The 50,624-nt window shown below is 67.2% G+C and carries 61 protein-coding genes and 3 pseudogenes; 45 read left to right on the forward strand and 19 right to left on the reverse strand.

Annotation, left to right across the window (positions count from 1 at the left end; translation table 11 throughout):
• The 10 genes from groEL to MFF58_RS23235 all read left to right on the forward strand — a co-directional run.
• Positions 1–799 (forward strand): chaperonin GroEL (gene groEL, locus MFF58_RS23190; RefSeq protein ID WP_238291354.1); only part of this gene is annotated, 799 nt, incomplete at its 5' end.
• A gap of 273 nt (positions 800–1,072) precedes the next feature.
• Positions 1,073–1,888 carry a transglutaminase-like domain-containing protein gene (locus MFF58_RS23195; RefSeq protein WP_238291356.1) on the forward strand — a complete coding sequence of 272 codons (816 nt, stop codon included), beginning with the start codon at positions 1,073–1,075 and terminating at the stop codon, positions 1,886–1,888.
• 497 nt (positions 1,889–2,385) lie between these two features.
• Positions 2,386–2,727: a hypothetical protein gene (locus tag MFF58_RS23200; protein ID WP_238291357.1), complete on the forward strand. Its 342-nt coding sequence runs from the start codon at positions 2,386–2,388 to the stop codon at positions 2,725–2,727.
• Positions 2,728–2,938: 211 nt separating this feature from the next.
• On the forward strand, positions 2,939–4,087 hold the full coding sequence (locus tag MFF58_RS23205) for a DUF3829 domain-containing protein (RefSeq protein WP_238291358.1): 1,149 nt from the start codon (positions 2,939–2,941) through the stop codon (positions 4,085–4,087).
• 87 nt (positions 4,088–4,174) lie between these two features.
• Complete coding sequence (locus MFF58_RS23210) at positions 4,175–6,328, forward strand: M48 family metallopeptidase (RefSeq protein WP_238291359.1); 2,154 nt, start codon at positions 4,175–4,177, stop codon at positions 6,326–6,328.
• Between the two features lie 490 nt (positions 6,329–6,818).
• Complete coding sequence (locus MFF58_RS23215; protein WP_238291360.1) at positions 6,819–7,775, forward strand: GlxA family transcriptional regulator; 957 nt, start codon at positions 6,819–6,821, stop codon at positions 7,773–7,775.
• Positions 7,776–7,878: 103 nt separating this feature from the next.
• Complete coding sequence (locus MFF58_RS23220) at positions 7,879–8,325, forward strand: (2Fe-2S)-binding protein (RefSeq protein WP_238291361.1); 447 nt, start codon at positions 7,879–7,881, stop codon at positions 8,323–8,325.
• A 10-nt stretch (positions 8,326–8,335) separates the two neighbouring features.
• Positions 8,336–10,558 (forward strand): xanthine dehydrogenase family protein molybdopterin-binding subunit, encoded by a 2,223-nt coding sequence (locus MFF58_RS23225; protein WP_238291362.1) that lies wholly within the window; start codon positions 8,336–8,338, stop codon positions 10,556–10,558.
• A 13-nt stretch (positions 10,559–10,571) separates the two neighbouring features.
• Positions 10,572–11,366 (forward strand): SDR family NAD(P)-dependent oxidoreductase, encoded by a 795-nt coding sequence (locus MFF58_RS23230; protein WP_238291364.1) that lies wholly within the window; start codon positions 10,572–10,574, stop codon positions 11,364–11,366.
• Between the two features lie 93 nt (positions 11,367–11,459).
• Entirely contained in the window at positions 11,460–12,464 is a 1,005-nt protein-coding gene (locus MFF58_RS23235; protein WP_238291420.1) for an SLAC1 family transporter, read from the forward strand.
• Between the two features lie 715 nt (positions 12,465–13,179).
• Here MFF58_RS23235 and MFF58_RS23240 read toward each other — a convergent pair.
• Positions 13,180–15,261, reverse strand: coding sequence for a hypothetical protein (locus tag MFF58_RS23240; RefSeq protein WP_238291365.1), 2,082 nt, complete (start codon positions 15,259–15,261; stop codon positions 13,180–13,182).
• A gap of 290 nt (positions 15,262–15,551) precedes the next feature.
• On the opposite strand from MFF58_RS23240, the gene MFF58_RS23245 reads away from it, so the two are divergent.
• Complete coding sequence (locus MFF58_RS23245; RefSeq protein WP_238291366.1) at positions 15,552–15,836, forward strand: hypothetical protein; 285 nt, start codon at positions 15,552–15,554, stop codon at positions 15,834–15,836.
• Positions 15,837–15,911: 75 nt separating this feature from the next.
• On the opposite strand, the gene MFF58_RS23250 is transcribed toward MFF58_RS23245, so the two are convergent.
• The 4 genes from MFF58_RS23250 to MFF58_RS23265 all read right to left on the reverse strand — a co-directional run bounded on the left by MFF58_RS23250 (position 15,912) and on the right by MFF58_RS23265 (position 18,450).
• Positions 15,912–16,295 carry a VOC family protein gene (locus MFF58_RS23250; protein ID WP_238291367.1) on the reverse strand — a complete coding sequence of 128 codons (384 nt, stop codon included), beginning with the start codon at positions 16,293–16,295 and terminating at the stop codon, positions 15,912–15,914.
• 175 nt (positions 16,296–16,470) lie between these two features.
• Positions 16,471–17,103: a dihydrofolate reductase family protein gene (locus MFF58_RS23255; protein WP_238291368.1), complete on the reverse strand. Its 633-nt coding sequence runs from the start codon at positions 17,101–17,103 to the stop codon at positions 16,471–16,473.
• Positions 17,104–17,108: 5 nt separating this feature from the next.
• Positions 17,109–17,627 carry an SRPBCC domain-containing protein gene (locus MFF58_RS23260; RefSeq protein ID WP_238291421.1) on the reverse strand — a complete coding sequence of 173 codons (519 nt, stop codon included), beginning with the start codon at positions 17,625–17,627 and terminating at the stop codon, positions 17,109–17,111.
• Between the two features lie 31 nt (positions 17,628–17,658).
• Positions 17,659–18,450 carry a VOC family protein gene (locus tag MFF58_RS23265; protein ID WP_238291369.1) on the reverse strand — a complete coding sequence of 264 codons (792 nt, stop codon included), beginning with the start codon at positions 18,448–18,450 and terminating at the stop codon, positions 17,659–17,661.
• Between the two features lie 101 nt (positions 18,451–18,551).
• On the opposite strand from MFF58_RS23265, the gene MFF58_RS23270 reads away from it, so the two are divergent.
• From MFF58_RS23270 to MFF58_RS32635, 5 genes are all read left to right on the forward strand, one after another.
• Entirely contained in the window at positions 18,552–19,244 is a 693-nt protein-coding gene (locus MFF58_RS23270; RefSeq protein ID WP_243985852.1) for a winged helix-turn-helix transcriptional regulator, read from the forward strand.
• Positions 19,245–19,755: 511 nt separating this feature from the next.
• Entirely contained in the window at positions 19,756–20,565 is an 810-nt protein-coding gene (locus MFF58_RS23275; RefSeq protein WP_308445475.1) for a sigma-70 family RNA polymerase sigma factor, read from the forward strand.
• A gap of 1,479 nt (positions 20,566–22,044) precedes the next feature.
• On the forward strand, positions 22,045–22,254 hold the full coding sequence (locus MFF58_RS23280; RefSeq protein WP_238291371.1) for a cold-shock protein: 210 nt from the start codon (positions 22,045–22,047) through the stop codon (positions 22,252–22,254).
• 98 nt (positions 22,255–22,352) lie between these two features.
• Positions 22,353–22,721, forward strand: coding sequence for a DUF6481 family protein (locus MFF58_RS23285; protein ID WP_238291372.1), 369 nt, complete (start codon positions 22,353–22,355; stop codon positions 22,719–22,721).
• Between the two features lie 44 nt (positions 22,722–22,765).
• Complete coding sequence (locus MFF58_RS32635; RefSeq protein WP_238291374.1) at positions 22,766–22,966, forward strand: hypothetical protein; 201 nt, start codon at positions 22,766–22,768, stop codon at positions 22,964–22,966.
• 532 nt (positions 22,967–23,498) lie between these two features.
• On the opposite strand, the gene MFF58_RS23295 is transcribed toward MFF58_RS32635, so the two are convergent.
• Positions 23,499–24,389: a Crp/Fnr family transcriptional regulator gene (locus tag MFF58_RS23295; protein ID WP_308445476.1), complete on the reverse strand. Its 891-nt coding sequence runs from the start codon at positions 24,387–24,389 to the stop codon at positions 23,499–23,501.
• 230 nt (positions 24,390–24,619) lie between these two features.
• Between MFF58_RS23295 and MFF58_RS23300 the strand changes: the two genes are divergently transcribed.
• The 4 genes from MFF58_RS23300 (at position 24,620) to MFF58_RS23310 (ending at position 26,158) form a co-directional block, all read left to right on the forward strand.
• Complete coding sequence (locus MFF58_RS23300; RefSeq protein ID WP_238291376.1) at positions 24,620–24,844, forward strand: hypothetical protein; 225 nt, start codon at positions 24,620–24,622, stop codon at positions 24,842–24,844.
• Between the two features lie 295 nt (positions 24,845–25,139).
• Positions 25,140–25,382 carry a PilZ domain-containing protein gene (locus MFF58_RS23305; protein WP_238291377.1) on the forward strand — a complete coding sequence of 81 codons (243 nt, stop codon included), beginning with the start codon at positions 25,140–25,142 and terminating at the stop codon, positions 25,380–25,382.
• A gap of 186 nt (positions 25,383–25,568) precedes the next feature.
• Positions 25,569–25,703, forward strand: a complete 135-nt coding sequence (locus tag MFF58_RS32340; RefSeq protein WP_279602957.1) for a hypothetical protein — start codon at positions 25,569–25,571, stop codon at positions 25,701–25,703.
• Between the two features lie 194 nt (positions 25,704–25,897).
• The gene (locus tag MFF58_RS23310; RefSeq protein WP_238291378.1) at positions 25,898–26,158 is read left to right on the forward strand and encodes a hypothetical protein; all 261 of its coding nucleotides are present in this window, start codon (positions 25,898–25,900) and stop codon (positions 26,156–26,158) included.
• A gap of 480 nt (positions 26,159–26,638) precedes the next feature.
• On the opposite strand, the gene MFF58_RS23315 is transcribed toward MFF58_RS23310, so the two are convergent.
• From MFF58_RS23315 to MFF58_RS23325, 3 genes are all read right to left on the reverse strand, one after another.
• Complete coding sequence (locus MFF58_RS23315) at positions 26,639–27,295, reverse strand: LuxR C-terminal-related transcriptional regulator (RefSeq protein WP_238291379.1); 657 nt, start codon at positions 27,293–27,295, stop codon at positions 26,639–26,641.
• A gap of 916 nt (positions 27,296–28,211) precedes the next feature.
• Entirely contained in the window at positions 28,212–28,454 is a 243-nt protein-coding gene (locus MFF58_RS23320; protein ID WP_238291380.1) for a hypothetical protein, read from the reverse strand.
• Positions 28,455–28,487: 33 nt separating this feature from the next.
• Complete coding sequence (locus tag MFF58_RS23325; protein WP_238291381.1) at positions 28,488–28,742, reverse strand: hypothetical protein; 255 nt, start codon at positions 28,740–28,742, stop codon at positions 28,488–28,490.
• 168 nt (positions 28,743–28,910) lie between these two features.
• Between MFF58_RS23325 and MFF58_RS23330 the strand changes: the two genes are divergently transcribed.
• From MFF58_RS23330 to MFF58_RS23345, 4 genes are all read left to right on the forward strand, one after another.
• Positions 28,911–29,363, forward strand: a complete 453-nt coding sequence (locus tag MFF58_RS23330) for a LexA family protein (protein ID WP_238291382.1) — start codon at positions 28,911–28,913, stop codon at positions 29,361–29,363.
• Positions 29,360–30,688 (forward strand): Y-family DNA polymerase, encoded by a 1,329-nt coding sequence (locus tag MFF58_RS23335; RefSeq protein ID WP_238291384.1) that lies wholly within the window; start codon positions 29,360–29,362, stop codon positions 30,686–30,688. Before MFF58_RS23330 ends, MFF58_RS23335 begins: the two co-directional genes overlap by 4 nt.
• 324 nt (positions 30,689–31,012) lie before the next feature.
• Positions 31,013–32,704: a methyl-accepting chemotaxis protein gene (locus tag MFF58_RS23340; protein ID WP_238291386.1), complete on the forward strand. Its 1,692-nt coding sequence runs from the start codon at positions 31,013–31,015 to the stop codon at positions 32,702–32,704.
• An 8-nt stretch (positions 32,705–32,712) separates the two neighbouring features.
• Positions 32,713–33,021, forward strand: a complete 309-nt coding sequence (locus MFF58_RS23345) for a hypothetical protein (protein WP_238291388.1) — start codon at positions 32,713–32,715, stop codon at positions 33,019–33,021.
• Between the two features lie 112 nt (positions 33,022–33,133).
• On the opposite strand, the gene MFF58_RS23350 is transcribed toward MFF58_RS23345, so the two are convergent.
• Positions 33,134–33,508 carry a hypothetical protein gene (locus MFF58_RS23350; RefSeq protein ID WP_238291390.1) on the reverse strand — a complete coding sequence of 125 codons (375 nt, stop codon included), beginning with the start codon at positions 33,506–33,508 and terminating at the stop codon, positions 33,134–33,136.
• 259 nt (positions 33,509–33,767) lie between these two features.
• Here MFF58_RS23350 and MFF58_RS23355 point away from each other — a divergent pair.
• Both MFF58_RS23355 and MFF58_RS23360 read left to right on the forward strand, forming a co-directional pair.
• Positions 33,768–33,983, forward strand: a pseudogene (locus MFF58_RS23355) (Arm DNA-binding domain-containing protein); the annotation flags it as partial.
• Positions 33,984–34,404: 421 nt separating this feature from the next.
• Entirely contained in the window at positions 34,405–35,025 is a 621-nt protein-coding gene (locus MFF58_RS23360; protein ID WP_373323380.1) for a site-specific integrase, read from the forward strand.
• Here the strand turns inward: MFF58_RS23360 and MFF58_RS32640 are convergent.
• Positions 34,966–35,157: pseudogene (locus MFF58_RS32640) on the reverse strand (hypothetical protein); the annotation flags it as partial. The gene MFF58_RS23360 and the pseudogene MFF58_RS32640 overlap by 60 nt on opposite strands.
• A 127-nt stretch (positions 35,158–35,284) precedes the next feature.
• On the opposite strand from MFF58_RS32640, the gene MFF58_RS23365 reads away from it, so the two are divergent.
• The gene (locus MFF58_RS23365; RefSeq protein WP_238291392.1) at positions 35,285–35,626 is read left to right on the forward strand and encodes a hypothetical protein; all 342 of its coding nucleotides are present in this window, start codon (positions 35,285–35,287) and stop codon (positions 35,624–35,626) included.
• Between the two features lie 361 nt (positions 35,627–35,987).
• Here the strand turns inward: MFF58_RS23365 and MFF58_RS23370 are convergent, their stop codons facing one another.
• A complete protein-coding gene (locus MFF58_RS23370) occupies positions 35,988–36,263 on the reverse strand; it encodes a hypothetical protein (protein WP_238291393.1) in 276 nt (91 codons plus the stop codon).
• A gap of 199 nt (positions 36,264–36,462) precedes the next feature.
• Here MFF58_RS23370 and MFF58_RS23375 point away from each other — a divergent pair, with 199 nt between their 5' ends.
• The 5 genes from MFF58_RS23375 to MFF58_RS23395 all read left to right on the forward strand — a co-directional run bounded on the left by MFF58_RS23375 (position 36,463) and on the right by MFF58_RS23395 (position 38,499).
• On the forward strand, positions 36,463–36,786 hold the full coding sequence (locus MFF58_RS23375) for a hypothetical protein (RefSeq protein WP_238291394.1): 324 nt from the start codon (positions 36,463–36,465) through the stop codon (positions 36,784–36,786).
• Between the two features lie 215 nt (positions 36,787–37,001).
• A complete protein-coding gene (locus tag MFF58_RS23380; RefSeq protein WP_238291395.1) occupies positions 37,002–37,253 on the forward strand; it encodes a PilZ domain-containing protein in 252 nt (83 codons plus the stop codon).
• A 91-nt stretch (positions 37,254–37,344) separates the two neighbouring features.
• Positions 37,345–37,623, forward strand: a complete 279-nt coding sequence (locus MFF58_RS23385; protein WP_238291396.1) for a hypothetical protein — start codon at positions 37,345–37,347, stop codon at positions 37,621–37,623.
• A 236-nt stretch (positions 37,624–37,859) separates the two neighbouring features.
• The gene (locus MFF58_RS23390; RefSeq protein ID WP_238291397.1) at positions 37,860–38,126 is read left to right on the forward strand and encodes a hypothetical protein; all 267 of its coding nucleotides are present in this window, start codon (positions 37,860–37,862) and stop codon (positions 38,124–38,126) included.
• Positions 38,127–38,322: 196 nt separating this feature from the next.
• A complete protein-coding gene (locus tag MFF58_RS23395; RefSeq protein ID WP_238291398.1) occupies positions 38,323–38,499 on the forward strand; it encodes a hypothetical protein in 177 nt (58 codons plus the stop codon).
• A 319-nt stretch (positions 38,500–38,818) separates the two neighbouring features.
• Here the strand turns inward: MFF58_RS23395 and MFF58_RS23400 are convergent, their stop codons facing one another.
• From MFF58_RS23400 to MFF58_RS23430, 7 genes are all read right to left on the reverse strand, one after another.
• Entirely contained in the window at positions 38,819–39,454 is a 636-nt protein-coding gene (locus MFF58_RS23400) for a lambda exonuclease family protein (RefSeq protein ID WP_238291399.1), read from the reverse strand.
• 1 nt (position 39,455) lies between these two features.
• Entirely contained in the window at positions 39,456–40,256 is an 801-nt protein-coding gene (locus MFF58_RS23405; RefSeq protein ID WP_238291400.1) for an ERF family protein, read from the reverse strand.
• A 1-nt stretch (position 40,257) separates the two neighbouring features.
• Positions 40,258–40,629, reverse strand: coding sequence for a hypothetical protein (locus tag MFF58_RS23410; protein WP_238291402.1), 372 nt, complete (start codon positions 40,627–40,629; stop codon positions 40,258–40,260).
• A gap of 3 nt (positions 40,630–40,632) precedes the next feature.
• Positions 40,633–40,995 carry a hypothetical protein gene (locus MFF58_RS23415; protein ID WP_238291403.1) on the reverse strand — a complete coding sequence of 121 codons (363 nt, stop codon included), beginning with the start codon at positions 40,993–40,995 and terminating at the stop codon, positions 40,633–40,635.
• A complete protein-coding gene (locus tag MFF58_RS23420) occupies positions 40,995–41,201 on the reverse strand; it encodes a hypothetical protein (RefSeq protein ID WP_238291404.1) in 207 nt (68 codons plus the stop codon). Before MFF58_RS23420 ends, MFF58_RS23415 begins: the two co-directional genes overlap by 1 nt.
• The gene (locus tag MFF58_RS23425; RefSeq protein ID WP_238291405.1) at positions 41,201–41,362 is read right to left on the reverse strand and encodes a hypothetical protein; all 162 of its coding nucleotides are present in this window, start codon (positions 41,360–41,362) and stop codon (positions 41,201–41,203) included. Before MFF58_RS23425 ends, MFF58_RS23420 begins: the two co-directional genes overlap by 1 nt.
• A 438-nt stretch (positions 41,363–41,800) precedes the next feature.
• A complete protein-coding gene (locus MFF58_RS23430) occupies positions 41,801–42,256 on the reverse strand; it encodes a helix-turn-helix domain-containing protein (RefSeq protein ID WP_238291406.1) in 456 nt (151 codons plus the stop codon).
• 37 nt (positions 42,257–42,293) lie between these two features.
• Here MFF58_RS23430 and MFF58_RS23435 point away from each other — a divergent pair, with 37 nt between their 5' ends.
• The 13 genes and pseudogenes from MFF58_RS23435 to MFF58_RS23495 all read left to right on the forward strand — a co-directional run.
• Positions 42,294–42,542: a helix-turn-helix domain-containing protein gene (locus MFF58_RS23435; protein WP_238291407.1), complete on the forward strand. Its 249-nt coding sequence runs from the start codon at positions 42,294–42,296 to the stop codon at positions 42,540–42,542.
• Positions 42,539–42,709, forward strand: coding sequence for a hypothetical protein (locus MFF58_RS23440; protein ID WP_238291408.1), 171 nt, complete (start codon positions 42,539–42,541; stop codon positions 42,707–42,709). Before MFF58_RS23435 ends, MFF58_RS23440 begins: the two co-directional genes overlap by 4 nt.
• Positions 42,709–43,065, forward strand: a complete 357-nt coding sequence (locus MFF58_RS23445; protein WP_238291409.1) for a hypothetical protein — start codon at positions 42,709–42,711, stop codon at positions 43,063–43,065. Before MFF58_RS23440 ends, MFF58_RS23445 begins: the two co-directional genes overlap by 1 nt.
• A gap of 406 nt (positions 43,066–43,471) precedes the next feature.
• Positions 43,472–43,840, forward strand: coding sequence for a hypothetical protein (locus MFF58_RS23450; protein ID WP_238291410.1), 369 nt, complete (start codon positions 43,472–43,474; stop codon positions 43,838–43,840).
• Positions 43,841–43,857: 17 nt separating this feature from the next.
• On the forward strand, positions 43,858–44,196 hold the full coding sequence (locus tag MFF58_RS23455; protein ID WP_238291412.1) for a dATP/dGTP diphosphohydrolase domain-containing protein: 339 nt from the start codon (positions 43,858–43,860) through the stop codon (positions 44,194–44,196).
• Between the two features lie 46 nt (positions 44,197–44,242).
• On the forward strand, positions 44,243–44,686 hold the full coding sequence (locus tag MFF58_RS23460) for a Ros/MucR family transcriptional regulator (protein WP_238291414.1): 444 nt from the start codon (positions 44,243–44,245) through the stop codon (positions 44,684–44,686).
• 53 nt (positions 44,687–44,739) lie between these two features.
• Positions 44,740–45,150, forward strand: coding sequence for a hypothetical protein (locus MFF58_RS23465; protein ID WP_238291415.1), 411 nt, complete (start codon positions 44,740–44,742; stop codon positions 45,148–45,150).
• Positions 45,151–45,153: 3 nt separating this feature from the next.
• A complete protein-coding gene (locus MFF58_RS23470) occupies positions 45,154–45,669 on the forward strand; it encodes a RuvC family protein (RefSeq protein WP_238291416.1) in 516 nt (171 codons plus the stop codon).
• Positions 45,666–46,244: an MT-A70 family methyltransferase gene (locus MFF58_RS23475; protein WP_238291417.1), complete on the forward strand. Its 579-nt coding sequence runs from the start codon at positions 45,666–45,668 to the stop codon at positions 46,242–46,244. The genes MFF58_RS23470 and MFF58_RS23475 overlap by 4 nt, the downstream gene beginning before the upstream one ends.
• Before the next feature lie 4 nt (positions 46,245–46,248).
• Positions 46,249–47,703, forward strand: coding sequence for a replicative DNA helicase (locus MFF58_RS23480; protein ID WP_238291418.1), 1,455 nt, complete (start codon positions 46,249–46,251; stop codon positions 47,701–47,703).
• Complete coding sequence (locus tag MFF58_RS23485; RefSeq protein ID WP_238291419.1) at positions 47,703–48,842, forward strand: DUF1376 domain-containing protein; 1,140 nt, start codon at positions 47,703–47,705, stop codon at positions 48,840–48,842. The genes MFF58_RS23480 and MFF58_RS23485 overlap by 1 nt, the downstream gene beginning before the upstream one ends.
• 202 nt (positions 48,843–49,044) lie before the next feature.
• Positions 49,045–49,917: a transcription termination/antitermination protein NusG gene (locus MFF58_RS32645; protein WP_373323379.1), complete on the forward strand. Its 873-nt coding sequence runs from the start codon at positions 49,045–49,047 to the stop codon at positions 49,915–49,917.
• 431 nt (positions 49,918–50,348) lie between these two features.
• Positions 50,349–50,624: pseudogene (locus MFF58_RS23495) on the forward strand (Hint domain-containing protein); the annotation flags it as partial.

The following is a 50,624-nucleotide window of genomic DNA, read 5'->3' on the forward strand; positions in this document are numbered from 1 at the left end:
TGATCGCCGCAAGGCGATGCTCGAGGACATCGCGATCCTGACCAAGGGCCAGATGATCGCCGAGGATCTCGGCATCAAGCTCGAGAACGTGACGCTCCCGATGCTCGGCCGTGCCAAGCGCGTCCGCATCGACAAGGAGAACACCACGATCATCGACGGGTCCGGCGAGAAGTCCGACATCGAGGGCCGCATCGCGCAGATCAAGGCGCAGGTCGAGGAGACCACCTCGGACTACGATCGTGAGAAGCTGCAGGAGCGTCTGGCCAAGCTCGCGGGCGGCGTCGCGGTGATCCGTGTCGGCGGTTCGACCGAGGTCGAGGTCAAGGAGAAGAAGGACCGCGTCGACGACGCCCTTCACGCCACCCGCGCGGCGGTCGAGGAAGGCATCGTCCCCGGCGGCGGCACCGCGCTGTTGCGCGCCAAGGCGGCCGTTCAGGGCCTCTCGAACGACAACCCGGACGTCCAGGCCGGCATCAAGATCGTGCTGAAGGCCCTCGAGGCCCCGATCCGTCAGATCGCCTCGAACTCGGGCGTCGAAGGCTCGATCGTGGTCGGCAAGATCCTGGCCAACGCCTCTTCGACCTACGGCTTCAACGCCCAGACCGAAGAGTACGTCGACATGCTCCAGGCCGGCATCGTCGACCCGGCCAAGGTCGTCCGCGCTGCGCTCCAGGGGGCGGCTTCGGTCGCCGGTCTTCTCGTGACCACCGAGGCGATGATCTCCGAGGCTCCGCGCAAGGACGCTCCTGCCATGCCAGCCGGCGGCGGCATGGGCGGTATGGGCGGCATGGACTTCTAACCTGTCATGGCTCCCTAGCGGTGCTTTCCCACGGGCCGGATGTCGGCGCGTGGGCGAGCGCCGCGGGGGGCCACGCTCCGCGCAGGCAGTGCCTGCGCACAATATCGATGGCTCACGCAGCACCCGCTTGCGCCTTCGACCGCTCTCGGCACAAACATCAATCCAGATACTACGAGAGGTCGAGACGGCCGGTCCGTAACGCCCTGCGGGCCAGGGCTCGCAGCGTGCAATCGGTCAACGCCGAGCTCGGTCTCGCTCTTCAGGACGGAGCCCATGCGCATTCTCGTCGGCTGTGAGATGACCTACGAGTTTCCGCAGCCCACCCCCGTCATTGCGACGCTCAACGTCCATGCATCGCGCTTCTCCGATCTCGAACGGCCTGATTACCTGATCACGAGTCCGGCGGTTCCGCTGGACGGCTATCGCGACAGCTTCGGGAATTGGTGCAATCGCATGGTTGCTCCGGCAGGGCGCTTCACCCTCAAGACCGACACGATCGTGCGGGACCACGGCAGCGGCGACACGCGGGAGCCGGACGCTCCGGAAATCGCAGTGGAGAAACTGCCTTCGGACAGCGTCCTGTTTCTCCTCGGCAGCCGGTACTGCGAGACCGATCGTCTGTCGTCCATCGCATGGGACTTGTTCGGGCATCTCTCGCCCGGCTGGAGCCGGGTGCAGGCGATTTGCGACTACGTGCACGATCGGATCGTCTTCGGATATGAGCACGCGCGCGCGACCCGAACAGCTTTCGACGTGTTCGAAGAGCAGCGGGGCGTCTGCCGTGACTATGCTCACTTGGCGATCGCGTTCTGCCGCTGCCTCAACATCCCGACACGGTACTGCAACGGTTATGTCAGCGACATCGGCCTGCCCCTGCCGCATGCCCCGGGCGATTTTGCCGCCTGGATGGAAGTATACCTTGGAGGTCGTTGGCACACCTTCGATCCCCGGAACAACAGCTCACGTATCGGCCGGATCCTCATCGCCTATGGTCGCGATGCCGCTGACGTACCCCTGACACTCACGTTCGGTCCCAACCATCTCGCCGAATTTCGTGTCACGACGGAGGAAGCACCGAGTCCGGCCTAGGCTCATTCCTTCATCGAGGCCGGCCGCAGGCCCGACCCCGCTCCCATGGCATCGCGTTCCGGCGTCGGGTCGTGCAGGGGCACGGGTGCGGTAAGACGCTGCACGGCGCCGCTCCACCCCCTGACCTGTCGCGCGGCCTCGTGCGTTCCTAAGTTCGCGTCTGAGTGCGCAAGACAAGCCGTCGCTCAGATCGGGCCGCGCTGCTCGCCCGCAGCCGGGCGACGATGGGTGCGAGGCCGGCGTTGATGGACCATGCCGCCGTGGCGGTCGTGCCCGCGCCCGTCCCACAGGTACAGCACTGCCCAGTTCCGAAGGTCCGCACCTACAGGCACCGGCTCTTCTAGATAGTTCACGCGGCCGTGAACACAGCGACGCCTCATTCTGGCGCCCAAGAGAAACCGGGCGCCCCGCAGGACGCGCGACCGGATCGCGTCCAGCCGATGCAGGTTCCGTCATCACCTCGGCTGTGGGCTACGGATCAAACTGAGGCGGTGGTGATGCTGTTCATCTGGTCGGGTTGGGGGATCGTGGTCATCCCTGTCGTGATCGGCACGGCGGTTGCGGTCGGGGCGCTGGGCGGCTCGGCGCTTCGGGCCCTTGGTCACCCCGAACTCACTTTTCTCGCCGTCAGCCTCGGGCTCTTCGCCGCCGCAGCCGCCAATTGGATCGTCGGCCGGCGTCTGAACGGTCGTCCGCCGCGCGAACTCATCGACCCGGCCACGAACCAGCGCGTTCTTCTCCGCCGTCGTCACGCGCTGTTCTGGGTGCCGGTACAATACTGGTCGGTGCCAGTTGCGCTCGCCGCGCTCGTCCCGCTGCTCGCCCTGCGCAATCTCTGACTTCGAATTCCAAGATAGCCCTACAGTCGAGGAGATGAGCATGCCGCGTGGCAGCTGTCAGCGTTCGGGAAGACGTCGCCGGTTCGGCGTGGCCGGTCTCGCCACTGTGCTGGCTGCGCCCGCCGGGGCCGTGACACCGGTGACGCCTGTAGGTGTCGAGAGCTGTGACGCCTTCCTAGACGCATACGCGCAGTGTGCAGCAAGCCCAGGCGTGCCGGAGGCCGTTCGTCCGAACATTCGTCAGGGTATCGGCACGCTGCGGGAGAGCTTCCGCGATGCCGTCAGCCGCACTGCGTCCGCCCGACCGACCGTCGCCCAGCAATGCGCCCAGGCCCACGAGGCCGTGCGCAAGAGCATGGTCGACGCCTTCAGGTGCGACTTCCCCGCCCCGCCGCCAGCCTCGCAGGCGCTGCTGCAGGCCGTGCCTCCGGCCCCTGTCACGCAGGCCCCTGCCATGCAGGCCCCTGCCATGCAGGCACCTGCGCGCGCGGATGCCCGGGTCGCGCCATTCCCGCCGAGCCGCGAAGCGCAGGAAGTGGCGAAGGCGAACGCCTACACCGAGGTGCAGAACCACCTCGTGCGTTCCCACCCGCTGGAACGGCAACTCGCCGAGTACCGACGCGACAACGAACGCGTGCTCAAGCTCGGCACGAAGCTGGGTGCCAACGCGTGGTACCACTTCGGCATCGTCGACTTCGATGGGGTGATCGACGAGTTGGAGAAGGCGGCCGCTCTGCCCGGGACCATTCCCGAGATCGACCCGCAGGCCACGCGGCTGCTTGCAGCCTTGCGCGAGCTCAACCCGACGCTGAAGGCGCTGACCCGCTACCAGACCATGCGGGAGTTCAAGGAGGACGGGTACAAGTTCGCCCGGGAGCAGCACACGATCCTCGTACCCAGGGTCGAAGCCGCCGCCAAGGCGATGGACGCCTTCGGCACCGCCCTGTTCGAGCGCGAACTCGCCCGGGACGAGCGCCGGATGGCGAGGCTGCCGGAGGACGCCCCGGCACGCCGGCTGCTGGCGACCAGCCTCGCGCTCCGTCGGGCGGTGCAGCGTTTCGAGGCGCTTGGGCCGAAGGCCGACACAGCCCCGTTCCTCGCCGCCCTGGGCGACGTCTCGACGGCCAACCGCCAACTTGGGGCGACCTTCGACGGCATGAACCCCAAAGCCAGCACATCCTGCACCGGCTACGCGGACACCGTGGCGAGCGTGATCGGCCACGGCCGCGACGTCGCGCGGGACATCAAGGCGAAGGGCGACCCGAGCCAGCCGGCGCGGCTGTTCAACGACACCTACAACCGCTCGGTGCGCGATCTGGAATCCTGCCAGCGGTACGAGAGTCGCGCGCGGCCGAGCTGACGGACCGCCGGGAGAGTGCTGGCCCGAAGAACGCCGGCCCGGACAGCGCTGGCCGGCATCCATCGAGTGTGGAACGCCGAGGGGCAGATGATCGTGCCGCTTCATGACGACCGTCGCAACAAACGGCGGCTTCCCCCCGTCGTCTGGCTCATCGCCTGGGTCGTCGGCGTTCCGGCCTTGCTCGGGGGACTCGGGGCCTGGGAGGTCGAGCGCGGGCAGGCGACCGCCGAGAACGTCACGCGCCGCCAGGTCGAGCTGCCGGTCTCCGTCGTCCAGCTCCGCCTGCTGGCGGCGACGGACCCCTACGCCTCGGTCCGCTTCGAGGGCGCGCGCACGGCCTACGGTGCGGCGCTGGCCGTCGACAGGGCTCAGGAGGCGCTGGCCGCGGTCACGCGCGATCTGCCGCTGGCCCGGGCTCGCGCGTGGATGCCGTCCGCGACGCTGGGCGGCGCGCTGCTGGCACTGCTGGCCGGTCTCGTCGCGCTCGGCGGCGCCGCCGCCGCGGGCCTGTGGGCCCGGCGCTCGCGCGACGCCCTGCTCGCGAGCTTCGGCCTCGTGCGCCGTGCGCTGCCGGTGCTGCTCGGCCTTCAGATCGTGGGCCTGAGCCTCGCGGTGCTGGCGGCCGCGCTGTTCGAGGCCACCGGGCTGTGGTTCACCCAGCGGTTCTCGGCCGGCGAGGCCAAGCTGCTGCTCGCCGCCCTCGTCATCGCCGCCCTTGCGGCCTGGGCCGCGGTGGCGGCGGTGCGCGGCCTGCGCGGGGTCTTCGCGCTGTTCACCCCCGAGCCGATCGATGTCCGCGGCCGCGCCCTCGACGAGGCCGAGGCACCGGGACTGTGGCGCCTCGTGCGCGAGCTCGCCGGGCGCGGGGATGCCCTCGCCCCCGACGCAGTGGTGGTCGGCTTGACCGGGGGGTTCTTCGTCACCGAAGGCGCCGTGCGCCTGGGCTCGAACGGTCAGACGCTGACGGGGCGCACGCTGTACCTGCCGGTCCCGTATCTCGGCGTGCTCGACGGGCGAGAGCTTTCTGCAGTGATCGGGCACGAGCTCGCGCACTTCGCGGGCGAAGACACGGCCTACAGCCGGCGCTTCACTCCGATCTACGCCGGCCTGCATCGCGCGCTGGCCGCACTGGGCAACGCCGGCCCCGGGGATCTGCTCACCCGTCCCGCCGCGTATGTCGGCCATCGCAGCCTCGGGACCTTCGACGCGGCGGTGGCGCGCTGGAGCCGGGCGCGGGAGTTCGAGGCCGACCGGCGTGGCGCCCTCGTCTCTGGAGCACCGCCCGCAGCCTCCGCCCTGCTGCGGGTCGGCGTTCTCGGGCCCGTGGTGGGGGAGACGCTCGGATCTGCCTTCGACGAGCCCGACGCGGCCCCCGACGATCTCGTGGCGGGCGTACTCGACGCGATCCCGGCAACCGGCTTCCCCGACCCCGGGTCGCACCTCGACGACCGGCAGGCACACCCCACCGACACCCACCCTCCGGACCGGCAGCGGATCGCGGCGCTCGGCGTGCCGCTCGACGCGGAGCTGTTCGCCCGTGCCGCCCGTCCTTTGACCGAGGCCGACCGCGCCTGGCCGGCCGCCCTGGTCGCGGACTGGGCCGGCCTGTGCCGCGGGCTCAGCGCGGACTTTCTCACCGGGGCCCGGGAGCACCGTGCTGCCGAGCGAACGTACCTGGAAGAGGCCGCGGCGGCCGTGCCGGTCGAGGAGACGCTGGTGCATGAGAACGGCTCTCCGATGGTCTGGACGATGGGGGTCCTCGCCCTCCTTTTCGCCGGGGCCGGCGCTGCGCTGCTGCTGTACCCCCGCGCACTCGGCATCGCGCAGGATGCCTTGGCCCAGCAGATCCTCGTGGGCGTTGCCGCGGCGGGTGTCGCGTGGGCAGGGATCTACGCTGCACGTGTGCATCGACGCGGCCGGATACCGCTGCTGGTGCTGACGCCGGACGCGCTGCGCTCGCCGCTCCTCGACGGTGCGGTCGTTTGGCAGGACGTGGCGGACTTCCAGGTCACGCACGGCAAACGGCTCACCTTGACGCTGGCCCTCGCGCCGGAGGCCACGCTGCCGAGGGCCAAGCGCCTGGTGTCGCAGGCCCGGGTGAGCCGACGGCGAAGGCAGGTCAGCGTGCAGTCGCTCGGGGCGCGCGGCCTCAAGCCCGACGCCTTCGCCGCGCTGATCGGGCGTTACCTCGCGGCCTCCCGCGCCCGCGTACACCTGTCCGCGACAAGTACGGGGATCTGATCAGTCGACCACAGGCACACGACTCCCCGAGGGCCGGTTCGACGCCGCGCCGTGGCTCGTCGTGCCGAGAACAAGACGACGCGAGCTGCTGAGTCGGAAGACACGGTTGTGACCGAGCGTTCGACCGGTGCTTCAAGACTGCCGCCCCCGGTGGCCGGATCACACGCGGAATGTCCGCTCATCTGTCTGCTCGCCAAGCCAGGCCGCCGAGATGAGACGACCCTGGAATCGATGCTCCAGCGATGTGAGGCTGCCCGAAAGCGGTCTGACAGCCTCGGAGAACGGCCGCCGAACGACCGGGCGGCCCTTCCTCCAACCCAACCCTGCCTCTCACGACGGCCTTATGGGTAGGGACGACGTCGCCCGGCGGTCTGCGGATCAGCGTCGGCCCCGGACGAATATGCCTCGTTTTCGGCCGACCTGCTTGTCCCAGTTCGCGGAGGGCCAGAGTTATAGCTCAGGCTCGGAGGGGTAGGGGAAGGTTTCCACGATGGCTGGCGTCCGCTGCATCGGCTTCCTGCTCTGCCCGGACTTCGATTTCATGGGCTTGGCCGTGACCTCGCCCTTCGCCGTCGCAAACCGATATGTCGCCGACACGACCTACGACATCCGGTTCCTGTCAGAGGCCGGCGGCCTCGTTCGATCGGGGTGCGGCCCTGCTGTCGAGACCCAGCGCCTGAGCGAACCGTCCGCCTTCGACACGATCATCGTCGCCGCGGGGATCAGCCTCCCTGAATCGAGCCCGGACTTCCTCGCCTACCTACGCCAAGCGGCCCGCTCCGCACGCCGCTTGGCGGGCCTGTGCCTCGGCGCCTTCGCCGTAGCCGATGCCGGCCTGCTGGACGGGAGGCGCGCCACAACCCACTGGCGCTATGCGCCCCAGTTCCGCGCGCGCTATCCCGACTGCGCCCTCGATATCGGCAAGATCTACGTCGCGGACGGCAACATCTGGACGTCCGCTGGCATGTCGGCGGGAATCGATCTCGCCGTCGGAATGGTCGAGGCCGACCATGGCCGGCACGTGGCCCGTACCGTGGCGCGGGGCCTCGTCATGGAGCGCCGCCGAGCCGGGGGGCAGGCTCAGCATTCGGCGATGCTCGACTTCGACGCGCCGAGCGACCGGATCCAGAGCGTCCTCGCCTATGCGCGGCAGAACCTGCGGCGTCCGCTGACCACGGAGGATCTCGCCGCGGTCGCCTGCCTCAGTCCTCGCCAGTTCACGCGGGCCTTCCGAGCCGAAACCGGCGTCTCGCCCGCCAAGGCGATCGAGGTGATGCGCGTCGAGGCTGCCAAGCACATGCTGGAACAGAGCCGCCTGCCCATCGAGGAGATCGCCGGTGCCACCGGTTTCGCGCACCGCGAGCGCATGCGTCGGGCTTTCCTGCGCGTCCAGGGAGAAGTCCCGCGGGCGATCCGCCGGGCCGCGGGACCGCTCGCCGTCGTCTGACGCGTCGGCACGTCCGAAAACGAGGCAATTATGACGTGGTGGGTGCCAAGACCGCTGCGTAAGCATGGCCGCGGGGGCTGCGTATTGCTGGGAAGTCGTTGCCATGGTGAGCCTGACGATCAACGGTCTCCAATATGCAGTCGACGCGGAGCCCGAGACGCCGCTGCTCTTCGTCCTGCGCGATACGCTCGGGCTGACCGGCACGAAGTACGGCTGCGGGATCGCCCAGTGCGGCGCCTGCACCGTCCATCTCGACGGGCAGGCGACGCGCTCCTGCCAAGTGCCGCTTGAGAGCGTCGGCACCCAGGCCGTCACCACCATCGAGGCGATCGAGCAGGACGCGATCGGCCGAAAGGTCGTCGAGGCCTGGGTCGCGCTTCAGGTGCCGCAATGCGGCTATTGCCAATCCGGTCAGGTCATGGCCGCCGCCGCCCTGCTGAAGCAGACGCCGCGCCCGACCGACGGCGACATCGCCGACGCGATGACGAACCTGTGCCGGTGCGGGACCTACAACGCCATCGCCGCCGCCGTGCGGCAGGCCGCCGCCTGAGGAGCCCGCTATGCATCCGCGCCTCCCCTCTTCTGCCCCATCTCGTCGCCGCTTCCTCGCGGGTGCCGGCGGCGCCCTCGTTCTCAGCGCCCTCCTGCCGGCGCGCTCGGCCCGCGCCGAGGCCCAGGGCCCTGCGGAGGGGGCGGGTGCCCTCGCGCCAAAGCCGGGGACGCGGGTGTCCGCCTTCCTGGAGATCCACCCGGACGGCACCATCAGGCTGCGCAGCCCCTTCGTGGAGGGCGGCCAGGGCATCGCCACCGGCATGGCGCAGATTGTCGGGGAGGAGCTCGACGTACCGCCGTCCCGCTTCGTCGTCGAATGCGCGCCGCCCGGCCCGGACTACGCCGTCGTGAACGGCATCCGCATGACCGGCGGCAGCTTCTCGACCCGGTCGAGCTACGAGACGATGCGCCGCCTCGGCGCGACCGCCCGCGACCTGATGATCCGCGCGGCGGCGGCCAAGCTCAAGGTGCAGGTCGGCGAACTCACCACCCGCGACGGACTCGTCCTGCACGCGGCTACGAGCCGCGCCATCCCCTACGGTGACCTCGCGGGGGACGCGCTGAAGCTGAAGCCGAACCCGTCCGTTCCGCTGCGCGACCCGGCGACCTTCCGCTACATCCGCCAGCCGGTTCCCCGCCTCGACGTGCGGGACAAATCCACGGGCCGCGCGATCTACGCCATCGACCAGCGGGTCGAGGGCATGCTCTACGCCGCCGTGCAGCACGCGCCGCGCCTCGGCACGGAGCCGAAGACCCTCGCCAACGCGGACGAGGTCAGGGCCATGCCGGGCGTGCACTCGGTGCACCGCCTGCCGGGTGCCGTGGCCGTCGCCGCCGACAGCTGGTGGCGGGCGCGAAAGGCCGTCGAGGCTCTCAGGGTCGACTGGTCAGCGCCCAAGCCCGGCGGCATCGACACGGTCGCCGCCGATTTCTCGTCCGAGGGAATGCTCGCCGCGCTCAAGGCTTCGGCCGATCCGGGCCACGTGGCCGAGGAGCAGGGCGACGTCGCCGGTGCCTTCGCCAAGGCCGCCAAGGTGGTCGAGGCGGATTACGACGCGCCCTACCTCGCCCACGCGCAGCTCGAGCCGCCCTCGGCGATCGCGCGCTTCGACGGTGACGGCACCCTCGATGTCTGGCTCCCGAACCAGATGCCGGAGGTGTTCCAGGCCGTATCGGCGAAGGTCGCCGGGCTCCAGCCAGCCCAGGTCCGCATCCACTCTCCGATGCTCGGCGGCTTCTTCGGCCGCCACTTCACCTACGAGGCCGGCAACCCGTTCCCGCAGGCGATCCTGCTCGCCAAGGCGACCGGACGGCCCGTGAAGGTGCTGTGGTCGCGGGAGGAGGAATTCAGCCGCGACGCGGTGCGGCCCTTGAGCTTCAGCCGCTTCCGCGCGGCGCTGGACGCGGCGGGGCAACCGACCGCGATCGAGGTGCGCACGATCGGTGAAGGCCCGATCGGACGCTACTTCAGCATGATGATGCAGACGCCCGTCGACCCTTCCGCGGTCGAGGGCATCGTCGAGAAGCCCTACGCCGTACCGAACCGGCGCATGACCTTCACGAAGGTGGCCCACCCGGTGAACATCGCGTTCTGGCGGTCGGTCGGGCATTCGATGAACGACGCGTTCTACGAGAGCTTCCTGGACGAGATCGCCCAGGCCGGCAGCCAGGATCCGTTTGCGCTCCGCATGGCACTCCTCCAGGGCAGCGCCCGGCACCGGACCCTGCTTTCGACGGTGGCCGAGATGTCCGGCGGCTGGCAGCGCGGGCCCTACCGGATCGAGGGCGGGATGCGCGCCCGCGGCCTCGCCATGGCCTCGCCCTTCGGATCGGAGACGGCGACCATCGCGGAGGTTTCGGTGGAGGGCGGGGAGGCTCGCGTCCACAACCTCTGGATCGCCTTCGACCCCGGCAGCATCGTGAACCCCGCCATCGTCAAGGCGCAGGTGGAGTCGGCGGCGGCGCTCGGCCTCTCCTCAGTCCTGTTCGAGCAGATCGTCTACCGCGACGGCGTGCGGCAATCCCAGAACTACGACACCTATCCGGTCCTGCGCCGGGAGCACATGCCGAAGGTTCACGTGCGCATCGTCGAGAGCGGCGCGCCGATGGGCGGGGCCGGTGAGCCGGGCCTCCCGGGCGTGCCGCCCGCCGTCCTCAACGCCGTTGCGGCGCTCACCGGCCAGCGGATCCGCGCGCTCCCGATCGCCAACACCAAGCTCTCCGCCGCCTGACCAGGGATCCGCGATGACACAGAATACAGGCACGGCGCTCGTGACGGGCGCCTCCTCGGGGATCGGCGCGGCTTATGCCGAGCAACTGGCCGCCCGGGGCCACGACCTCATCCTCGTTGCCCGCGACGCGGTCCGGCTGCGGGCGGCGGCCGACCGCATCGGGCGAGAGACCGGCGTGAGCGTCGAGGTCCTGCCCGCCGACCTGACCAGCCCGGCGGATCTCGCGGCAATCCGGGACCATGTCGCCACGGAGGCGGGTCTCCAACTCCTCGTGAACTGCGCCGGGCTCGGGCCCCTGGGGCCGTCCCTCGACAGTCCGGCGGACCTCTACGACGGGATGCTCGACCTCAACGTCCGGGCGTTGCAGACCCTGACCTTCGCGGCGGCGAGAGCCTTCGCCGAGCGGGGAAGCGGGACCATCGTCAACGTCTCCTCGGCCGTGGCCCTCCTCCCCGAGCGCTTCAACGCCGCCTATGCGGCGAGCAAGGCCTTCGTCCTCGCGCTGACGCAGGGGCTCGCGGCAGAGGTCGGCGGCAAGGGCGTTCGTCTCCAGGCGGTGCTGCCCGGCGTCACCCGCACCGCGTTCTTCGATCGGACGGGCGCGGATATCGGGCAGATCCCGGCGGAGATGATCATGGAGCCCGACGCTCTCGTGGCGGCGGCCCTCGCCGGGCTCGACGCGGGCGAGGTCGTCACCATCCCCTCGCTGCCGGACATTGCCGATTGGCAGGCCTCCGAAGCAGCCCGGTTCCGCTTGGGCCCGAACCTCTCCCATCGAGTGCCGGCTGCCCGGTACGGTCTCGGCTGATAGAACGGGCGTTCCGGTACCTGTGTGAGTGGGAGATCGTCGGTGCTGCAGGTCGTCGCGAACGCGCAGGACGCGTCCTCTTCGGAGGTTGCCCTGGCGGCCCATAGCCTCCCGGAGCAGCCCAAGCGTCCGGGAGGCTGGCGGCAGGTCGAGGCGTTGCCCGTCGGCCTGTTCGCGGCGGTGATGGGCCTGACGGGCCTCAGCGTCGCCTGGAGGTTGGCGCAAGTCCGGTACGGGACCCCGCTCTGGCTCGCAGAGGCTATCGGTCTCGCGGCCTGCGCCGCCTTCGTCGCCATCGCGGCGGGCTATGCCGCCAAAGCCTTCATCGCCGCCCCGGCGGTGCGCGCCGAGTTCCGCCACCCCATCGCCGGCAACCTGTTCGGCACGCCGCTGATCAGCCTGCTCCTTCTGCCGATCCCGCTGGCACCCCTGAGCCTCACCGTGGCACGCGCGTCGTGGATCGTCGGTGCCGTCGGCATGACCCTGTTCGCTTGGCTGATCGTGACCCGGTGGCTCAGCGACCGGCAGCAGGTCGCGCATGCGACGCCAGCCTGGATCGTGCCGGTGGTCGGCCTCCTGGACGTCCCGCTCGCGCTTCCCATGCTCGGACTGCCGCCGATGCAGGGCGTGATGGTTTTCGGCCTGGCCGTGGGGTTGTTCTTCGCCGTACCCCTGTTCACGCTGATCCTGTCCCGTCTCCTGTTCGAGCCGCCGCTGCCGGCCGCGCTGCAGCCGTCGCTCCTGATCCTCGTCGCGCCCTTCGCGGTGGGGTTCTCGGCCTATGTCGCGACCACCGGCGCGGTCGATCTGTTTGCGGAGGCGCTCTTCGCGGTCGCGCTGTTCCTGCTCGCCGTGCTGCTGCCGAAGCTCGCCCAATTCGGGCGCGCCTGCCCGTTCCGCGTGTCGTGGTGGGGCGTGAGCTTCCCCCTCGCCGCGGTGGCGGTCGCGGCGCTGCGCGTCGCAACGGTACAGCCGGGGCCTGCCACCGATCTTCTCGCCCTCGGCCTGCTCACCCTCGCGACGCTGGTCATCGCGTGGCTGCTCGGTCGGACGCTGATCGGCCTCGCCCGTGGGGAGCTGCGCACGCTGGTACAGTGACGTTCAGTTGCAGCGCAGCGGCTCATCCGCGGCACAGCAGAGGCTGCAGAGCAGCGGATGGTAATCGCTCGGTCCGGGCCTCCGAACTTGAGTGATACCGTGGCTCGGCCAGAGCCGAAAAGCTTGGGAGCTGCATTTCCATAATGCACCGAGTTCACTTTGCTTGCGGATCCCGGCGGCAGGCGCCGCGATGCGGGGATGCCGGTATGCGCCGGCGAACGGGTCCGGCGTTTGAACGGCTCAGCCGAACCGCTCGCCGCTGGCACGCACGGCCCATGCGTCAGATTCGGAACGAGGCGACGCCCTGCGCGCGGATCTCCGCGAGGTTCTGGGCGGTGCGCGGCGTGTCGTGAAGACGCTCCTCGAACAGCGGTACGCGACCGAGCAGCTGGGCTGCATCCTGTACAGGGGCCTCGAATTTCGGTCCGCGCGCTGACCGGGCGCCGTCTTGCGCGTCCCCCCGTAGCGCGACCCGCCTCACCGGGCTCCCATTCCGGATCACCCGCTCTCGTCGGAGGTCGTTTCGATCCGATCGATGTCCATCGCGGACCTTCCGACCGGCCGCCGCTCCGTCGGTCGCCTCTCCGGCCTCCATTACCGTGAAGCAGGGCGGCTGCCTTCGGCCGACCCGCAGCACGGGCTTGAGCGTCGTATCGCAGGGGTTGGCGATTGTCCGATCCGGGGCAAACGCCTGAGGATCCGGTCACGATCAGCTCTATGGAACCTGCGGGTCCCGGTGATCACTCATAGCCGATGGCGCATCGGTGATCTCGTCCATGACGAGTTGGTTCAAGGCACAGACGAACGACGACAGCCGGTAGCCGTCGTGACGCGAGAGAGCGTTGTCGAAAGCCCGGACGTTCCAGAACGGGTCGTTGGGGCGGGTGATCGGTGCGATGCCGGTCAACTGAAGACCGTGCAGGAAGCGCGCGGCCGGGCCGCTCTCGTTGGACCGGCTCGGCACGAGGTCGGCGCTGTCCCAGAAGGTACCGCGCCGGGCGGCGCGCGCCGTTCGGGCTCGGGTCAGCCAGCGGTCGGAGCGCGGGCAGTCCAGGGCGGCATCAGCGAGGGTCGCATAGGGATGGTGCTTCTCGAGACCCGGAGCATCGAGCCCGAGCAGTTCGTGGGTCGTGCCGAAAGGTGCAGCCGAAGGCTGGGTATCGGCCAGCACGCCGGCCGCCGGCCGCGGCGGGTCGAGATTGCCGATCGTGTGCGAATCCTCGCGCGCGGTGTTCTGGAACGGGAAGGTTGCAGCCAGCAGCGATAGCGTGTGCAGCGGGAGCGTCAGCAATCCGGCTCCGAGGCCGACAGGCGGTGGCGGGCTGCAGCTTTCGCCACGAGGCTGGCGGCCCTCGAACCGCGCCGCCACACGGTCGAGGAAGCCAGCGGCGGGGCGGAAGTCGAACTTGAAGGTCGGAAACAGGTCGTGCGTCGCCCAATCGTAGTCGACGCCCGCATCGAACATGCTGTCCGTCGCCGAGAGCCGGCTTCGGATCTTCCGGCGGGCGGCGGCGAAGGCGTCGTCGACATCAAGGCCGATCCACGCGCAATCGCCGGGCCGCAGCCCGCCGGCCGGGAAGGCCAGGGCCGCAGTGACCGACATCAGGACCGGCCTCTGGTCGGCGGGAAAGTAGCCGTCGTCCCGGGCGACCTCGGAGGCCGGCGTGTGCACGTCGGCATGGTCGGCCAGCTTCATCCAGACCTCGCGCTGGATCGCGGTCCATTTGCTCGCTTCGGAGGCGGGATTGATCAGGACCACAAGATTGCCGAGGACCGGCGGCAGCGTCTCTCCGAACCGGTGGCGGCGCACCGCCTTCACCACGTCGTCCTTGAGGCCGCTGGCCAGCATGTTGCCGCCGAGGCTGTGCCCGGCGACGATCAGCTTATTGTGCGCCCCCGGCGCGCTGAGCGTCGTCTCGAGTGTGCGCAGGGCTGAGATCGCCGCCGGCGCGATGGCTTCGCTCACCGGCTTCCGATCGAACAGGGTGGCGCCGGCCGACAGGTTTCCGAAGAAGCCGCCGATCGCGTCGCCGAACCAGAGCCGCAGGCCCCGCTCGTCGACGCGAGCTCCGCGCCATCCGACATAGACGGCCGTGACGTCCATGTCGCAGACGCTCGGGTCGCTCGGGCAGCGCTGCGCAAGAAAGCGGGCGGCGTGAGCCGCGTAGAGGCGCAGGTCTGCCACGTTGCCGTCGCCGATCCGCGCGTCGTGTCGCCAGCCGTGAACGAACGCGATCACATAGTGCGACCCCGTCGAAAGATGCTTCTTCAGGGCATCGAGCTGCGTGATGACGGGCTTGACCATCGTGGACGGCATGCCCTTGGCCCGCATCTCGGTATCCATGGCATGGCGCAGCATCGCGCTGTCGATGGCCGTGTCGCTCGCCCCCTCGCGGGAGACCAGTGCGTAGGGTTCGCCGTCTTCTTGGAACTCGATGAAGCCGAGGTGGTAGGCGAGGTCCTGCCCGCCGGCCTCGCGGGCCGGGACAACGTGGCGCTGGAGGGCGCAGCGCAGCCGTGTCGCCCAACGCATATCGGCCGCGATCACCGCGCCTTCGTCGTTGCTGGCGTCGACCCATCCGTCGCCGTCGGACGGCATCGCGGTCCGCAGGGTTTCGCGGCCGGTATCGGCCAGGATCGTCCAACCTTTCGCGAGCCCGTCGCGGCATTCGGCGAGGCTCGGGTCGAGGTTGCGATAGGCGCGCGCCTTGTCCGTCGAGAGCACGACGTAGTTCAGAAACAGGATGCCGACGGCCCCGAGGACGAGCGCACCGGCAATCCGGGTCGTGCTCCGCAACGCGTGCAGGACTCCACGAGCAAGCCTGAAGGCCGCCCGACGTGCGGCGTGCCGCTGCTCTCCCTGAGCCCCCACCCGTCCCACGCTCATTGCGCCCCCAGCCTGCCGGGCAGCATCGACAGTCTCCGCAAGAGCCGGAACGCATGAGGCGACATCGAAATGTCGCGTTGCCCTGCCGCTCTTCTTCCGACGTCGATGCTCCAATACGGCACGAGCGATGATGATTCGGTCTCGGTAACTGCGCCGCCCCGGATGCGAAGTCTTACCGGTCGAACCGGAAGGGATCCATCATGATGCGCGCACTTCTGCCGGCTGTCGCTCTCCTCGCCGGAACAAGCGTGGCCATGGCCTCCTTATCGGCCCTTGTCGGCGCCTGGGGGCACGATTTCGTCGTCACGCCGTTCGAGCCGATCCAGCTGATGGTCGCGATGGCAACCGATAAGGCTACCGGCAAGCAAATCAACGTCATCAAGATGCCGGACGGTCAGGTGATGGCGGTCGTGCCCTTCGACCAGATGGCGAAGATGCTGGAGACGGATCGCAAGAGTCCACATCCTACAAATGGGGCAAGATGAGCGATCGGGCGCGAGGCCGGAACCTGATTGATGGTGGTCGTTGAAAGAGGTTTTGTAATCTGAGCCGCTGAGACCCTAAAGCGTGTTCGTGCCGACGATGCAAAATCCATGTCCGAAAGGGTCGCTGCAGAAGGCGACGGGGGGAAAGCCCGAGACGCGGTGCACCTGCTCTGGTCGCGCGCCCTTCGCCACGGCGCGTGCAAGCGTCGCCTCGAAGTCGTCGACACGGAAATCGATGTGCACCGGTGTCCAATGGCGCTCATACCGGCGAAGGTCGTCGCTTCCCGGGGCAGGCGAAGATCCAGCCGGTTTGGCAAGAAGTCCGATCGTTTCATCCCCCAGCGTCAGCCTCGCGTAGCCGGGATGAGGCCGGGAGGTCTCGATGAAACCGAAGACGTCACCGAAGAACGTCAGCCCCTCATCGATCGACGGGACGTCGATGGAAACAGTCACCTTCATCTCAACCGTTCCATTCGCTCGTATGTTGCCCGGTCTGTGTGGAACTGAACGCGCATCAGGCCTCGAGCCGGCCACACCCCACGGTCCATCATGCGTCGGCTGCCCACCCGGATCTGTGCCTTCGCCGACAGGTTGGTTCCGCGCTGTGAGGCCGTACCCGGTTGTCTTCCGGCGGTCAGCGCGTCAGCACGATGTGGGTCGCAAGCTCCGTCGCGACCGTTTCCGTCACCCGGTAGCCGAGGCTCGGCAGGTCGATGCCCGAGAACAGGTTCTCGCCTCGGCCCAGGACGATGGGAGACACCGCGAGGTGCAATTCATCGATCGCGACCGCGAGCAGATACTGGCGAACCGTCGACACACCGCCACCGATCTTGACATCCAAGTCGCCGGCGGCGGCCCTGGCTTGGTCGAGTGCCGCCTCGATCCCCCCGGTGACGAAATGGAAGGTGGTCCCGCCCTCCATGACGATGGGCGCCCGGGCGTGGTGGGTGAGGATGAAGGTCGGCGCGTGATACGGGGGATTGTCGCCCCACCAGCCCTTCCAGTCCGGCCCGCCCCAATCGTCGCCGGCAGGCCCGAACATGTTGCGGCCGAGGATGAAGGCGCCGAAGCCATCCATCGCGGCGTCGGCGAAACGATCGTCGGTCCCGCCCTCTTGCCCGATCATCGATCGGAAGGCCCGCGTCGGGAAGAACCACCGCATCAATTCCGGGCCCCCCTTCCCGAGTGGATGCTCCAGGCTCTGGTCCGGGCCCGCCCCGAAACCATCGATGGAGACCGCGAAACCTCGCGCGCGCACCTTTCCCATGGGCGTCAGGCCTGTGCGCCGAGGACGACGATCAGATCGTCCAACTGCGCGAATTGCTCGCCCCACCCGCTCGTGCTCCCGGACGCCAAGGCCTGGTCGAGGGCTTCCTTCGAGGGGAAGAGTTCGTGCACGACGACGTCCGTCGCGTTGTCCCGTTCCCCGAACGTCACCGTGGTGAGGGCTCCGTCCTCGCCCCCTTCGTCGTTGGTCCAGACGAGGCGGGCGTGAGGTGTCACCTCGACGTATCGGCCGAAGAACGTCACGGGCTGCTCCGCGGACGGGTGGCCCATCACCAGCCGGTACGTGCCGCCGGTGCGGATATCGGCCTCGAACGCGATCAACGAGACCCCGCAGGATTGGGGCACCCACCATCGCTCGAACAGCTTCGGCTGTGTCCACGCATCGAAGACGAGAGGCGCCGGGCCTTCGACGGTTCGGGTGATGACGAGGTCCCTGTCCGATTTCCGCTCCACCCGCGCCGGGGCCTTCGCCGGGATGGCGTCACTCAGTCCATCTGCCCTCATCAGCTTCTCGCTCGTCATCGAGAGCCTCCCTTCACGCCGCCAGGCGCGGACCGGCGAGGCCGAGCCTGTTGCCTGCCGGATCGGCGACGTTGGCGGAGTAGCTGCCCCCGGGAATCGGATCTGGCCCCTGAAGCACCGTGCCGCCGCGCGCGCGGGCCGTCGCGAGCGCGGCATCGATATCAGCCACGTGAACGTACCAGTTCCATCGGGCCGGCGCTCCGGTGATTGCGCTCGACATCACCGCGCCGGGGCGTAGGTCGCCTCGGCCGATGAAGGCGTACTCGCCCATCTCGCCCATCGGCATCGCCCCGAGCTTCTCCCATCCGAACAGCGCCCCGTAGAACGCGAAGGCCGCCGCCGGGTCTGGGGTGGCGAGTTCTATCCACACGCCCTGACCGAGGGTCTGCTCCGATCCGAGGGGGACGGGTCCGAAGACGTGGCCCTCGCCGGGCCGCGCCGCCTTCATCACGGCGAAGACGATATCCTGCGGGTCGCTCACCAGGGCGAACCGGCCGACATGGGGGATGTCGACCGGTCCGAACCGGATCCGACCGCCGAGGTCCGCCACACGGGAAGCCATGGCGTCGACGTCTTGCGTCGCGAGGTAGACCACCCAGCCGGGAAAGCCGGGAGCCTGGGCCATCGATTGCCGGATCCCGGCCACGGGCTTCCCGCCAGCCTCCGCGACTCGGTAGCCGCCATGCTCCGGCATCGGCGAGGGTGCGATGCGCCAGCCCGCGACAGCCTCGTAGAAGGCTTGTGCCGCGTCCTGATCGGCCGCGTTCAGTTCGAACCAGATGGGCGTACCCTCGACAATTGGCACCCGGCGCTCCTCCATGACAACGGACGCGTCCGCCGCGCCCCGGAACCGCTCGCGGCCCCGCTTTGCCCAAGGCTGACATTTTTTGGTTACACTAGGCAACCATGCAGTCAGAAAAAATAACTAGACGCGCCTCTGCGCCGCGCGAGCGTCGGTACGACGACGCTTGCGGTACCGCGCTCGCCCTGGAGTTCATCGGCGAGCGTTGGTCGCTGCTCATCATGCGCGAGCTGGTCTTCGGCCCCCGCCGCTTCGGCGAGATCCGGGCAAACCTCCCCGGCATCAGCGCCAACGTGCTGACGCAGCGCCTGGTGAGCCTGGGGGAGGCCGGCATCGTCCTGCGCCATCAGTTGCCGTCTCCGGCCAACGTGCAGGTCTATGATCTGACGGAGTGGGGCCGTCAGGCCGCTCCGCTGATGCGCGACATGGGGCGCTGGGCTGCCCGTTCACCGCGGCACGACCCGCTCCTCTTCATGTCGGCCGCGTCCGCCATGATGTCGCTTCAGGCCCTGGTCGACCACCGGCGAGCCGCCGAGTTGTCCGCGTCGGTCGCCTTCCACTTCCCCGGCGAGGATTTCGTCGTGACGGTGACCGGCGGCGAGATCGTGGTGAACCGTGGGGTCGTGGAGGCTCCCGACATCACGTTCACGGGTGACACGATGGCGATGCGCCGCACGATCTATGGCAAGGCACCTCTGGCCAAAGACGGCGCGGGCGGAACGCTCGCCTTCGCAGGCGCGGTCGATCTCACACAATCCTTCGTCGATCTCTTCGCTCTGCCCGCCAAGACTCCTTGAGAGGGTCTGGACGGTCAGGTCGATGTTCCCGGATTGTGCCAAGGGCTCTCCAGGCTGCGCGAGGGCGGTCCGCCGTGCAGGTGCGGCCGTACCGCTGCCAGCCGCGCGGCCGAAGATTGTCGCGTGGCGCAACGCGAGCGGCATGGATCCGTCCGCTCTTCGAGCACACCCTCGCCGACGTGGACCGGCGGCTGTCGGTCAGTCCAGGCGACACGCAGCACTGCCTGAGCGTCGGTGACCGGTGGGTTTGCGACTGGCTACGGCCCGCTCCGTGCCGCAAGAGCGGCACGTCGTGCGGCTCAGGTGAACTGAGCTGCTCTATCAAGATCCGTCATGTCGGACGATCCGCCGCCTCGAACGGGCAGACCTCCTGTCCGCGCCGGCCTGTCCGCCGCGCGGCTCGGTCCGCAGGAGCTGTCCCACCGGCGCACCCGCCTTTTGAGCCCCCGCGAGGGAGCAAACGCCCGCGGGGCCAGTTGATGTAACGGCACTTAACATTCGCGAGGCGACGATGGTTTGGCTTGAGATCGCGCCCGACCAAGTTGAGAATCTCGCCCAGGAGGCGCAGGCAAGGATCGAGCAAAGCCTCGCGCGATCGGGCGCCGACAGAGCTGCCTTCTGGCATGCCGTAGCGCTGATCTACCGCCGCGGCCTGCCGACCGGTGTGCTTCCGCAGGCAGGACCCGGATTGTCGGCGGCCGTGCGCGACCAATTGGGTCGTCGCCTGCACGCATGTTACGCCTCGATCCTGACCGAGGCGCAGCCCCAGCGGCATCTCGCGCTCATCGCGCAGCTCGATGCGGCATTGACGGCCGAAGGCGACGCGACCGCGTTTCGCACCGAGCTTCTGGCCGCGCTTCCTGATCTGCGCGCCTACGCGAGATCGCTGACCATGGATCCATGCCGCGCCGACGACCTCGTGCAGGAGACACTGGTCAGGGCATGGGCGAACCAGCATCGCTTCGCGCCGAACTCCAACCTTATGGGCTGGCTGTGCACCATCCTCCGAAACCACTTCTACACCGAGTGCCGCAAGCGCAAGCGGGAAGTCGAGGACGTCGACGGCGCTGCGGCAACGCAGATGGTTGCTCCGGCCGCCCAGGAGCATGGAGTCGAGCTTCGGACAGTCTGGGCCATGCTCGGCAGGCTGCCGCGACATCAGCGTGAGGCCCTGCTGCTCGTGGGCGCGCAGGGTCTGACCTACGAGGCGGCTGCCGATCTCGTGGGATGCAAGGTCGGCACGGTCAAGAGTCGCGTCAGCCGTGCGCGCGCGTTCTTGGCGGCCTCACTCGAGAGCAGGGATGCACGAAGCCCGGCTTGAGCCAGACAGCCTACGCAACTCGCGATGGCGGACTGGTACACGCGATGAAGCTGACGCGTCCCTGGCGGTGCCGATCCCGCGTGGTTGGGGTGCGGTTCGCTCCAGGCAGATACAGGGGCCTCAGTGCCGTGCGGCGAGGCCCGAGGGGCTGACGATGAGGACGGTGCTGCTCGGCCGGGCACACCGACACTGCCCGGCGCGCCGTTCTGCCGTGATGATCTCGCCGTGCGCCCGGAGGAGGCCCGAACGGTTTCGGCGCTTCGCGCGTTTCTGGTGACCCAACACGATGATGTGCCGGGAGGGTGCCATGCATACCTGGAGGGCGATGGATCGGGCGCCGCACGATGGGCGGTGGATCATCGCCATCAACCGCGACGAGCCAGACCAGCGCGCCATCATCCGGTGGGATCCCAAATCCATCGACGATCGATCGCCGTGGCACGTGGCTTCCTGCGAGCACAGCTACCGCACTGATGCTTTCACCCACTGGATGCAATTCCCGGACTGCCCATCCGTCGGGACCAAAAGCGCAGTCCAGCAAGCCGAAGGAGATCGCGATGGCGGCGGATGCATCGGTGGTCCTCTCCCTGCGAGTTGAGCCCTGCCCGGAGGACCCGTCGCGCTATCGCTGGGTCATCTGCGATCAGGACTGCATCTTGCGGCAGTGCATCTACTCGTTGCCCGATGAGCCGACGGCGCTCAGGCAAGGGGAGGCCGCACTGCGGGAGGTGACTGCCATGTGGCGGGATGCAAATTAAAGCGACTTCACTTGCGACTGTCGCCCGCGCCCAAGGTGGCTGATGCTTGACGTTGCGGCGGTGCCGTGCGTGCCGTGGTCGGCAATCAGTTGAAGTTTTGAAGCGGCATTCGAACAATGTCGGGTTGACGATCGAGCAGTGTCGCGCGCGCCTGAGTCTATCACACGACCGTCCCGCGACGGCGGACAGCGTGTCGACCTCGGCCCGGGGCCTCGGGCACTACATTCAGCGCGCGGAGGCTGCACAACCCGATGAGGCCATCACCGAGCGGCCTCCTCGCAGCGGCCGCGAGTGATGAAGGAGGCCGGTGTGGCCTGACCCGGATCCCCCAACCGCCGATCCGCCTCCCGCACGACCGCGGCTGTCGCGTGCCCGCTCGAGAGCGAACGAGTCGCGGTGTTCGCGCGCGGCCGACGTTTCGAGGGAAGCCACGCACATCGGAGGGGGCCGCGGAGATCCCTTCCTGAACATCGCGCGCCACAGCGTAATGCGTGCGCTGACGGGGCAAATTTAGGCTCTGATTTCCCGCTGTCGGAATTGGAGTTGTGATTGTGCCGCAGTTGGCTTACAAGTCACATATCGATCTTTGGCCAGACATTCGGCCGTATCGCCTTATCAGGGCGAGCGCACTGCATATCTCCCATTTTCGACGACCAACGCTCGAGCGCGTGTTTCATGTGCGCTCGACCCATTCGTTTGCGAATAAAGATACGGAATACCTATGAGCATCGGCACCGTTAAGTGGTTCAACGACACCAAGGGCTTCGGCTTCATCCAGCCGGATGACGGCGGCAAGGACGTGTTCGTGCACATCTCCGCCGTCGAGCGCGCCGGCATGAACAATCTGGTCGAAGGCCAGAAAGTCTCTTACGAGATGGAGACCGACCGTCGCAGCGGCAAGCAGTCCGCCGGCAGCCTTCAGGCCGCTTGAGCGCGTTCATCTCACGATGACGAATATCGAAGTCGCTCCCGCAAGAGCGACTTCATCTGTTTTTCGCCATCCGGCCCAGCCGTGATGGATATGAAGGAATGTACGTGGGTCAATTCAAAGCTGTCCAGCTCGTCGATCGCCTCGAGGCCACTGCCAAGGCACGTCAGGCCACCCTCGCCCGGTTCCGGGCGCGCCCGACAGCTGATGATCCGGCTGTTCTCGCACGGCAGGCTGCGCGGCAAGCTGTGATCCAGGCGCGGGAAGTCCGGATCAGCGAGCGTGAGATCGCCCGTCTGGCAGCTGAAGCTGAGCGCGAGGCCGAGGCCCTTGCTGCGCGCGTGCGCGCCGAGGCGGAGCTCGCCCGTCAAACTGCCGAGAAAGCGGAGCGCCAAGCCGCACTGGCTGCCGAGCAGAAGGCAGCGCGCGATGCGCGCTTCGCCGCCCGCAAAGCCAAGGTTCGCCGATAGTTCGGCACCACATTGCAAATCATAGCTATTTTCAAGGACGAGAAATGTCTCACAAGTTCAAGCTCGGTCAGAGCGTCCGGCAGACGGGTATGAACTACGTCGATAATAAGAATAGCGTAACCGACGGCCTCTTCGAGGTGGTTCGCCTCATGCCGGACGACCGATCCGGTGAGCCTTGCTATCGAATCAAGTCGGCGGGTGGCGAACGCGCTGCCCGTGAGGGTGAACTCACTCCCGTCTCCTGAGCGGTCACGGTCAGGCGGGATCGGGCCCACATTCTCAGCCGACCCGAAAGAGCCGCTCCGCGAACGCGCCGTGAAGGCGTTTGCCTGCCGGATACAGCTCAGCACCGCCCTCGTATCGAGGTGACCGCCCTGAACCGGCAAGTGGACGCGCCCGGCACCGTGCCGCCGAAGGCGCCAACAGAGCCGCACCGGGCGGCCGAGATCCAAGCCCGGACGCGACACCGTCGTTGCAGCGTCCAGCACGGAGCCCCTCGACCTGCTGGAGCCAGACTGATGCCGACGGCACCTCTGTGCCGTCCGAGCAAGTGAACCAGATTGCTGGTCCGGTCGCGTCATCTCCTCCGACAGGATCGGCGTTGAGAGAGCCACGAAATCGAAGCGGGACAGCACGAGCCTTTGCTCATCGACGACTGCGATGTGCCGCGTCCTTCCGGATCTCGCCTGCGCCGCGCACGGCGTTCACTGTACCGGGCGTTCAGGGTAACCGCGCGCCGATTTTGACACGCGCGGTTTATCCACACCTCCGCAGCTGTCACCCGGCCTTGCGCCGCAGGTGCAGGTAGGTCGGGTCGAACTCAGCCGCAGCCTTCAGCCGCTCCCAGTCGTGGACCGTCAGGTTTTTGCCGCTCAGCGTGACGAGACCCGCCCCGCGCAGGTCCTTCAAGACGCGGTTGACATGGACCGACGTGAGCCCAAGCGCATCGGAGAGTTCAAGCTGCGTCAGCGGCAGCGCGCACGTGTGATCGTGAACGAGACCGACTGCCTGCAAGCGCGTGAACAACTCGCAGAACAAGTGCGCCGTACGGGCGTAGGCGTCGCGTCGACCCAGATTGAGCATCCACTCACGGCTCAGGGCGGCGTTGATCAGGGTCGCGCGCCAGAAGGCCCCGACCAGCCGAGGCTGGGCCTCGAGCAAGCTCCGCACGGCCTCGTGCCGGACGAATCCCACCCGGCACGGGGTGACCGCGGCGAGGCTGAAGTCGAGCACCTCTAGGTGCAGGCTCTGAAAATCCGGCACGTCGCCCGGGACGTGGTAGGCCATGACCTGCCGCCCGCCCGCCCGCGTCGTCTTGTAGGTGGCGACGATGCCGCTCAGGACGGTGAAGGAGCGGCTGGGTCGGTCGTGCTCGGTCGCGATGTCCTGACGCGCGCTGAAGTCCGCACTCTGCATCGGCAGAGCCGCCAGCGCGACTCGCTCGGCATCGTGCAGTTCGAAGAGCGCGATGCTTTCGATCCTCCGGATCAGTGGTTGTGCATTCGGCGGGATCGTTTCAGCCACTGCTCTCTCCCCAGCGAGCATGCTTTGTACAAGCGGTAGAGCAGAAAGACCGCGCCCAAGCGAGGGCTGGCGATCGCTAAAGTCCGCGGGAGCGATCGGTCGATCAAGGTGCTGCCGCGCGTCGTCCAGGCCGTGCTCAGCCATATCGCAGGCCGCGAGGCGGGCGTGGCCGGCAAACGGGGCGCTCCACGCCGCGGAGGAGCGCGGCCCTCGACGCGCTCGGCGCCGACCTCGCGCGTCCGGAGCCGCCCGTCGAAGTCGCCGCGGCGGATGCCGAGCCGACGCTCGCTCAGCCGAAGAAGCGACGGGCCGCTTCCATCCTTGCATATCCGGGCCCGGATCGCCGCGCTTAGATCTGGCTTGCGGACAGACGCTTGAAACGGATCGACGCCGGGATGCTCGGCGCACGAGAAGCCTGCGAAGTCGCGCCCGTCGAGGAAGCCATCCCGCCGGGCGAAAGCGTTGAGGTCAAACGGGTGGCCGATCCGGCCATCACCCATCGTGCCGATGCCGTTCGACGGGGCCATACGAACCGGCATGATCGTCACGTATCGCGCCCCGCCCCGTCGCTGGCGCGTGCGCATGCCGGTGAGGATTAAATCTGCTGGCCTCGACGGGCGAGGCGCTTCCGGTCAACCCGGATTGCCTGCGCCGCGCTGCCGGCGTCGATCCGGGCGGCGAAGCGGGATCTGACGCTGGCGGCGGCCATGATGTCCGCATTTGCTCATGAACGATTTGCCATTTTCGCCGACGAGCAGCACCTGTCTGGATGAATTCATCTCTTTCGGGCGACCTAATCGATTGATTTCGTCGAATATCCGAATACGAATTTAAAACCTCGGTAGCTCCGATACAATAGTATCCGTCGCATAAGTTTTTTTCTTTGGAGTAGCAATGGCCGATCTCAGAAAACAGTTCCGCGTAGAGACATCGGCAATGGCGGAAATAATACCATCCTTTGGCCCGCCGATCCCATGTCGACTGATCGATCTATCGCTCGATGGAGCGAGAATCAACGTCATAAGCGTGTTCGGTATTCCGGACGATTTCGCCGTCAAGTTCATAGCCACCGGTGAAACCTTGTCCGCTCGCGTCGTGTGGAGGCGGCCCAATCAAATTGGGCTCACTTTCGTTTGATTATCATCTTCGACTGATTTGACCGCACGATTAGGTCAATATTAATAATATTCATGCTGATCTTTCATTGTGCAGGCTCTCTCAGACCCACGACCCTGGGCTCCCCACGGAGCTTGCGCGCACTTGCCTGCATGAGCGCAGCCCGGAGATCTGCTGGATCATCCGGCCGGCCTCGATTCATCGGGGATGAGTGCTCTGCCGCTGGTGGGCCTCACGCTCGGCGCGGGCGGCGAGGTCGGCGGTGGTGACGTCCTCAGCCGCGCGCTCGGACGGTCGAGCTGGAACCTGTGCAAACTCGGTTATTCGCTGTTCGTCGTCTGAGCCCCCGTTGTTCCGCGCATGCGTAATGGGGCTGCGCTGCGATGGGGCAAACGCGTTCGTTGAGCGGCTCCATGGGAGGCTGCGAAGATCAGTGCAGCGTTGACGCGGCTGTTCAACCGTCGCCGGCGTTGATGCTCGTCAACGACAAAGCCCATTGTCGGCAACAGGCTCGAGCCCTTTACGAGGAGGGCATCATGAGCTTGAACGATTATATCGGTCCAGCGATCACGGCCGCAATCTTCACAGTCGGTGGCTATGCTATATTGAATGCCAATCTCAAATACGCCGATGATATCGGACAAATGCTTTGGACGCTGATGTGCATCTCTGCAGCTCTCGCCATGGTGGCTGTTCTTGCTCAGATCCCGCCGCGGGGTGCGCATGACGCTCGCGTCGTCGTCCAGAAGGCCACCGATCACCCGCACGTGGCGATCACACGCGGCGGGCCCGATTGAAGGGCTCATATACCTCCCTCCTCCCCCAGCCGCATGGAGGGACGGGCGTGGCCACGAGCGCCTGAACCGTGGGACGCGGCAGGTCGTTGAAGCCCCGGGGCCCGATGTGACGATCACGTCGATCTCGGCAGCCGTGTGCATCGGCGTCGGCCCGGCTGATCGTGCACGCCAGCGGGCAGTACGCTGACGCGATCCGACAGACCCTGTCGGTGTTCACCCTGGTGCCCGGGCTGTTGGCGACCGTTGGCGTGACGGGAGAGCCGGGCGTGGCCGCGCGAACCGCTCGTCAGGGCTCCGGCTCAGACGCCTCCGCCCTGTCAGCCAGCGCCGTACCCGACGACCGCACGCCTGCCGTGGCCGCACGGCGCAGAGGGATCGAGCGCCTGTCCGAGCACGCCGCGCCGTGCCGAAACCGATCATCCATCACGTCCACGCCGCTTTGGCCGGCAGGATTTTGGGCGCGGCGATCCGGCAGACCGATCAATGCTGGGAATGTTGGACGCCGTGCTGCCCATCGCTGTTGACCACGGGGGGCAGTCCGAGGTGACGGGCGAGGGAGATCAGGTCACTCAGCCGGCCGGTCTGCGTCTTGCCGCGCAGGTTGAGGCGGTGCGTTTCAATGGTCCGCACGCTCAGCGCCAAGCGCCGCGCGATCTCCTTGTTGCTGAATCCGGAACTGACGAAACGCAGCACCTCCGCCTCCCGCGGAGTGAGCCGGGGCAATTCAGTCAGCGCCTCCGGCAAGTCCACGAGTCGCTTCGGCGGAGCGAGGCGTTCCGACCCCTCCGCGAGGGCGAGCAAAGCGGCACCGAGGTCCCGGGGCGACTTCGAGCGCGCCACAAAGGCATCGGCGCCTGCTGCCAAGAGGGCGCGCAGGTCATCCTCGGACAGGACCCCGAAGGCCACCAGCGTGCGGAGGTTCGGCTGGCGCTTCTTCAGGCTGAAGATGCGGTCGATCACGTCCACGAGCCGGATTTCGTCGACAAAGATCAGGGCAATCGTATTCTGGGCATCGGCCCCACCCAAATCCGCCTCCACGATTGTGTGAAAATCCGGCATGTGCTCCAGGGTGGCCTGAACAGTCGTGCCTAAGCCTCGCGGTTCGTCCAGGATCAGAACGCCGACGGCCGTACTCATGACTACCAACCTTCCAGTTCCAGGCGCCATAAACGACTGAGACCGGGTCGGCAGTTCCAACGATGATCCGATTTTGGTATCTTATCGTATGTTATCGATTGCAATATAAACCGGATTGCTACTTTAAAGTGTATCACCGCGGCGTGCAGATCCGCGGTTGGAGAACATACGGCATCTCGTGAGGCCGGCTTCCGGCGGCCAACACACCTGTATCACCGTGCGCGGAGGTTAGGCGCTGCCGAACACGAACGAGCAGCGGCAAGGCGGTCGAGACGCTTTTCGGGTGACGGACCGTGCTTGAAGGCGGGCCCGCCCACAGGACGACGCTTGGCCGCTCTCCCCGCGTCCCAGTCTGAGTGTTCGGGATGCTGCTGGATCCGCGGTTCAACTTCGATGCTGTGTATGGCCCGCTTCCAACCTGCCCCGGATGCACAGACCGCCATCACGGTTTTCAACAATTGCCCGTGTTTTGCTGTTTTCCACGTTCGTTGTTTCGTGGCCGCTACAGGGCGCAATAAGACTGGAAGATACTGCCTATTTGGTACGCAATTTCAGGATAACACAAACGTCTATTGAAGTTTTTTACTATCGTTGATCAGATTGATGGTCGTTTGATCATTTTCTGTATTCGCTGTCATGGTCTTTCAGCTACAGATGTGTTATATTTTGCAATATGCAGTCATAGCCCTGATGAGGGTAAGCTTGGATTTTTAAAGAATTGAAGATATTCACTTTCAAATAATATAATTTCATACTGAATGCGGAATTTGTTTTGGCGTTAAGCTTGAATAGTCAGCATATTTCAATAATCGATAGTCCGACATCAGCTCAGAAAATCGTCGTTCGTCTGCAGGGACGCGAAAACTCACCCTGCTCGGACGTTCAACGATGGCTGCCGAGCGTCAAGTTTTGATCCCTAGAACGGCCACGCCTCCTCGGTCTTATCGCCCGCCGCTCGCTCTCCTGGCGCCACGAGCTCCACGATCTCGTCGAGCGGTTGCGTCACCCTGATGGTGCGCCCCGCTGCTGTGATGAAGGTCTCGTTGCGCATCAGGTCCGTGTCGCTGAGCGCTTGGACGCTGGTCACGCGCAGGAGGTGCCGACAGCCGTCGCCGTCCTGCACCTGGAGGAAGTTCCCGACCCGCCGAACGGCAGACATCTCGTCGCTCCCGTATCGCTGGTGATCCCCGGCTCAGGCGCCCTGCAGGCTTTCCGCGAAATCGTCCGGCACCTCGCCCCATTGGCCGAGGATGGTCGCGGCTTCGAGTTCGCCGGTCTCATCGTCCGCCACGACCCTGATCGCGGCCGCGCCCGGCATCCGCTTGGCCAGGTTCTCAGCCTTCTTGATCGCGCCGCTCTCGGTCTGCGTGGGCTCCTGCCGGGCCGGTCGAAGCCGCTTCCGGTGGATCTCGAACGGCTGCACCACGAATGCCGTCTTCATCGCCATCTTCGTCCGACCTCTCCAAGGGAAGGCGTAAGGTGCCGCCACCGCCCGCGTTTCCGAACCCTATCCACACCCGTCCCCCGGAGCTTTCGCAAAGGGCGGACCCGCCGGTTGAACCGTGCCTGCGCATCGGGTTTGTTCTGTGTTCGTTCTAGCATGGCGGAGCGCTGAGTGCACATCAACCGGATCGACGAACTGCTGATCCAGAGCCCCGACGCCGTCCGCGTGCCCCTGATCGGCCAGGCGCTGTGCGCCGGCTTTCCCTCGCCCGCCGACGATTTCCTGGAGAGCGCGCTGGAACTGCCGCGTTGGCTGGTGCCGAACCCGCCCGCCACCTTCCTGTGGCGCATCGCCGGCTCGTCCATGGAGGGTGCCGGCATCTACGACCGCGACCTCGCCTGCGTCGACCGCAGCCTCAAGGCCGGCCACGGCAGCATCGTCGTGGCGGCGATCGATGGGCAGATGAGCTGCAAGCGTCTCGTCCTCGACGGCAACGGCGCGCGGTTGGCCTTCTGCAATCCGGACCTGCCGGCCTTCGCGGTCGACGAGTTCGGCGAGGGCGCCATCTGGGGCGTGGTCCGGTTCTCGATCCGCTGGCACGTCGCGCGCGGGCAGCTCTCGTGAGTGCGCCCGAAGCCCGCCTGCGCGACCGCATCGGCGGCGGCCGCGCCGTCGCGCTGATCGACGGCAACAGCTTCTACTGCTCGTGCGAGCGCGTGTTCGATCCCCGGCTGGCCGCGGTCCCGGTGATCGTGCTCTCGAACAATGACGGCTGCGCCATCGCCCGCACGGCCGAGGCCAAGGCGCTCGGCATCAAGATGGGCGACCCGTATTTCAAGATCCGGGATCTATGCCGGGTCCGGGGCGTGCGCGTGTTCTCGTCGAACTACACGCTCTACGGCGACATGAGCGGGCGCACGAACGCGGTCTATCGGCAGTTCAGCCCGCAGGTGGAGATCTACTCCATCGACGAGAGCTTCCTGAACTTGTCGGATGTGGCGCCGGGCCTGCGGGTCGAACTCGCACGGGATCTGCGCGCGACGGTGCGGGCCTGGACCGGGATCCCGACCTGCGTCGGCATCGGCCCGACGAAGACGCTGGCGAAGCTCGCCAACCACGTCGCCAAAACGGTGCCGGCGCTCGGCGGCGTGTGCGACCTGACCGATCCCGTGGCCTACGCACACTGGTTGTGCCGGGTCGCGGTCGCGGAGGTCTGGGGCATCGGCCGTGCATCCCTCGCCAAGCTGGAGGCGATGGGCGTCGAGAGCGTGGCGGACCTGCGCGACCTCGACCCACGTCCGGTGCGCAAGGGGCTGACGGTGGTGGGCGAGCGCATCATCCACGAACTGCGCGGGCTCGCCTGCCTGCCGCTGGAGATGGTGCCGGCTCGGCGCAAGGGATGCGCCGTGACCCGCTCGTTCTCAAGCCGCATCACCGAGCGGACGGTGCTCGAGGAGGCGGTAGCGGCGCACGCGACGCGGCTCGGCGAGAAACTCCGACGCGAAGGCCTCGGCACGAACCACGTATCCGTCTTCTATCACACCAGCGAGCACGACCACGGCGCGCCGATGCGCTCAGCCTCGACCACGGTCGGCTTGCCCGAGCACACGTCCGACTCGCTGGCGCTGATCAGGGCGGCCCGGCTCGGCGTCGCGAAGACGTGGCGCGAGCCCGGTGAGCGGCCCTGGCGCTACTCGAAGGCCGGCCTCATCACGAATGATCTCGTGCCGCTGTCGCACAGCCCGCGGGCGCTGATCGGCGCGCTGGACCGGGAGCGGTCCGAGCCGCTGATGGCGGCGATGGACGCGTGCAACCTGCGCTGGGGCCGGGGCGCGGTCGTGCCGGCGCGGGCCGGGCTGGTAAACCGCCGCGACTGGAACACCAAGTTCGAGATGCGCACGCCGCGCTACACGACGCAGATCAGCGAGTTGCCGGTGGCGCTCGCGTGACTGCGCGCGGGCAGGCTTGCTGAGGACCGCGCGGGATGGTGTTCACCAGACCCCTTCCAAGCGAGACGTCGAACCAGCAGGCATCCGTCAGGCCGGTAAACTCAGCGGACCGCGTCTCGATGAGGCCGGCCTCCCAAGACTGCTCGGCGCGAAGAGAGGATTCGTTCCATCCGTCCCTGATGGTCCTCGGAGGGCGCCACGTCATCGCCGAAGATCCGGGAAAAAGGAAGATTCTTGGTCACGCCCGTACGGTTCGCGAGCCGAAAGTTTTCGAAATAGTCATGAGTTGGGTCTGTAATGAGCGCCACGTCATTGGATGCTCTCATGCCCGCGCTCTCGAATATAAAGATCCTGCCCAAGCTCACTGCGGTGGTCGCCGTCATCGGCCTGATCGTCGGCGGCTGCGTCTGGTTCGCGCAATCGCGCATGACACAGATCGATCACGCCTATTCCACGTTCATCAATCGTGAAGCCAAGGGAGTCGCGTCCGCTCGGCGCGTGAACCGCCTGATCTTCGAACTGAACTACTGGGTCTATCGCCTCATTTCCGAGACGGAGGACGCCCAGATGAAGGCGGCCAATGCGGGCTTCGAGTCCGCGCTTCCTGTCATGAAGAAGACGCTCGGTAATCTGCGCGCGCAGGCCCCCGCGTTTGCCAGCCGGATCGAGGATCAGACCGCGCGCGTGAACCGGTTCGTCCAGGACGTCGCCGAGGTCCGTCGACTCGGCTTGGCCAACCAGAACGCCGAAGCCATCGCGCTCGTGCATCGCGCCATCGATCCGACCTTCGCGGTCCTAGTGGAAGAGGGCAACAAGCTCGGCGACGACATCGGCGCGGCGATGGAGACGGAATCGGATGAGCTCACCGATCAGACCAACGCCACACGCTACAGCCTGATGCTGTTCAGCGGACTTGGCATGCTCGCTGGTCTGCTGGCCGCCGCGTTCGTGGCGATCGTCGGGATCACGCGGCCGATCGGGAGCCTCGTCGCGGTGCTGCAGCGCATGGCGCAGGGCGACATCGCGGCCGAGATCGAGGAAGCCAAGCGCGGCGACGAGATCGGCGCCGTCGGCAAGGCTGTCGAGGGCATCAAGGCGATGGTCGCGCAGAAGGCTGCCGAGCAGACTGAGATCAGGCGCATCGCCGATGAGGCGGCCGCCGTCGAGCGCAAGCGCACCATGGTGGAACTCGCCGATGGCTTCGAGCGTGCGGTGGGCGGCATCGTCGGCATGGTTTCGTCCTCCGCCACGGAGCTGCAGGCCACCGCGCAGCAAATGACCTCGACCGCGAACGAGACGGCCTCGCAGTCCACCACCGTGGCGGCCGCGGCCGAGGAAGCCGCATCCAACGTCGGCACCGTGGCGGCCGCCGCCGAGGAGCTGGGAGCCTCGGTTCAGGAGATCGGCCGGCAGGTGCAGGGCTCGGCCGGATTGGCCCAGGTGGCGGTCGGCGAGGCCGATCAGACGGGTCAACTCGTCCAGGCACTGAAAGCGACATCTGCCAAGATCGGCGACATGGTCGGCCTGATCTCGAACATCGCCGGCCAGACCAACCTGCTCGCCCTGAACGCCACCATCGAGGCGGCCCGGGCCGGCGAGGCGGGCCGCGGCTTCGCGGTTGTGGCCTCCGAGGTGAAGGAGCTGGCCAACCAGACGGCCAAGGCGACCGAGGAGATCGCACGTCAGATCGGAGAGGTGCAGGGCGTCACGGATCAGGCGGCCTCGGCGATCGACGGCATCGCCGGCCGGATCCGGGAGATCAGCGGCATGGCCACGAGCATCGCGGCTGCGGTGGAGCAGCAGGGCGCGGCCACGCAGGAGATCGTGCGCAACGTGGCTCAGGCTGCCAGCGGGACGACGGAGGTGACGAGCAACATCGCGGGCGTGGCCCAAGCCTCGGAACAGACCGGCGCCGCGGCCTCTCAAGTGCTGGCCTCGTCCTCCGGGCTGTCGCGCCAGTCCGAGCACCTCGCGGCCGAGGTCTCGCGCTTCCTCAGCTCGGTCCGCGCGGCGTGAGCGGCTCGATGGCTGATGTCCATCTACTCCCCACTCGAAACCTCTCCCCGTCGGGCCTGCAACGCGTGCTGGGGGCGTTGCGGGAGGCGCACGCGGCAGGTGCGGATCTCGGCTCCCGCGCGCCGCACATCCAAGCGGCGGGCACGACCCTGAGCGCGATGGCCCGCGCGTTGCGCGAAGCCGCGCGGCAGCCGTTCTCGGCGCAGCCGGAGCCCAAGCTCTTCTGTTCAGAAGCCGAGCAGCACCTTCTGGACCTTGCCGGCGCGATCGAGCGGCTGGCCGACCTGGCCGCTGGATTCCCCGACACGGAGAAGTAGCGACAGCATCTCCAACGGTTGTGGAGACCCGGCGCCGGTCGCAGCCCTCATGGCGTTTCGCGCGTGGTGGAGCTTGGTCGGCAGCGGAAAATCCGCTCAGTCCCCTGACGCGTCATGCCCGCTGACAGACCCTAATGGCGGCGGAGCAGCCGCCGCGAACCGCACTCAGCATCCAGGTTCGCGCCTGGGCCATCAGTTCCCCGTCCCGTGCCCATGGCTGATAGGCGATCACACGGTCGATGATGCCGCGAGCGTCCGGTTCGCCGATCCCCATGCAGCCTCCAGAGTTGCGCGAGGCTCGCATCAGGCGCTGATCGGTCGCCGTGAAATACGGCTCTCCGCTCATCCCTGTGCCCGATACGCCGGCAGGATCGCGGTCCGGATGATGGTCGGTTCGTGTCCCGGCGGGATCGGCCGCGGCGGAGATCTCATGGCCGAAAATCTCGGCGGACTTACGCAGCCCGGAGACGGGCCGGCTGTTCGCCACGCGACTGGCTCTGGCGCGCCGGATACAGGGTCCGGTCAATAGGCCAAGGGCTAAGTGGTGGTGCCGCAAGAGGGATTCGAACCCCCGACCCCCTCATTACGAAACACGGGGTATACAGTAATTCGGTTGACAGGACTGCTTACCGGACGCCAGAAGTGACGCTCAGGCAGGGGCTTGCGCGCGTGTACCCTCTCATAATGTGAGCGGGACCCGCCACGCGACTCGCGCTTCCTGCTTACTATGTGCTTACCGGTAAGCAATGCGCCTCACCAACCAGTCCGCCCTCGCCGTCCAGGTCCCGGCCGGTCGCGACAAGGTGGTGGTGTTCGACGACGACCTGCCCGGCTTCGGGCTGAGCGTGAGCCAGGGCGGCTCGCGGGCCTGGATCGTCCAGTACCGCAACGCGCTCGGACAATCGAAGCGGGAGACGCTGGGCAAGGTCGGGGTGCTGACGGCCGCCGATGCGCGGCGTGCGGCTGGCGAGCGCCTGGCCCGGGCAAAGCTCGGCGAGGATCCGCATGCCGAGAAGGCGAAGGCCAAGGCGCGGGCCGCGATCACCTTCGGCGCCGTCGTCGAGCCGTACCTCGAGGCGGTGGGCCCGAGCCTGCGCCCGTCCTACCTCGCCGAAGCCGGCCGCTACCTGCGCACGACGTGGAAGCCGCTGCACAAGGTCCCGCTCCACGCGGTCGACCGGCAGCAGATCGCCGACCGGCTCGCGGAGGTCCGGCGCGATACCGGCCCGCATGCCGCGAACCGCGCGCTCGGCCCTGTCCGCGCACTTCGCGTGGCTCGTCGGGACCGGGCGAGCCGAGCACAATCCCGTCATGGGCGTGCCGAAGCCGGCGCCAGAGACGCGCCGCGCGCGGATCCTCACGGAGGACGAGATCGCCCGGGTGATGAAGGACTGCCGCGACGACGACTTCGGCCGGATTGTGCGGCTCCTGCTGATGACGGGGCAGCGCCGCGACGAGGTCGCCGAGATGATGTGGCCGGAAGTCGATCTCGCGTCCGCGCTCTGGTCGCTGCCAGGGGACCGAGTGAAGAACGGCCTCGACCACGATGTGCCGCTCTCGGCCCCTGCCCTGCTGATCCTCTCGACCACGGAGCGCATCGAGGGGCAGCCGTTCGTGTTCGGCCAGGGCGGGAACGGCTTCCAGGGGTTCTCGAAGGCGAAGGCCGCGCTTGACAAGCGCTCCGGCGTCACGGGCTGGCGGCTGCACGATCTCCGCCGCACGGCCGCGACGCTGATGACGGACCGGCTCAAGGTGCTGCCGCACGTCGTCGAGGCGGTGCTCAACCACATCTCCGGCCACAAGGCGGGTGTGGCCGGCATCTACAACCGGGCGATCTATGCCACGGAGAAGCGCGCGGCCCTAGACGCGCTCGGCGCCTACCTCGCGGGTCTTCAGCCAAGCGTCGAGGTCGCCGCGGCGGACGCCGAGCCGGCGCTCGCTAAGCCGAAGAAGCGTCGGGCCTCGGCCGTCCTTGCACATCCGGCGCAGCGTCGCCGCGCTTAAGCCGAGCTCGCGAGCGGCCGCCTGGAACGGTACGACGTGGCGCGCTGTGTCGGTCATCGGTCCCCTCCCCGCTCCTTCAGCCGCACATCGAATGCCTTCATGAGCGCGTCGGCTTGGATCGCCGCCGCCCATGCTGGCAGGGCGTGGCGCTGTGAGATGAAGGCGATTAGGGCCTCGCGGAGGTCTGGCGGGGTGCTCATGCCGCCCCCGCGTTGTCGAGCTCGGACGCCGGGGCGAGCGGTTGCCAGCGTGGATCGGGATGTCCGGGGCGGCCTCGCACGTCTACTCCATGCAGCTTCGTGCTGCCCTCGAGGGCGAAACGGCAGGCGAAGAAGCGGCTTCGACACGCACGCTGGTGATCTCGATGTGGCGCGAAATGATTGTCCCGCTGGTCCTCGCGGCCTTCTTCACTTTGGACTGCGTCAGTATCCATGCTGCTCGCAGGCATACCGACGCCGTGACCTTGGCGCTTCTGCTGCTGCTCGGGTTTTTGGCGGCCGTGTACGTTGGCCAGCATACGCGACTGGATGCACGGCACCCCAATTGGCAACACGAGGCTTTCGATCTCCAGCAACCCCTCCGCACACATCCGATGATGTGAGTGGCGGCGGACCATCTTGCTCAAGCGCTCGTGACGCTTCCGGTCCGCCCGGATCGTCGTCGCATTCGTGCCGGCGGGTATCGCGGCGGCGAGATGGGCTTTGAAGCTGTATGCAACCATTGCTTCACCCTGTGGTTGAGAAGCCGAGCGTTTGAATGAGGTGAGGCAGATGCGAGCGGCCTCGGTTCGACTGGCACTGAGTTGCGCCTTATCCAAGTTGCTGGCCTTCTTTTCTGGTCTAGTGTCAGCATTCTGCGGACTATTGTTTGTCCAATGTGCCTTGCTGCTTCTATCAAGTCAGTACAATCTGGATGGAAGTCGGGTCGTATTACTGACCGGACTGATTGTTTTCTGTGTGAGCTTAGGGGTGCTCGCCAAAGTGCTTCTGCGCAGGAGCTTGCGACCCTATCTCCAGCACGCTGTTGCTCCGGCCGAATAGATCCCCCTTCGCGCCCTCGGCGTCGGCCTCCGCGCGGAGCTTGCGCGCGGTCGCCTGCATTAGGGCGATCTGGCGATCGGCCAGGGCCTGGGTCATGCGCTTGGCCTTAACCCATCGAGGATAGGCCCGGCGCCGCTGTGCAAGCTCGCGCTCGGTACAGTCAGCGAGGTCGGTGGCGATGAAGATGGTCTCAGCCACGGACGCCTCCGGGCACAACAGCAGACCACAACCTCGTCATTGATCCGAATGCAACCAGAAAGCGAGTACTTACAGATCCTGGGGCGGAATGATCAGTATTTGGCTCCAATAAATCGTTCCGGTAAGCAGTTGTCCCAGTTGTTTGCGGCGCACCAATGAGGTCATTCCCGAAGGTGAATGGTTCAAAGGGTGCGGATCGATGACAGGTAGCTACCCCGACGAGCATGAAGGCGGTGCTGTCACGTCGTCTGACGCAGCGCGAGAGGCGAACGGTATTGCATTCCTCTTGGCTAGCGCCGCTTATTTGGCATTGGCCGGTGCAATCATGCGGCGCGAGGGGGCGGCGGCCCTCGATCTGATGGACGAGATCGAAGTCCAAATCGATGAGGCGATGATCAGCTTCGTCGCAGAGAACACCGAGGAGGTGGCGCGACCAGATATACTTCTGCACGCGACACGTAAGGTCCGAGCGCTCCTCGATGCCGGGCGTTTGATGGCGCCGGAGATGCAATCTCTCCAATAGCGCCCCGCTCTGGCTTGATGGGTCCGCCTCGATCATCTCGCGCGTGATTGGGCTGTCGGCCATGGGGCTACTCCGCGGTCGCATCGGCAATCAGGAATCGGCGAGATTGATGAAGGCTGCCAATCCACAAAACGGAGGCTCTGAAATCAGTCATGGCAGAGCTTGTTAATTGACCTCTGGCAAGTTGAGCGCGGTCAAATTGACCGGGAACTGCGATGGTGGAAGAGCGGCGAGGGCGTCCGCGTCGCGACGTGTTCCGGCTAGGAGAACTGCTGCCGGACGGAGCTCTCACGCCGATCGATTGCCTGGTGCGCAACGCCTCCGAGATTGGCGCGCTGATCGAGGTCAAGGACACGGCCGGGCTGCCGCAAACGTTCTGGCTAAACGTCGAGTGCTTGCGGATGAACAAACGATGCGTCGTGGTGCGCCAGACCAAGCATTTGTTCGGGGTGACCTTCGTGATTTGAGGGCTGAGAGGCGCGTTCATGCAGCCACTCCTGGTGGCGGCGCGGCAAGCCGCCGCTGAACCTGGCCAAGGCGCCGGCCGTTGATGCCGCGATGTCCGATCCGACGATCCCGCTGATCTGCGCCGCCGCGTTCGTTGGCGTGGGCTGGCTGATCGTTCACGCCGAGCAGCAGTACAGCGACGCGATCCGGCACACGCTGACTGTCTTCGCCTTGGTGGCTGGGCTGCTGGTGATGATCGGTGTGACCGCGAAGCTGCGATCCATAATGGGCGTCGGTCGCATGTCCCATCGGATCGAGGCTCGGTCGCAGAACGATCCCGTCAGTCCGGTCCGCGCGGTGCGGAAGCTTGATGCGGGATTGAACCCGTAGCGACAGCGCGCTCATACCCGCTCACCGAAGGCCGGGCGGGACGCGATGCAGCAGCTAACATAGCGACCAGTAACCAGGCGGGATGCAGCTCGTACTGCTTGCCTTGTGTTAAAATTGACCGCGCTCACTAGCAGCACGGCCCTCAGTTCCGGTGTGATCTGTACTGATTTTACAAAACTCAATCGAACGGATATAGAGCCTGCGGTCTGGGGAGCGTGTTTAGTAGAGGACACGCTATGACCGATATGATGCCGATCGCGGATGAAGCCGCGACGCGTTTGGCCTTCGCGCTTCTGCGCAACGCCTATATTGACCTGGGTCGCACGCTGCGTAGCATCGACGAGAATGCAGCACGCGAGCTGCTGTCGGCGGTCGAGCACCGGATTGACTACCAGCTCGGCTCGTCGGCTCAGGATGCTTCGGACGAGACCCTGCAGGACAAGCCCCTTGCTATCGCTGCCGGGCGTGTCCGCAGCGTGCTTCGCGAGGCGGTCGAGAACTGAAACGAGGGGCAGGCCAAGCGGACACAAGAGGTAGCTCTTCGCCCGCTTGGCCTGCTTCTCCCCGAACGCCCGGCCGGTCGCCGGATCGCACGACGCCTCGCGCCGCTCGCCAGTGGCTGCGCGGATGTGCGTTAGCGCATGCCGAGCAGCGTCATTCGAGCCTAGACACGCTCCAGCAATAATGATGGAGGCGGTCGTGAGGACCTCGGAAAACGTGGTGCAACTTCGCCGGCCCGGCGCACAAACGCCGCCCGTCGCCCGGGCCCGTCCTGAGCCGGAGCGGGGCGTCTTCGACGTGTTCCTGGTTGGCGGCCTCCTGACCGGCCTGGCCGTCACCGGACAGCAGCTCGTGCTCGCGCTGAGCATGGGCTGAGAGCGAAACAGCCACGTCACTGACGCAACAATCAAGGAAATCGACCCGACAGCGAGCTTTGCCATAAGCCTCTCCCAACGGAGCCGATCGACGGCAGCCGCGACGAGGGAGCTTCCGATGACTAAGCCAGCCACCGTGCGCAGCCGCTTCGTCGACGCCGTCGTGACGGCCGCGATGGCGTTCAGTCTGGTGGTGCACGCACAATTCATGATCCTGCCGCCGCACTTCGTCTGAGACCTCACGGCTGTCGTCTCGGTTTGCCGGTCGTCGTGGCTATCCCAGCCGGTGGCGGGGCAGCGGAGGCATGGGAGAGCGATCATCAGGCCGCTTCCGCCTGGTCGGTGCCGAGCAGTTTCGCCACCCGGGCGTCGACCTCGGATAGGAAGGTGCTGACCGCCGCCTCGTCCTTCGCGATCTGCGCGTCGTCGCGGTGCAGGCGCTTCACCCACAGACGAAGGTGCGGCGGGACCCCGGGATGCCACGTGGCGAAGTCGCACCAGGCGCGGCCGGTGCAGGCCATCTGCCAGCGCATCTGCGGCAGGTACTGGTCCGGGATCTCGCCCGTGAGTAGCGTGTCGAGGTGCGTGCGCAGCGTCGGGCACTTGATCTCGACGAGGCCGAGGTCGCCCACCAGCCGATCCGGGCTGGCGCCGGCCATGGCGATCGACGGGTGCTCGACGAAGCCGACCTTTTCGATGTCAGCCCCATAAAGGAAGGCGTAGGCGTCGGCCGCCTGCGGCTCGCGCTCCGAGCCCTCCAGCATCGGGCCAGTGAGGTAGTGCGACGTGGCGAGGCCGGTCAGACGCTCGCCGACGAGCTCCATCAGGTAGCGCTCGCGCTCGGCCGTCGGCTTGCCGTCTCGCTTTACCGCCAGCACGTCGGCGACGCGGGAGGCGGTGACCTTGCCGCAACGGGCGTCCAGCCACTCGGGGCTACCCTGGACCATGTCAGCCATCTCAGCGGCCCTCCTGCTGACGGGCGCGGTTGGCCACGGTGGTCTTGATCGACGCGAGCACCTCGTTGAATCGGACCGCAGGCAGGTCCGGTACGCTCTCGACGCCGAAGAACCGCAGCAGGCGGTCCGGCGGGATCTTGTGCTCGGTGAGCTGGGAGCGGATCTGCTCGGCCTGCGCGTCGCTGATCACCTCGTCGCTGCCGCCGCCGGCTGGTGCGCCGTCCGTGTCGTGCGGTTCGTTCGTCAGCGCGATGTTGAACACCTGCAGGACGAGGTAGCGCCGCGCGTAGGTGATCGTGGAGCCGATGCCCTGGATCGGCGTCTTGTTCGCCTTGCCCTGGGCGCCAGCCGTGTCAGGCGGCAGGTCGAGATGATAGGCGCGCTCGTGACCGGCCTCGTGGGCGCAGGTGCAGGTGACGCGCAGCATGTCCTTGCTCGGCGAGGACTCCGTGCCGAACGAGAGCGAGAAGCCGTGGCGGGCGATGATCGGCGCCGTGGCCTTGGCGATGCTCTCCAGGCGAGCGTAGGCCGCGCCGGAGTGGCTGTTCCTGGCATCTCGTAGAACTCGGGGCAGCTCGGCCTGGCACGCCGACATCGCGGCGTTGAAGGCGACCCGCGCCTGATCCGCGCGAGCCTCTCGAGCCATGACCATGAACCGCTCGATGCGGTCCGGATCGACAGCGGGATCCCGCGCCATGCGCTCGATCATCGAGAGCAGGGCGGCGCCCTCGGACTGGGCGACTGCAGGCGGCGCGGCGCGCTGCTCCTCGACGGTAGCGATCTGCTGCTGCGGCTGAGTCATATCAGTCGGCCTTCTTCATGAACGCGGGGGCATATCGGGGGCACTCCAGCGATCGCCCGACCTGCTCAGCCTCCCGCGTGATCAGCTCCAGATGCTGGCGGACCGCCGCGAAGTCGGCCCGGCGCGCTGGCAGGTCGCCGAAGCGCGTGCCGGTGCCCTCGAAGGCCTTCATGATCGCGACGGCGAGGTCCTCCTCGCGCCGCGGCAGCGTCAGGGCGACGTAGCCCTGGTCGTAGAGGCGCAGGGCGACGTCGCGCGGGGTGATGAGCGGAACGGGTTCGGCGCGAGCAGCGGCGCGGGGCATGGCGGCCTCCTGGGGAGCGAAGACGGCGCCGAGCAGCGCCAGGGTTGCGGCGTCGAAGACGAGGATCACCGGTCAGCCCTCGGACAGATCGGCGGCGACGGCGGCTCGCTCGGCGGCGTTGTCGCAGAGGCGGTGGACGTGGATCTCGGTGGCGCCGGCCTTCCGGACCTTGCGCAGCCAGCGCTCGGCGTCGCCGAGGCCCATGCTCGTCGCGACGCTGATCAGTCGGGCGATGCCGTTGGTGCCGCGCTCGACGGCGAAGCAGACATCTTCCTCGGCCTCGTCGAGTTCAAAACTCTGAGCCGAGTGGACACCGACGACGTACCGGCGACCGGATGCGCCGCGCCACGCGGACAGCGGCAGGGCGGGCGAGCCGCGCAGGCCGCGGGAGGAGCGCAGCATCTCCTCGCGGGGAAGAGCATCAACGGCCGACATCACGCGGCCTCCAGGAAGCGCTGCGCCTCGAACTCAGCCTGCGCCGCGGCCTCATCCTCGTCGGCGTCGAGCAGGTCGTGGGCGCGGCCGTAGGCGTCGGCCTCGCAGTCGAAGCCGTGCTCGATCAGCTCGGTGCCGAGCCAGACGGCGTAGGCGCGGCCGCGGGGGGCGACGGCGTATGGGGCGATGGCGAAGAACGGGCGCATCAGCGGGCGCCCTGCGAGGCGGCCTGGTAGGCGCGGACGTGGTCAGCGATCCAGAGCGGCGCGAACGGTCCGAGACCGATGAAAACCGCCGCGACCTGGACGGTGCAGACCAGCTTCAGGGTCGAGGCGTGGGCGATGTAGTGGTCGAGGGCGGTGAGCATCGAGGGCTCCATCGGCTCGGTGAGCGGCGATGGCAACAATGTGCACCCCATGCATTATTTGCGTCAAGCGCAAATGTGCATTACATGCATTTTTATGGCGGAAGGCAGTTTTCCCCGCCGATCCACAGGCCAACCCGCTATTCCGAAAGGATTCTTCGCCCCAGAGTGTTTGTTCCTGTTGTGTTCTTGCGCGACCGTCGCGTTCCTGCCAGCCTGAATGCAATCAGGAGGCGAGTGTGCCGACGATTGAACGGTTCATGATCCAAGCCTACCGCGAGAGCGTGACCGGCGGCATTGAAGCGGAAGAGCCAATTCGCGCGTCGTCTGCGGATGATGCAGTTCGCGTGGCAAGAGGTTTGGAGGACAGGAGGATCGGTGTAATCGCTTACGCTTGGCGCGGTGATCCCAGAAACGATGAGATAGGCAAGCTCGTGCTTCTTATGCAGAGCGGCGTTTTACCGTTCTGTGTGACACTTGCTTTCGAGAAGGATCGCGATCGTGATCCATGTTGGCGGTGGCCACTGTAGACCCATCACTTAAAAGGCCTCGTGCCATACTGGTAATGACACGGCGCTGTTCCGGCTTCGCCTGCTGCCAGAGGGACCACATCCCCTCTGGGTCCGCAGGATTGCGGATCAGCAAGTCTGCGACTTCGCAGCCGTAAATCTCTGCAAGCTGCTCCAGCAGATCCTGCGAGTATGGCACTTCCCCCTTCTCGATCCGCCCGAGATTTGGGCCCGTCATGCCAACCTGCTCACCAACCGCCTCAAGCGTCATGTTGAGGCTCTTCCGCCACTGACGGAGGAAGCTGGGTCGACGTTCGCGCTTGGGCTTAGCGATCGGTGGCATGCCGATATTTTCGCTGAGCGCGAGCGCAACACCACGCTTCGGCATGCACAAACGTGCTTGACATGCATTGTGTATGAGATGCATGTTTTGCGACATGACGCTCGCAGATTGGCTCAAGCGCGAAGGCATGACGGTAGTTGCCCTGGCCAAAGAGCTGGGCCGCGATCCGTCCTTCATCACGCGCGTGAAGAATGGTGATGCCATGCCCTCGATCGAGGTCGCGGCTGAAATTCAGCGCATCACTGGCGGTGAGGTCACTGCCATTGATCACGTGCTTATCGCGCAAGAGCGTGCTGCACGGCGTGCGCCTGCCGAGATGGTGGCCGCATGACTTGGCTCCTAACCTTCCTCGGCTGGTGGTGCATCGCCTCGGCGACGCTCGGCGCCGGTCTCGTTTTCACCATCGCCGGGCGCGCCACGCTCGTCGTCACCGATGTGCTGTTCAGCATGGCCGGCATCGGCGTGCTGTTCCTGCTGCTCGCCCGGATGGCGGCGTGATGGCCGGCCGCGTCGAAAAGGCCGAGTGCCGATCGCTGCGGGCGCAGGGCTGGACGCTTGGTCGGCTGGCCGCGCGGTACTGCGTGAGCAAGCCCGCGGTCAGCAAGGTGTGCCGCGGCGTCGCCTGCCCCGCCGATCATGATGAGCGCGTCGCTGCGGAATCGGTACGTCGGACCGTCGAGGCCGGCGAGGCGCGTCGTGCGCAGATCTGCGCGCTTCGTGAGGCTGGCAAGATTCCGAAGGTCATCGCGTTCGATCTCGGCCTGAGCATCGGGTGCGTCTACTCGCACCTGCAGGCGGCTCGCGCCGTCACAGCGGCTGGCCATGCTCACCATGAGGCCGCCGCATGTCGGTGAGCCTCGCATCAGCTTCGCGCCCCGGCGCGATCGACCTCGACCAGGACGTCCGTGGACACGTTCTGAGCGGAACCCGTCTTCCGGGCATGGGCCGGGAAAGCCCCGGCGCCTCTTACCGTCTTGCACCAGCTTCGCGCGCATCGCGCGATCCCAGGCCCCCCGAGGGGCGCGCTCCAGTGAGCGTTTCCTCCCTCGACTGCCGGGGCCTTCGGGTCCCGGCCTTTTCACTTCCCGCGCCCATGCCGCCGTGCCTGCAAGCTGCCGGCCTGGGTGCTCGTCGTGTCTCTGCGTACCCCGTCAACCTCCTGCATCTCCGGCTCCTGCCGCTTCCGTGTCTGCACAACAGCACGCGGGAATTGGCATGCGCATCCAGCGCCGCAGGACATCGTATCCAGGGAGCCGTCGCGTGAGCGCGACCCTCTACCTCGACGCCGCCGAAACTCTCGCCCGATCTTGCGTCCGCCGACACGCGGCGCGCACCGGGTTGACCCTCGATGAGGCCCGCGACCGCCTCGCAGCCGAGTTCGGCTGGTCGCCGGGTACGCTCTACAACTTGCTCCGTGGCCGGCTGAAGCGGTTGGACGCGGACCTGCGGGCCGGTCTGACCCGCTACGCCGTCGAGGACTTGCAGAATGAAATCGCCGCCCTCACCCGCGAGCTGGAGAACGCTCGCGGCCTGGGCCGTCCGCAAGATCCGCAGCTGGTGGGTAAGGCGGCGGCGCTCCTGAACGAAGCTCGCGCGCTCCATGATCGCATGGTCGGGGGCGCTCAGTGACCGGTTCTGCCCGCCCGATGCTCGAGATCGCCGGTCCGGCCGAGGGCCGCAAGGACGACGCCGGAAAGGACCCGTGGGACCTCGCGCCGTGGGACGCGTTCCGCGCCATCGTCGGCGTGCTTGCCTTCGGCGCTTGCAAGTATGCCCCGCGCAATTGGGAGCAGGGCATGGCCTGGTCGCGCCTGTACGCGGCCGCAGTCCGACATCTGACCGCGTGGTGGGGCGGCGAGCGGGTCGATCCTGAGACCGGCCTATCGCACCTCGCGCACGCTGGCTGCTGCGTCTGCTTCCTCATCGCCTTCGAGATCCGCGGCATCGGCACCGACGACCGGCCGCGCGCGCGCCTTTCCGGCTGAACAGCCCGCCCACGCGGGGCGCTCCCGCGCGACCTGGAGGCCCACCATGGCCGAGATCCACGATCTGACGCCCGGCATCGACACGGCGATCGACTACACCGTAAACATCGTCACGAACTACGTGCGGTCGAACGCCGTCCCGGCCGCCGCTCTGCCGGGGCTGATCGCCTCGGTGCACGCGGCAATTGTCGGCTTGGACCGGCCCGCGGCCGCGGAGATCGAGCCGGTCGAGCAGCCGACCGCCGCCCAGATCCGCAAGTCGGTGACGCCGGACGCGCTGATCAGCTTCATCGACGGCCGCCCGTTCAAAACGCTGAAGCGGCATCTGCGGGGACACGGCCTGACCCCGGACAGCTACCGCGCCCGGTTCGGCCTCGGCCCCGACTATCCGATGACGGCGCCGGCCTACTCCGCGCAGCGCTCGGCGCTCGCGAAGAGCCTCGGCCTCGGCGTGCCCGGCGGCCCGGCGTCGCTCGCCACCGTCGCCTGATCTTACCCGCAACCGCCCGGTCCGGCGCGCGGGCCTGATCAAAGGAGAGCACGATGGCAGAGAAGCTGAAGCAAGCCGCCGCGAAGAAGATCGGCATCCACCCGGAGGTGCTGAAGTCGCTCATCTCGAAGTGCGACGGCATGAAGGCGGACATGGACGAGGCCCGGGGCGAGCTGGGCGCAGCCGTGAAGGACGCCGAGGAGGCGCACGGCATCAACCGCAAGGCGTTCAAGCTGGTCTTGTCGCTGAAGCGCATGGAGCAGGACAAACGCGACGACTTCCTGAAGTCGCTCAGCGACTACGTCACGAAGCTCGACCTCGGTCCGCAGGCCGATTTGTTCGACGAGGGCGACGAGGCCGGCCGGCGCGCCGCCCAGGACGCTGCGGCCGCAGAGCAGGATCAGTTCGCTGAGAACAAGAAGCGGCTGAAGGGCATCAAGCAACTCGAGCCGGCGGTGCACTGAGCCATGGCGCTGCCGAAGATCCTCGCCCTCGACCTCGCGACCAAGACCGGCTGGGCCGTCGGCTCTCCGGACTCGGAGCCGCGCTACGGCACGAAGGTCCTGCCTTCGACGTACGAGGACATCGGCCGCTTCGCCGCCGCCTACAACGAGTGGCTCCTCGACATGATAACGCTGGAGAGCCCGGCGCTGATCGTGTTCGAGGCGCCGATCCTGGCGGGTCAGACCACCCTGACCACCGCGCGCAAGCTCGGGGGCCTCGCTTGGCACACCGAGTTCGTGTGCAACCTCCGCCAAGTGCGCTGCGCCGAGCACCACCTGCAGAGCGTCAAGAAGTTTTTCGCCGGCAGCGGTTGCGCGGACAAGACCGCGATGATCGAGGCGGCCCGCCGGCACGGTTGGGATCCGAAGGACGACAACGCCGCCGACGCCCTCGGTCTTTGGGCCTGCACCGTCCACGAGAAGGCGCCGCAGCACGGCAAGCGGTTCGCCCTCGGCGCGCTCGGAGTTCGAACGGCATGACCTGGCCCTTCGGCGACCTGCAGCCCTTCGGCTTCGACATGCTCATGGTCGATCCGCCGTGGGCCTTCGCGCTCCACTCCGAGAATGGCGAGGCGAAGAGCCCGCAGGCGCAATACGCCTGCATGCCGCTCGACGCGATCAAGGCGCTGCCGGTCGCACAACTCGCGCGGGGTGACGCCTTCCTCTGGCTCTGGGCCACGAACCCGATGCTGCCGCAGGCGCTCGCGGTGATGGCGGCCTGGGGCTTCACGTTCTCGACCTCCGGCACGTGGGTGAAGACCACCTCCGGCGGCAAGCTCGCTTTCGGGACCGGCTACGTCCTGCGCAGCGCCTCCGAGCCCTTCCTGATCGGGCGCCTGGGCCGGCCGCGCGCCGGACGCGCGGTCCGCAGCGTCATCATGGCGCCGGCGCGCGAGCACAGCCGCAAGCCCGACGAGGCCTATGCCGCGGCCGAGGCGCTTCTGCCCGGAGCGCTGCGTCGAGCCGACTTGTTTTCGCGTGAGGCCCGCTCGGGCTGGACGGCCTGGGGCCACGAAGCGGGCAAGTTCGATGCGCCCGCCATGGAGGCGGAGTAGCGGCATGCCCCGCGATTCCGAGAACGTCCTCCCGTTCCGCCAGTCCGACGCGCCCGCGGCGCCGCCGCACAACATCGAGGCCGAGCAGGCGCTGATCGGCATCCTGATGATGAAGCCGGAGCAGATCGCGCCGGTGACGCAGATCGTCCGACCCGAGCACTTCTACTTCGCCGACCATCAGGAGGTGTTCGCGGTGATCGAGGGGCTGGCCGCGGCTGGCAGCACGCCCACCCCGATCAGCGTGAAGGGCTACCTGCCGCGGCCGAACATCGGCGACCGCCCGGCCATCGCCTACCTCACGGCGTGCACCGGCGAGCTGCTGTCGTGGGACGCGGTCAGCTACGCGCAGGTCGTGCGCGACCTCGCCTCTCGCCGCGCGCTGCTGGCGATCGCCGAGGACCTGTCCGGAAAGGCGCACACCTCCGCGCCTGGAACGCTGGCCCAGGCGATCATCGACGAGACCGAGCAGGCGCTGCTCGACGTCCGCGCCGTCGTCCCCCAGGCGCATCTCGCGGGCCAGTCCGCGCCCGAGGCGAGCGCCTGGATGCTCAACCGCATCGCTCAGCTCAGGTCCGGCATGATGGGATCCACCTCGATCTCGACGGGGCTGCACGAGCTCGACCGCGTCACCAACGGCGGCTTTCAGCGCGGCCAGCTCTGGCTGCTCGCCGGGCGGCCCGGCATGGGTAAGACGGTCGTCATGACGACGCTGTCCCGGCTCGCCGCGAAGACGGCCGGCGTGCTCGTCTACCAATGCGAGGTGACCCGGGATCAGCAAATCGCCCGGTACCTCGCCGACCTGTCCTACGTGCACAACCGGCCGCTGCCTTTCGGCAAGATCATGGCCGGCGTCGAGATCGACGACGAGGAGGCCTGGCGCATCGAGCAGGCCGCGGCGAGCTTCGACAAGCTGCATCTGCGCCTCGAATGCGAGCCGGGCGTCACGGTGGCCCAGATCGCGTTCGGCGTGAAAGCCGAGAAACGCCGGCTCGCGAAGGTCGGCGTCCGCCTCGGCGTCGTGTTCGTCGACTACCTGAAATTCATCAAGGTCTCGGACCGGTACCAGGGCCAGCGCGTCCTCGAGATCGGCGAGATCTCGGGCTCGCTGAAGCAACTCGCCAAGTCCGAGGACATCTGCATCGTCCTGCTCGCCCAGCTCAACCGCGGGGTCGAGAAGCAGGAGCGCGAGGATCGCCGCCCGACGCCGGCCGACCTGCGCGACTCGGGCGAGCTGGAGCAGGACGCCGACGCGGTGCTGCTGCTCTTCCGCGAGGCCGTCTACGTCGAGCGCAAGCTCAAGGCCTCTCCGACGCCGGAACTCGCCGACCGCTTCACCAAGGTCCAGCACCGGCTGGAGCTGATCCTCGGCAAGAACCGCTCGGGCCCGCCCTGCACCCTTAACTTGTGGTGCGACGTGGCCCACTCCTCCATCGCCCAGACCACCCGAGGGGGCACCTGATGACCCAACGCGACGACCTGCCCGCGCCGCTGGTCCCCGCCGATATCGACATCGCCGGCCTCTCCAGCTTCCTCCTCGACATCGATCGGCTGTTCCACTCCGAACTCTGGGCCCTCTCGACGGGGGAAGAGTTCAAGGCCGCGGTGGCGCTCTGGGGGCACGCTTGGCGGCAGCGTCCGGCCGGATCGCTGCCCAACGACGACCGGCTCCTGGCGGCCTTCTCTGGCGCCGGCGGACGGTGGAAAAAGGTCAAGGCGATCGCGCTGCGAGGCTTCGTCCTGTGCTCCGATAATCGCTTCTATCATCGGGTTTTATGCGAGGACGTGCTCAGAGCCGCAAAATCGAAGGATGCGCGCAGGGAGAGGACTGCGGCGGCGACGCGCGCCAGACAGGCGAAGGTCGATCCCGACCAGACCCCTCCGTCCGGCGGCAAAAAAACCAATGATGTCAACGAAACGGTCGACCGTAACGTTGGTCGTAACGGTCAACGTAACGAAGGTAGTGACGAGCAACGTCACGATGTACGTCACGAACGACGTGACGAAACCGTCGCGATCACGTCACGGTCACCGTTACATTCACCCATAGCAGGGCATAGCAGTACTGAAGAAGAGCATAACCCGGCGGGCGCCTGTGAACCTGTACCCCGCGCGCCGACCGCCGCCGCGCCGCCGCTGGCCTGGAATTGCCGGGAGAACTTCGACCGGGTCGAGCGCCGATGCCGGGAGGTGCTGCCCCGGGACTGGGTGCAGGACCTCGTCGTCAGCCCGATGGCTCGGCTCGAGGCGTCCGGCGTCGATCTGGAGGCCGAGATCGTCCCGGTCCTGCTCGACCTCGTCGCGGCGCGGCGGGTGCCGATCCGGACATGGACGTTGCTGGCCGACACCGTCGCCGAGCGAGTAGCCGTCCAGCGCCAGGGCCGAACCGCGCAGGGCCTGCCGGCGACGCCATCCGCCCCGACGCCGCCCGGGGACATGGTCGACCTCGGCGTCTCCGGCCGCTGGCCCGAGCCGACGCTGCGGAAGTGGATCGAGCGGTTTCGGCAGGACGCTGGTGCCTGGTCGGAGGCCGTGCTCGGCCCGCCGCCCGGTCAGCTCGGATGCCGGATTCCATCGCGGCTGCTGCTGGAGGCGGCGTAATGCGCCGGCTCGCGCCTCGCCGCAGCGCGCCGTCCGGCTCGGTCCTGCTCTGGGACCGGCGGCACCGCGAGGCGACCCGCGCGCTGGCGGCGCAGGTGCCGGGGGCGATGAGGGCTGAGGGCGTAATCGAGCGACCCTCCCCCGCAGCGGGGGGAGGTGGCGAGCCGGCACGGGCTGCCTGGAGATCGCTTGGAGGGCAGGCGTGACACGTACCGTCGGACGGCGGATGACGAGGAAGCAGCGGCTCAAGCGGAAGCTGGAGCGCGACAGGGCCCACAAGGCGTTCATGCGGCGAGGCGAGGTGCTGGCCGATACGCCGGCCGAGGAGATCGGCGAGGGCGAGATCCCGGCCGCGGCGGAGGCGAAGCCAGCGGAGAGCCCGCGCGAGCGCCACCTCCGAGAGCAGATCCAGCGCGAGGCCGACCGCATCGCCGCCCGCCGAGCCGAGCACGACCTGCCTGAGGGCAAGCAGTGGGCGATGGTCGAGGCCTGCATCGGCCGCACCGGCGAGCTATGCGAGAAGCTGCGGCTGGCCAAGATCCCGCACTTCCGGCCCCGTGACGAGATCGAGCAGCGGCTCGCTTCCGGCCGCATCCGGCGGATCCGGGTGGCGCTGTTCGAGCATACCGTCTTCGTTGGGCTCACCGATCGCGACCAGCTGGAGGCGTTGGCCGCCGAGCATCCCTGGCTGATGGAGCGGCGCGTCTACGGCGCCATGCCGAGCCTGCGGCACGATCGTGAGTTCGCCTGGGACGTCGAGCGGGTGGCGCGGCGAGAGTCCGTCATCGACGAGGCTGGCCAGCCACGCGAGACGCCCGTCATCCTCCCCGCCGTCATACCCGACGTGGAGATGCGCGCCTTCGCTGAGGTCCTGATCGGCGCTGCACCGACGGTTGACGACCTCGACCGGATCGAGATCGGCGAGGCGGTGCGTGTGGTCGACGGGCCGTTCGCGAGCTTCGATGGCGTCGTTAAGGAGACCGATGCGGCCCACGATCGCTTCAAGGTGGCCGTCAGCATCTTCGGGCGGGCCACGCCGGTCGAGTTGGAGCGGCAGCAGTTCGAGCGGGTGTGACGGCGATTGATCTCGCGCCGCCAAGCGAAGGTCAGGTCGGCCGAGTGGCCAAACGGTTACCTAAACATCATCGACCACGGCCGAAGCCGCAGGTGAGAAATCCTACTCGCTTGGGCTCTATGCCGGTCGGCGAAGCAACGCCTCAAGGAGTTCATTCGCTAACACCGTTGGAGTCGGCGGATGACCATCTATCGGCTCAGCAATGAGCCGACTGCGCATATTGCAGCGGGGATCAACGGAGCAATCTGAAGCAGCCGATCGCACAAACCATGAATGTGCTGCCACCCAGACGCCACCCGAACCACGCATTCCGCCGTTTCGGCCGCAGCGTTTACCAATTGTTAACACTTCGAAACCCTTCTGAACCGATAACATAGATTTGAACGCCCCTGCTTTGGCAGAGGGTTATTTGCCGGTTTGGGGCAATTCTGATGATCGATCTGACGGGCTACAAGCTCACTTTCGACGACGAGTTTAATACGCGCAGTATCTCCTGGTCGGGCGATCAGACCAAATGGCAGGATGCCCGCGACGAGTGGCGGATGGGCGACGGCAAGGCAGACATCGGCTTCGGCAAGTCATCGTTCGTCGACCCTGCCTCCGGCTACGACCCGTTCAGCGTCAAGGACGGTGCGCTCACCATCACGGCCGTGCACGACCGCACCCAGTCGGGCTATCCCGGCAGCGACGAGTCCGGCCTGATCACC

Origin of the sequence: Methylobacterium longum (assembly GCF_022179385.1) — a bacterium.
Taxonomy (GTDB): Bacteria; Pseudomonadota; Alphaproteobacteria; order Rhizobiales; family Beijerinckiaceae; genus Methylobacterium; species Methylobacterium longum.

Excerpts from the sequence above, each read along its gene's own strand:
- MFF58_RS23195 (WP_238291356.1), top strand. The coding sequence starts at position 1,073 with ATGCGCATTCTCGTCGGCTGTGAGATGACCTACGAGTTTCCGCAGCCC.
- MFF58_RS23200 (WP_238291357.1), top strand. The coding sequence starts at position 2,386 with ATGCTGTTCATCTGGTCGGGTTGGGGGATCGTGGTCATCCCTGTCGTG.
- MFF58_RS23210 (WP_238291359.1), top strand. The coding sequence starts at position 4,175 with ATGATCGTGCCGCTTCATGACGACCGTCGCAACAAACGGCGGCTTCCC.
- MFF58_RS23215 (WP_238291360.1), top strand. The coding sequence starts at position 6,819 with ATGGCTGGCGTCCGCTGCATCGGCTTCCTGCTCTGCCCGGACTTCGAT.
- MFF58_RS23220 (WP_238291361.1), top strand. The coding sequence starts at position 7,879 with ATGGTGAGCCTGACGATCAACGGTCTCCAATATGCAGTCGACGCGGAG.
- MFF58_RS23225 (WP_238291362.1), top strand. The coding sequence starts at position 8,336 with ATGCATCCGCGCCTCCCCTCTTCTGCCCCATCTCGTCGCCGCTTCCTC.
- MFF58_RS23230 (WP_238291364.1), top strand. The coding sequence starts at position 10,572 with ATGACACAGAATACAGGCACGGCGCTCGTGACGGGCGCCTCCTCGGGG.
- MFF58_RS23245 (WP_238291366.1), top strand. The coding sequence starts at position 15,552 with ATGATGCGCGCACTTCTGCCGGCTGTCGCTCTCCTCGCCGGAACAAGC.
- MFF58_RS23250 (WP_238291367.1), bottom strand. The coding sequence starts at position 16,295 with ATGAAGGTGACTGTTTCCATCGACGTCCCGTCGATCGATGAGGGGCTG.
- MFF58_RS23255 (WP_238291368.1), bottom strand. The coding sequence starts at position 17,103 with ATGGGAAAGGTGCGCGCGCGAGGTTTCGCGGTCTCCATCGATGGTTTC.
- MFF58_RS23260 (WP_238291421.1), bottom strand. The coding sequence starts at position 17,627 with ATGAGGGCAGATGGACTGAGTGACGCCATCCCGGCGAAGGCCCCGGCG.
- MFF58_RS23270 (WP_243985852.1), top strand. The coding sequence starts at position 18,552 with ATGCAGTCAGAAAAAATAACTAGACGCGCCTCTGCGCCGCGCGAGCGT.
- MFF58_RS23275 (WP_308445475.1), top strand. The coding sequence starts at position 19,756 with ATGGTTTGGCTTGAGATCGCGCCCGACCAAGTTGAGAATCTCGCCCAG.
- MFF58_RS23280 (WP_238291371.1), top strand. The coding sequence starts at position 22,045 with ATGAGCATCGGCACCGTTAAGTGGTTCAACGACACCAAGGGCTTCGGC.
- MFF58_RS23285 (WP_238291372.1), top strand. The coding sequence starts at position 22,353 with ATGTACGTGGGTCAATTCAAAGCTGTCCAGCTCGTCGATCGCCTCGAG.
- MFF58_RS32635 (WP_238291374.1), top strand. The coding sequence starts at position 22,766 with ATGTCTCACAAGTTCAAGCTCGGTCAGAGCGTCCGGCAGACGGGTATG.
- MFF58_RS23295 (WP_308445476.1), bottom strand. The coding sequence starts at position 24,389 with ATGGCTGAGCACGGCCTGGACGACGCGCGGCAGCACCTTGATCGACCG.
- MFF58_RS23305 (WP_238291377.1), top strand. The coding sequence starts at position 25,140 with ATGGCCGATCTCAGAAAACAGTTCCGCGTAGAGACATCGGCAATGGCG.
- MFF58_RS32340 (WP_279602957.1), top strand. The coding sequence starts at position 25,569 with ATGAGTGCTCTGCCGCTGGTGGGCCTCACGCTCGGCGCGGGCGGCGAG.
- MFF58_RS23310 (WP_238291378.1), top strand. The coding sequence starts at position 25,898 with ATGAGCTTGAACGATTATATCGGTCCAGCGATCACGGCCGCAATCTTC.
- MFF58_RS23315 (WP_238291379.1), bottom strand. The coding sequence starts at position 27,295 with ATGAGTACGGCCGTCGGCGTTCTGATCCTGGACGAACCGCGAGGCTTA.
- MFF58_RS23320 (WP_238291380.1), bottom strand. The coding sequence starts at position 28,454 with ATGTCTGCCGTTCGGCGGGTCGGGAACTTCCTCCAGGTGCAGGACGGC.
- MFF58_RS23325 (WP_238291381.1), bottom strand. The coding sequence starts at position 28,742 with ATGGCGATGAAGACGGCATTCGTGGTGCAGCCGTTCGAGATCCACCGG.
- MFF58_RS23340 (WP_238291386.1), top strand. The coding sequence starts at position 31,013 with ATGCCCGCGCTCTCGAATATAAAGATCCTGCCCAAGCTCACTGCGGTG.
- MFF58_RS23345 (WP_238291388.1), top strand. The coding sequence starts at position 32,713 with ATGGCTGATGTCCATCTACTCCCCACTCGAAACCTCTCCCCGTCGGGC.
- MFF58_RS23360 (WP_373323380.1), top strand. The coding sequence starts at position 34,405 with ATGAAGGACTGCCGCGACGACGACTTCGGCCGGATTGTGCGGCTCCTG.
- MFF58_RS23365 (WP_238291392.1), top strand. The coding sequence starts at position 35,285 with ATGTCCGGGGCGGCCTCGCACGTCTACTCCATGCAGCTTCGTGCTGCC.
- MFF58_RS23375 (WP_238291394.1), top strand. The coding sequence starts at position 36,463 with ATGACAGGTAGCTACCCCGACGAGCATGAAGGCGGTGCTGTCACGTCG.
- MFF58_RS23380 (WP_238291395.1), top strand. The coding sequence starts at position 37,002 with ATGGTGGAAGAGCGGCGAGGGCGTCCGCGTCGCGACGTGTTCCGGCTA.
- MFF58_RS23385 (WP_238291396.1), top strand. The coding sequence starts at position 37,345 with ATGTCCGATCCGACGATCCCGCTGATCTGCGCCGCCGCGTTCGTTGGC.
- MFF58_RS23390 (WP_238291397.1), top strand. The coding sequence starts at position 37,860 with ATGACCGATATGATGCCGATCGCGGATGAAGCCGCGACGCGTTTGGCC.
- MFF58_RS23400 (WP_238291399.1), bottom strand. The coding sequence starts at position 39,454 with ATGGCTGACATGGTCCAGGGTAGCCCCGAGTGGCTGGACGCCCGTTGC.
- MFF58_RS23405 (WP_238291400.1), bottom strand. The coding sequence starts at position 40,256 with ATGACTCAGCCGCAGCAGCAGATCGCTACCGTCGAGGAGCAGCGCGCC.
- MFF58_RS23415 (WP_238291403.1), bottom strand. The coding sequence starts at position 40,995 with ATGTCGGCCGTTGATGCTCTTCCCCGCGAGGAGATGCTGCGCTCCTCC.
- MFF58_RS23420 (WP_238291404.1), bottom strand. The coding sequence starts at position 41,201 with ATGCGCCCGTTCTTCGCCATCGCCCCATACGCCGTCGCCCCCCGCGGC.
- MFF58_RS23425 (WP_238291405.1), bottom strand. The coding sequence starts at position 41,362 with ATGCTCACCGCCCTCGACCACTACATCGCCCACGCCTCGACCCTGAAG.
- MFF58_RS23430 (WP_238291406.1), bottom strand. The coding sequence starts at position 42,256 with ATGCCGAAGCGTGGTGTTGCGCTCGCGCTCAGCGAAAATATCGGCATG.
- MFF58_RS23435 (WP_238291407.1), top strand. The coding sequence starts at position 42,294 with ATGTTTTGCGACATGACGCTCGCAGATTGGCTCAAGCGCGAAGGCATG.
- MFF58_RS23440 (WP_238291408.1), top strand. The coding sequence starts at position 42,539 with ATGACTTGGCTCCTAACCTTCCTCGGCTGGTGGTGCATCGCCTCGGCG.
- MFF58_RS23445 (WP_238291409.1), top strand. The coding sequence starts at position 42,709 with ATGGCCGGCCGCGTCGAAAAGGCCGAGTGCCGATCGCTGCGGGCGCAG.
- MFF58_RS23455 (WP_238291412.1), top strand. The coding sequence starts at position 43,858 with ATGCTCGAGATCGCCGGTCCGGCCGAGGGCCGCAAGGACGACGCCGGA.
- MFF58_RS23460 (WP_238291414.1), top strand. The coding sequence starts at position 44,243 with ATGGCCGAGATCCACGATCTGACGCCCGGCATCGACACGGCGATCGAC.
- MFF58_RS23465 (WP_238291415.1), top strand. The coding sequence starts at position 44,740 with ATGGCAGAGAAGCTGAAGCAAGCCGCCGCGAAGAAGATCGGCATCCAC.
- MFF58_RS23470 (WP_238291416.1), top strand. The coding sequence starts at position 45,154 with ATGGCGCTGCCGAAGATCCTCGCCCTCGACCTCGCGACCAAGACCGGC.
- MFF58_RS23475 (WP_238291417.1), top strand. The coding sequence starts at position 45,666 with ATGACCTGGCCCTTCGGCGACCTGCAGCCCTTCGGCTTCGACATGCTC.
- MFF58_RS23480 (WP_238291418.1), top strand. The coding sequence starts at position 46,249 with ATGCCCCGCGATTCCGAGAACGTCCTCCCGTTCCGCCAGTCCGACGCG.
- MFF58_RS23485 (WP_238291419.1), top strand. The coding sequence starts at position 47,703 with ATGACCCAACGCGACGACCTGCCCGCGCCGCTGGTCCCCGCCGATATC.